Source organism: Aestuariibacter sp. GS-14, assembly GCF_006494365.1.
GTDB classification, from domain to species: domain Bacteria; phylum Pseudomonadota; class Gammaproteobacteria; order Enterobacterales; family Alteromonadaceae; genus Alteromonas; species Alteromonas mangrovi.
In genome coordinates, this window is sequence record NZ_VHIP01000009.1 from 1 (window position 1) to 57,671 (window position 57,671).

At 47.8% G+C, this 57,671-nt stretch carries 41 protein-coding genes (1 of these 41 running past the window's edge); 19 read left to right on the forward strand and 22 right to left on the reverse strand.

Features of this window, described 5'->3' with window-relative positions; genetic code table 11:
• The first annotated feature begins 355 nt into the window (after nucleotides 1-355).
• The gene (locus FJ444_RS14495; RefSeq protein WP_370298058.1) at nucleotides 356-799 is read left to right on the forward strand and encodes an RNA recognition motif domain-containing protein; all 444 of its coding nucleotides are present in this window, start codon (nucleotides 356-358) and stop codon (nucleotides 797-799) included.
• Nucleotides 800-872: 73 nt separating this feature from the next.
• On the opposite strand, the gene FJ444_RS14500 is transcribed toward FJ444_RS14495, so the two are convergent.
• On the reverse strand, nucleotides 873-2,123 hold the full coding sequence (locus tag FJ444_RS14500; RefSeq protein ID WP_140959358.1) for a DUF5610 domain-containing protein: 1,251 nt from the start codon (nucleotides 2,121-2,123) through the stop codon (nucleotides 873-875).
• 176 nt (nucleotides 2,124-2,299) lie between these two features.
• Between FJ444_RS14500 and trmA the strand changes: the two genes are divergently transcribed.
• On the forward strand, nucleotides 2,300-3,391 hold the full coding sequence (trmA, locus tag FJ444_RS14505; RefSeq protein ID WP_181405179.1) for a tRNA (uridine(54)-C5)-methyltransferase TrmA: 1,092 nt from the start codon (nucleotides 2,300-2,302) through the stop codon (nucleotides 3,389-3,391).
• 15 nt (nucleotides 3,392-3,406) lie between these two features.
• On the opposite strand, the gene fabR is transcribed toward trmA, so the two are convergent.
• Nucleotides 3,407-4,015, reverse strand: coding sequence for an HTH-type transcriptional repressor FabR (gene fabR / locus FJ444_RS14510; RefSeq protein ID WP_140959614.1), 609 nt, complete (start codon nucleotides 4,013-4,015; stop codon nucleotides 3,407-3,409).
• 106 nt (nucleotides 4,016-4,121) lie between these two features.
• On the opposite strand from fabR, the gene FJ444_RS14515 reads away from it, so the two are divergent.
• The 4 genes from FJ444_RS14515 (at nucleotide 4,122) to sthA (ending at nucleotide 11,186) form a co-directional block, all read left to right on the forward strand.
• Nucleotides 4,122-5,249: a fatty acid desaturase gene (locus tag FJ444_RS14515; RefSeq protein ID WP_140959362.1), complete on the forward strand. Its 1,128-nt coding sequence runs from the start codon at nucleotides 4,122-4,124 to the stop codon at nucleotides 5,247-5,249.
• 250 nt (nucleotides 5,250-5,499) lie between these two features.
• On the forward strand, nucleotides 5,500-7,746 hold the full coding sequence (locus FJ444_RS14520; protein WP_140959364.1) for an EAL domain-containing protein: 2,247 nt from the start codon (nucleotides 5,500-5,502) through the stop codon (nucleotides 7,744-7,746).
• Nucleotides 7,747-7,805: 59 nt separating this feature from the next.
• Nucleotides 7,806-9,596 carry a sensor histidine kinase gene (locus FJ444_RS14525; protein ID WP_181405180.1) on the forward strand — a complete coding sequence of 597 codons (1,791 nt, stop codon included), beginning with the start codon at nucleotides 7,806-7,808 and terminating at the stop codon, nucleotides 9,594-9,596.
• 165 nt (nucleotides 9,597-9,761) lie between these two features.
• Entirely contained in the window at nucleotides 9,762-11,186 is a 1,425-nt protein-coding gene (sthA, locus tag FJ444_RS14530; RefSeq protein ID WP_140959368.1) for a Si-specific NAD(P)(+) transhydrogenase, read from the forward strand.
• A 121-nt stretch (nucleotides 11,187-11,307) separates the two neighbouring features.
• Here sthA and FJ444_RS14535 read toward each other — a convergent pair whose 3' ends face one another.
• Nucleotides 11,308-11,622, reverse strand: a complete 315-nt coding sequence (locus FJ444_RS14535) for a pyridine nucleotide transhydrogenase (RefSeq protein WP_140959370.1) — start codon at nucleotides 11,620-11,622, stop codon at nucleotides 11,308-11,310.
• 87 nt (nucleotides 11,623-11,709) lie between these two features.
• Between FJ444_RS14535 and FJ444_RS14540 the strand changes: the two genes are divergently transcribed.
• The gene (locus FJ444_RS14540) at nucleotides 11,710-12,309 is read left to right on the forward strand and encodes a uracil-DNA glycosylase family protein (RefSeq protein WP_140959372.1); all 600 of its coding nucleotides are present in this window, start codon (nucleotides 11,710-11,712) and stop codon (nucleotides 12,307-12,309) included.
• 7 nt (nucleotides 12,310-12,316) lie between these two features.
• On the opposite strand, the gene FJ444_RS14545 is transcribed toward FJ444_RS14540, so the two are convergent.
• Nucleotides 12,317-14,557 carry an EAL domain-containing protein gene (locus tag FJ444_RS14545; RefSeq protein WP_140959374.1) on the reverse strand — a complete coding sequence of 747 codons (2,241 nt, stop codon included), beginning with the start codon at nucleotides 14,555-14,557 and terminating at the stop codon, nucleotides 12,317-12,319.
• A gap of 128 nt (nucleotides 14,558-14,685) precedes the next feature.
• On the opposite strand from FJ444_RS14545, the gene FJ444_RS14550 reads away from it, so the two are divergent.
• Nucleotides 14,686-15,588, forward strand: coding sequence for a TIGR03899 family protein (locus tag FJ444_RS14550; protein ID WP_140959376.1), 903 nt, complete (start codon nucleotides 14,686-14,688; stop codon nucleotides 15,586-15,588).
• Nucleotides 15,589-15,617: 29 nt separating this feature from the next.
• Here the strand turns inward: FJ444_RS14550 and FJ444_RS14555 are convergent, their stop codons facing one another.
• The 12 genes from FJ444_RS14555 to FJ444_RS14610 all read right to left on the reverse strand — a co-directional run bounded on the left by FJ444_RS14555 (nucleotide 15,618) and on the right by FJ444_RS14610 (nucleotide 28,159).
• Nucleotides 15,618-16,367 carry a phosphoadenylyl-sulfate reductase gene (locus FJ444_RS14555; protein ID WP_140959378.1) on the reverse strand — a complete coding sequence of 250 codons (750 nt, stop codon included), beginning with the start codon at nucleotides 16,365-16,367 and terminating at the stop codon, nucleotides 15,618-15,620.
• Nucleotides 16,360-18,072 (reverse strand): assimilatory sulfite reductase (NADPH) hemoprotein subunit, encoded by a 1,713-nt coding sequence (gene cysI, locus FJ444_RS14560; RefSeq protein ID WP_140959380.1) that lies wholly within the window; start codon nucleotides 18,070-18,072, stop codon nucleotides 16,360-16,362. The genes FJ444_RS14555 and cysI overlap by 8 nt, the downstream gene beginning before the upstream one ends.
• Nucleotides 18,072-19,898, reverse strand: coding sequence for an assimilatory sulfite reductase (NADPH) flavoprotein subunit (locus FJ444_RS14565; RefSeq protein ID WP_140959381.1), 1,827 nt, complete (start codon nucleotides 19,896-19,898; stop codon nucleotides 18,072-18,074). The genes cysI and FJ444_RS14565 overlap by 1 nt, the downstream gene beginning before the upstream one ends.
• A 90-nt stretch (nucleotides 19,899-19,988) precedes the next feature.
• Entirely contained in the window at nucleotides 19,989-20,747 is a 759-nt protein-coding gene (locus tag FJ444_RS14570; protein ID WP_140959383.1) for a TIGR04219 family outer membrane beta-barrel protein, read from the reverse strand.
• Nucleotides 20,748-20,750: 3 nt separating this feature from the next.
• Nucleotides 20,751-21,755 (reverse strand): DUF2333 family protein, encoded by a 1,005-nt coding sequence (locus FJ444_RS14575; RefSeq protein WP_140959385.1) that lies wholly within the window; start codon nucleotides 21,753-21,755, stop codon nucleotides 20,751-20,753.
• A 146-nt stretch (nucleotides 21,756-21,901) separates the two neighbouring features.
• Nucleotides 21,902-22,231 carry a hypothetical protein gene (locus tag FJ444_RS14580; protein ID WP_140959387.1) on the reverse strand — a complete coding sequence of 110 codons (330 nt, stop codon included), beginning with the start codon at nucleotides 22,229-22,231 and terminating at the stop codon, nucleotides 21,902-21,904.
• On the reverse strand, nucleotides 22,231-22,434 hold the full coding sequence (locus FJ444_RS14585) for a PspC domain-containing protein (protein ID WP_140959389.1): 204 nt from the start codon (nucleotides 22,432-22,434) through the stop codon (nucleotides 22,231-22,233). Before FJ444_RS14585 ends, FJ444_RS14580 begins: the two co-directional genes overlap by 1 nt.
• A gap of 65 nt (nucleotides 22,435-22,499) precedes the next feature.
• Nucleotides 22,500-23,168, reverse strand: a complete 669-nt coding sequence (pspA, locus tag FJ444_RS14590) for a phage shock protein PspA (RefSeq protein ID WP_140959391.1) — start codon at nucleotides 23,166-23,168, stop codon at nucleotides 22,500-22,502.
• Nucleotides 23,169-23,698: 530 nt separating this feature from the next.
• Entirely contained in the window at nucleotides 23,699-23,977 is a 279-nt protein-coding gene (locus tag FJ444_RS14595; protein ID WP_140959393.1) for a hypothetical protein, read from the reverse strand.
• Nucleotides 23,978-24,616: 639 nt separating this feature from the next.
• On the reverse strand, nucleotides 24,617-24,895 hold the full coding sequence (locus FJ444_RS14600) for a hypothetical protein (RefSeq protein ID WP_140959395.1): 279 nt from the start codon (nucleotides 24,893-24,895) through the stop codon (nucleotides 24,617-24,619).
• A gap of 190 nt (nucleotides 24,896-25,085) precedes the next feature.
• Nucleotides 25,086-26,060, reverse strand: coding sequence for a tRNA dihydrouridine(20/20a) synthase DusA (gene dusA / locus FJ444_RS14605; RefSeq protein ID WP_370298060.1), 975 nt, complete (start codon nucleotides 26,058-26,060; stop codon nucleotides 25,086-25,088).
• Nucleotides 26,061-26,380: 320 nt separating this feature from the next.
• Complete coding sequence (locus FJ444_RS14610; RefSeq protein WP_181405181.1) at nucleotides 26,381-28,159, reverse strand: metallophosphoesterase; 1,779 nt, start codon at nucleotides 28,157-28,159, stop codon at nucleotides 26,381-26,383.
• Nucleotides 28,160-28,617: 458 nt separating this feature from the next.
• Here FJ444_RS14610 and FJ444_RS14615 point away from each other — a divergent pair, with 458 nt between their 5' ends.
• The gene (locus FJ444_RS14615) at nucleotides 28,618-29,607 is read left to right on the forward strand and encodes a glycoside hydrolase family 43 protein (RefSeq protein WP_255439213.1); all 990 of its coding nucleotides are present in this window, start codon (nucleotides 28,618-28,620) and stop codon (nucleotides 29,605-29,607) included.
• A 17-nt stretch (nucleotides 29,608-29,624) separates the two neighbouring features.
• Nucleotides 29,625-31,037 (forward strand): sugar porter family MFS transporter, encoded by a 1,413-nt coding sequence (locus FJ444_RS14620; RefSeq protein WP_140959399.1) that lies wholly within the window; start codon nucleotides 29,625-29,627, stop codon nucleotides 31,035-31,037.
• A gap of 80 nt (nucleotides 31,038-31,117) precedes the next feature.
• Here the strand turns inward: FJ444_RS14620 and FJ444_RS14625 are convergent, their stop codons facing one another.
• Nucleotides 31,118-32,233, reverse strand: coding sequence for a Gfo/Idh/MocA family protein (locus tag FJ444_RS14625; protein ID WP_255439197.1), 1,116 nt, complete (start codon nucleotides 32,231-32,233; stop codon nucleotides 31,118-31,120).
• An 85-nt stretch (nucleotides 32,234-32,318) separates the two neighbouring features.
• Here FJ444_RS14625 and galB point away from each other — a divergent pair, with 85 nt between their 5' ends.
• The 3 genes from galB (at nucleotide 32,319) to FJ444_RS14640 (ending at nucleotide 37,697) form a co-directional block, all read left to right on the forward strand.
• The gene (gene galB / locus FJ444_RS14630; RefSeq protein ID WP_140959401.1) at nucleotides 32,319-35,045 is read left to right on the forward strand and encodes a beta-galactosidase GalB; all 2,727 of its coding nucleotides are present in this window, start codon (nucleotides 32,319-32,321) and stop codon (nucleotides 35,043-35,045) included.
• 42 nt (nucleotides 35,046-35,087) lie between these two features.
• The gene (locus tag FJ444_RS14635) at nucleotides 35,088-36,266 is read left to right on the forward strand and encodes a helix-turn-helix domain-containing protein (protein WP_140959403.1); all 1,179 of its coding nucleotides are present in this window, start codon (nucleotides 35,088-35,090) and stop codon (nucleotides 36,264-36,266) included.
• Nucleotides 36,267-36,422: 156 nt separating this feature from the next.
• The gene (locus FJ444_RS14640; protein ID WP_219993905.1) at nucleotides 36,423-37,697 is read left to right on the forward strand and encodes a glycoside hydrolase family 5 protein; all 1,275 of its coding nucleotides are present in this window, start codon (nucleotides 36,423-36,425) and stop codon (nucleotides 37,695-37,697) included.
• Between the two features lie 239 nt (nucleotides 37,698-37,936).
• Here FJ444_RS14640 and FJ444_RS14645 read toward each other — a convergent pair whose 3' ends face one another.
• The 5 genes from FJ444_RS14645 to FJ444_RS14665 all read right to left on the reverse strand — a co-directional run bounded on the left by FJ444_RS14645 (nucleotide 37,937) and on the right by FJ444_RS14665 (nucleotide 45,984).
• Nucleotides 37,937-38,734, reverse strand: coding sequence for a hypothetical protein (locus FJ444_RS14645; RefSeq protein WP_140959405.1), 798 nt, complete (start codon nucleotides 38,732-38,734; stop codon nucleotides 37,937-37,939).
• Nucleotides 38,731-39,663, reverse strand: coding sequence for a LysR substrate-binding domain-containing protein (locus FJ444_RS14650; protein ID WP_140959407.1), 933 nt, complete (start codon nucleotides 39,661-39,663; stop codon nucleotides 38,731-38,733). Before FJ444_RS14650 ends, FJ444_RS14645 begins: the two co-directional genes overlap by 4 nt.
• Before the next feature lie 345 nt (nucleotides 39,664-40,008).
• Nucleotides 40,009-42,879 (reverse strand): glycosyl hydrolase 115 family protein, encoded by a 2,871-nt coding sequence (locus FJ444_RS14655; protein WP_255439198.1) that lies wholly within the window; start codon nucleotides 42,877-42,879, stop codon nucleotides 40,009-40,011.
• Between the two features lie 11 nt (nucleotides 42,880-42,890).
• Nucleotides 42,891-44,558: a glycoside hydrolase family 43 protein gene (locus tag FJ444_RS14660; protein ID WP_140959409.1), complete on the reverse strand. Its 1,668-nt coding sequence runs from the start codon at nucleotides 44,556-44,558 to the stop codon at nucleotides 42,891-42,893.
• A 220-nt stretch (nucleotides 44,559-44,778) separates the two neighbouring features.
• Nucleotides 44,779-45,984 (reverse strand): DNA-binding transcriptional regulator, encoded by a 1,206-nt coding sequence (locus FJ444_RS14665; protein ID WP_140959411.1) that lies wholly within the window; start codon nucleotides 45,982-45,984, stop codon nucleotides 44,779-44,781.
• A 172-nt stretch (nucleotides 45,985-46,156) separates the two neighbouring features.
• Here FJ444_RS14665 and xylB point away from each other — a divergent pair, with 172 nt between their 5' ends.
• The 6 genes from xylB to FJ444_RS14695 all read left to right on the forward strand — a co-directional run.
• Nucleotides 46,157-47,614 (forward strand): xylulokinase, encoded by a 1,458-nt coding sequence (gene xylB / locus FJ444_RS14670; RefSeq protein ID WP_140959413.1) that lies wholly within the window; start codon nucleotides 46,157-46,159, stop codon nucleotides 47,612-47,614.
• 110 nt (nucleotides 47,615-47,724) lie between these two features.
• Nucleotides 47,725-49,047, forward strand: a complete 1,323-nt coding sequence (gene xylA / locus FJ444_RS14675) for a xylose isomerase (protein ID WP_140959414.1) — start codon at nucleotides 47,725-47,727, stop codon at nucleotides 49,045-49,047.
• 108 nt (nucleotides 49,048-49,155) lie between these two features.
• The gene (locus FJ444_RS14680) at nucleotides 49,156-51,084 is read left to right on the forward strand and encodes a sialate O-acetylesterase (RefSeq protein ID WP_140959416.1); all 1,929 of its coding nucleotides are present in this window, start codon (nucleotides 49,156-49,158) and stop codon (nucleotides 51,082-51,084) included.
• 60 nt (nucleotides 51,085-51,144) lie between these two features.
• The gene (locus FJ444_RS14685) at nucleotides 51,145-52,878 is read left to right on the forward strand and encodes a glycoside hydrolase family 9 protein (RefSeq protein WP_140959418.1); all 1,734 of its coding nucleotides are present in this window, start codon (nucleotides 51,145-51,147) and stop codon (nucleotides 52,876-52,878) included.
• A gap of 358 nt (nucleotides 52,879-53,236) precedes the next feature.
• Entirely contained in the window at nucleotides 53,237-56,566 is a 3,330-nt protein-coding gene (locus tag FJ444_RS14690; RefSeq protein WP_140959420.1) for a TonB-dependent receptor, read from the forward strand.
• Between the two features lie 75 nt (nucleotides 56,567-56,641).
• Nucleotides 56,642-57,671 carry the 5' portion of a tryptophan halogenase family protein gene (locus FJ444_RS14695; protein ID WP_140959422.1) on the forward strand. The gene runs 473 nt beyond the window's last position, so the window shows 1,030 of its 1,503 coding nt (coding positions 1-1,030); its start codon is at nucleotides 56,642-56,644; its stop codon lies off the right edge, out of view.

A 57,671-nucleotide genomic window follows, 5' to 3' on the forward strand; every position in this document is an offset into this window, starting at 1 on the left:
TCAACCACTTTTTGAAATTTATTTTCTCAAGCGTTTCGCTGTACACCGCTTCACATAAGGCTTTCGCTTTATGCCGGAAAGTTGCTTTACGGCGTTCCCCGTTGAAGTGGGGCGCATTCTACATTGCTGAGACAATGCGTCAACACTTATTTGTAATTTTAAGGCGTTTTTATTGAAATTCTTTTTAAACGCTTATTTTCACAACAATTCCCGTTTATTTATGCATCAGCAGAATGAATTTGTGAACTAATATTGTTCATTTTGTTATAAATGAGTAAAATTTCCAGCGCAAACCTATTCTCTATAACAATATTATTAAGGTAGCATTATGAAAGTCAGCTTAATGCAATGTGTTTTGATCAGTCTCGTTCTGGCATTTGTCGGTTTCTTTTTCACTCATCAGTTTCCGTTAGATGCGTATACGCCTGCAGTGGTTGCGGGTTCATTGTTAATCAGCGGTATTGTTACGCCATGGATAGCTTCTTTAATGTCAAATGGTAATACCGCTACTTCTTCTACAGACATAGAAATAGAATTGGATGACAACGTCTCTACTCTGTATGTAGGCAACCTGCCATATAAGGCGAATGAAGACGCCGTTAAGGCCTACTTTGAAAATCATATTCGGGTGCAGTCTGTCCGTTTAATGAAAGATAAGAAAACCGGAAAGCGAAAGGGATATGGATTCATTGAAGTTGTTGATGGCGATATAGACGCCATTATCGGTCAGTTCAATGATTCGGTATTTCAGGATAGAACACTAAAAGTTCGCCCTGCGAAGGATAAGATACCCGGCTAATCTACCGAATTAGTTTTTACATATAAAGAAGCCCCCAACTTTGGGGGCTTCTCTTTTAGTTAGCTGACACTTCTTAGTTTTCTGTTACATCGCCTGACAGCTTATTATTGTACAGATGGAATCGATTGATCGCCGATACCACATCCGGTACGTGTACATCGGTCATTTGGTTGATAACACCATTCACAACTTTTGAGTAATCGGTGCCAGCTTGCAGAGTCTTATCCAACAGATCCTGCATCGACTTCAATTGTTCAACATAGGCTTTTAGTGGCTCCAGCTTTTTCTTTAGCTCATCTTTATTATTTTGCTCACTTTCGTTTTGCTGATAGGCCGCTATTTTCTCGCTTACCTGTTTGCGGTCCAGCTGCAACGAAAAGCCTGCCAGTTCTTTTTCGTCGAAGCCCAGTTCCAACGCCTTGTTAAAAGCAGACTCAATGTCGCCATCAAAAAACGAGCGGCTTACATCTGTTATTTGCTTTAATAAATCGCTGATCGCCGTCAACTCACCTTCATCCAGCTCACCTTTAACAGCAAAGCTAATCCCTCGATACTCGGTGTACTGCAATGATTGGCTGTAGCTTACCGTACTGGCTGCTGGCGCTGTTCCATTGCCGGTGCCGCTATTTGTACCAGCGTTATAGGTATAGGACGAATTGTAACTTAGTTGACGAGCCTGCCCGAAATACAGCGACACTTCGTCTCCATCGCGGGTTCTGATCACCAGCCCGGCCTGCTCGGCGTTCATGTTTTGCGAAAACAATTGCTGAGCCATCACACCTGAAGCGGTGTCGCTGCCCCCAAGCACTTCATCTTCCAGTTCGTTAATGCCTTTGCCTATCGCATCACGACTTTTTTCGATACCCTGGGAAATCGTTGAATTCATCAGGCCTGCCAAATCCTTTTGTGCCATCGCTATGCCTTTGGCAACACCAGAACGCGCTTGTCCTATGAGGTCGGTTAACGTTTCGTCGTCTGCACCGCCTTTGGCTGCCCCGCGCACTACACCACCAACGAATTTAAGTACGTTGTTTGCAACTGTCTCAAAATCAAACATGGACTTAGACGAATCCGATGCCGTACCTGAGTACTGGCTGTTGTCAAAACGTCGTTCGTCCACAACCACATTCTGTTCCATTGAGGTTACCATCACCTTATTGGACACCGCTGTTTGAGACACGCTTAACTGAACAGACTGCGTGGATTGCTGAAACTCACGCGCCTGGCGCAAGCCCTCTTGCTGAAGCTGCTTGTTTAAGCTGGTTCTGGGACTCTCAACTTTCCCAGGATCGCTACTTACAGCTGGTATTGTATCAACTGTCATAATAAAACCCTCTCTCACCTCACTGAGGTTATCGGCGGGAACTTGCGTTTATTTAGTATAGCGCATCAAAATTGGCTATTTTTTAATCTCACATGGAGCACAATAAGCAGTAAAGTGGACGTTTTGCCAAAACACTCTACAATGCCGCTCTTTAATTGTAGGGGGTAAATCAGACTATGCAGGTAAACATGCAGACAGACTATCAGACACAACTCGACAACAAAGCCAATGCGTTGTCGGCATTGCTGGCCCCTTATTACGGTAATATCCTGGATGTATACGCCTCTACTCCGCAACACTATAGGATGCGCGCTGAATTTCGCGTGTGGCACGACGGCGATGATCTCTATCACATCATGTTTGACCAGACTTCAAAGGAAAAGTATCGGGTTGATCAGTTTCCACCGGCTTGTGTAACCATCAACAAGTTGATGACACGCTTATTGGAATTAGTTTCGCCTTCTGATGTTCTGCGCAAGAAGCTTTTCCAGATAGATTATCTGAGCGGACTTTCCGGGCAATGTGTTATCAGTTTGCTATATCACCGTCAGTTGGATAGTACCTGGGAAGAAGCCGCAAATACATTACGCGATGAACTGAGCAAGACATTCAATGTGAGTATTATCGGCCGGGCGCGTAAACAGAAAATGATTATTGGCAATGACTTCATCATTGAGTCTCTGCCGGTTAACGGTAAAACCTACCAGTTCAAGCATATCGAAAACAGCTTTACGCAACCCAATGCACAAGTGAACTGCAAAATGCTTGAATGGGCGATTGCGCAATCAAAGCCTTTGTCGGGCGACTTGCTTGAGTTGTATTGTGGTGCGGGTAACTTCTCAATACCGTTAGCGGGTGAGTTTGACTCTGTTGTTGGTACCGAGATTGCCAAACCTTCTGTAGATGCCGCTCAGTATAATATTGCCGTTAACAATATCGATAATGTACAAATTGCGCGTTTGTCGAGTGAAGAGTTTGTTCAGGCAATGGAAGGTAAAAGGGAATTTGAGCGCCTTAAAGGCATTGATTTAGCCAGTAAGCGTTTTTCAACGGTATTAGTAGACCCACCCAGAGCGGGCTTAGATCCGGATACGCTGGCGATGATCAGCCAGTTTGAAAACATCCTTTATATATCGTGCAATCCGCACACACTGGTTGATAACCTGGCGGAATTAACCAAAACCCATGAAGTAAAACGCGCAGCACTGTTTGACCAGTTCCCGTTTACTGAGCACATGGAATCCGGGGTATTTTTACAAAGAAAGTAATCTGAAACTGCCCGTTTAATCGGGCAATTTCTGCCAGAATGCTAAACTTCCTAGTTGAATAAAACGCAATTGCTTTTTAACTCGCTGACTGATGGCTGCTTTTAATATAGCGTCGGCCTCCAGTGCATCTGCACCGGCGCTAAATACCAGTCTGACCATGGACTCGGCCTGCAATACGGCGATGTCGTGCGGTATCTTCAACTGTTCAATAATGTAATCACTTAATTCATCGGTAAAGTGCTGAATTTCACGGGATACGGCTAAACGGTAAGCAGCAGAAGTTCCGGTATGTTCGCGCAATAAAAGTCGGAATACGTTGCTGTTCGCCGTAATGAACTCCATAAAGGTGTCAACCGAAGTGTCGATTACGCCGCCACCAGAGGCTATGCGACGTCGCGCCTGTCGCATTAGTTGCCGCAATGCTAATCCAGCCTCGTCCACCAGTGTCAGCCCTAATTCGTCCATATCCTTAAAATGGCGATAAAACGACGTAGGTGCAATACCCGCCTCGCGGGCAACTTCACGCAGGCTGATCGCAGACAAGGTACGGTTTTCGTTAAGCAGTTGAAATGCCGCATCTATTATACTTTGGCGTGTTTTTTGTTTCTGTTCCTGGCGACTCAACAGCAGTCCTCTCTTCATTCTTAAGGCTAATATTACCCCTATTTTCCTTGCGAAACACGCGATTTAAAGCTAAATTAGCGTACAGTTGTAAGCTGAGTTGTATCTTATGAAAAAGCCACGTTTAATTATCACCAATGTCCTGGTGTTTATTATCACCGGACTCATCGCGTTTGTTGGTGTGCCCATTTGGGCAGTAACGCAGGGATTTGACACCACTGAAATTATTACCACTCTCGTGTTGTTTTATGCAACGGGCATGTCGATCACTGCGGGTTATCACCGCTTATGGTCGCATAAAACCTACGATGCGCACCCTGCTGTAAAAGTCATACTGGCTATAGGTGGCGCAATGGCGCTGCAAAACAGTATTTTACACTGGTCATCAGATCACCGGATTCACCATCGTCATGTAGACGAAGACGACAAAGACCCGTATTCAGCGGGCAAAGGTCTGTGGTTTTCGCATATTGGCTGGATGCTGCGAGAGTATCAGGCTCATCGCTACGACGATTACAGCAATTGTAAGGATTTGCAGAAAGACAAGGTAGTAATGTGGCAACACAATCATTACCTAGCCATTGTGCTTGTTGCTAATTTTGGTTTAACCGGCTTGTTAGGCTGGTTAAATGGCGATGTGTTCAGCATGATTTTACTGGCCGGCGTATTCCGCTTGGTTGCAGTGCACCATGTAACGTTTTTTATAAACTCGCTTGCCCATTACTGGGGGAGTCAGCCTTACACCGACTCAAACAGTGCGCGCGATAACGGCATTTTAGCGTTTTTCACCTTTGGTGAGGGTTACCATAATTTTCACCATATTTTTGAATATGATTACCGCAATGGTATTCGCTGGTATCAGTTTGACCCAACAAAATGGCTGATCAAAGGCTTGTCTTTTTTAGGTTTAACAAGCAATCTGCGCACATGCCCTGAAGAGCGAATCGAAAAAGCCCGGGCAGCCATGCAGTTAAAACGCGCCAGCCAGAAAGTATCCAAATTGCCAAACGCAGAAGAAGTGATGCAAACACTTCAAAAAGAGTACGATCTGTTGCTTCAGAAAATGACGGACTACTACACCACGAAAAAGCGTATTATGAACTTGCGCAAAAAGCACCTGATACGCAGCATGGAACGTCTGGAGCTCGATTTTAAATACAAAGAGCTTAAGCAGTCACTCATTCTGCAAAAGGAAAAGTGGCTGAAACTGTCGCAGCTCGAAGTCCAGTTCGCTTAATCCTTTCATTGATTCGAATGAGCGGCAACATGTTTACGGATGTTGCCGCTTTTTTTTACCCCAAACTTGAATTTTCGTCGAAATAGTTAACACTTTAGTATAAGAAGACACAAAGAACCGTGTTGTTTTTTAAGGTTTGGCTATTCCCCACAGCATATGGATATATGCGCTTGTCCGCGTAACACGCCAACCAGTTTGTAAAACAACTGGATTTCAGTGTTTCCGCTAAACTCTAAGCTGGAATGCTTGTATGAATGAACTGTTTGAATTTTCTGAATCACAATGCGAAGCGTTTATTTCCACCGAAGACAAGTGGAAGGTGCTGAGTGTAGAAGATGACCAATCCTATCAGGACGTACTGGCCATGGCCCTGTCTGATCTTTCATTCATGGGTAAAGGAATCGAGTTAATCAGGGCTAGCTCAGCAGCACAAGCTGCCACCATTCTGTCTAAGCAGAGGGATATTAGCCTGATTCTGTTAGATATCATCATGGAAACTGATGATGCAGGGTTGTTTCTAATCGATACCGTCCGCAACATCCTAGGCGATTCACTTGTACGTATCGTGCTGCTGACGGGTCAACCCGGCATTAATCCGCGCCAGGACGCCATGCAGGATTATGACATTGCAGAATACTGGAATAAAGCGGACCTGAATACAGAGAAATTACTTAGTGTTGTGATCAGTAACTTACGTACCTGGCAAATGTCGCATGAGCTGTATGCCGCCCGCCGTGGGTTACAAATGATAGTGGATGCATCCAGAGCGTTAACGGCAAAACAGGATATCGATGCTTTTGCCCATACGGTACTGGAAGAAATCGCGCATGTGATTAATATTCCCAACTCGGGAGGGATAGTGTGCGTTCTTACAGATGACCAGTGTAAAAACATCACTAAATCCCCCATAGTGGCTGCTAGTCAGCATTTTCGGCCATTAATTAATGCCGAGCTAGAACATATCTTTTCGCTTTATTCCGGCGACAAGCTCTCGTCAATTCAACTCGCGGTAACCAACTGTATTAAAACCCAACAACACGTTTTCGATAAAAATATATCCGTGCTGCTTTTTGATACCAGTCAATTCGATCATCAACGCTACTTAATGGTCATCGATTCTCCACATAATCTGGACGAAAGCCATCTGACCCTGCTGCAGGTATTTGCAGAAAACATCAGCAGCGGATTTGTAAACCAGGCACTCATGGACCGACTCAGCAAGCTTGCCTATTTGGACGAGAATTTTGGCATACACAATCGCAACTGGCTCATTCGGGAAATCAAACAGTTAAGCGAGTCACAGAGAAGTGACTGCTCACTTCTATTATTTAGATTGCAGAATCAGGATGCCATCGAAATGATGGTGGGTAACGACTACGCCAACGATATTCGCAAAGCCTTGGTGATCTCGCTTAAGAAACAGTTCCCCGCAGCAATACTCATGGCAAGTTGGGATGATGACACCATTGGCGCTGTATTCTCCAAACAACAGGTTCCCAAAATTTACGAAATTGAGCAATTCAGAGGGCTACCTTTAGTGCTCGACAAAGTAGACATTCAGCAGCAAATTCAGGTAGGTATTCTGCATTTCAGTGATTTACCGTCGTTGTCTATTCATCAAATCGCCATTGTTGCCAATTTAGCGTTGAATAAAGCGCGGTTCAGAAATCTGCATGTTCTACAGTTTGATACCAAAATGCTGCAAGGTCTCACCAACCGCATGAATATCCTGTCTGAACTAAAAGGCGCAATTTCCGCCAGGAGCGGTTTTCACTTAGCTCTTCAACCTAAAATCGACATGACCAACGGTAAACCTGTGGGTTTTGAAGCGCTGCTAAGATGGCAAAGACAAGACGGCTCGATGTGTCCTCCAAATGATTTTATTCCCATTGCAGAAGCCTCTGGCATGAGCCTTGAATTGTCTGAAATGGTGCTGGGAATGACAATTGAAGCAATCCAGCGTATTCAATCAGCCGGTTATCGGTTGCCTGTGTCTTTCAACCTTGCAAACAATGATGTTTCGCATCCTGCCATTTACCGCACAATTGAAGCCTACATTGATACAAAGCAAGTGAACCCATCCTTGCTGGAAATTGAAGTCACTGAAAGCCAGGCTACCCGTGATTACCGCGTACTCAACCCCATCTTGTCTAAATTTATAAGTTTGGGGATCAAAGTAAGTATTGACGATTTTGGTACCGGTTACTCATCGTTGTCGCAACTCACCAACCTGGTTGCCACTACCGTAAAAGTTGACCGCCAGTTTGTCCAAGACCTCACTAACGGGGATCACGAGAATGCCCTGCATGTTATTCAGATGATTGTGCGTGTAGCACATCGCTTTAATTTCGACGTAATTGCAGAAGGCGTAGAAACCAAAGAACAAGAAACGTTGTTACTTGAGAATGATTTTCGCTTTGCGCAAGGGTATCTGTACGCCAAACCTATGCCAATACCAGTATTACTGGATTGGTTAAGCTCGCATCCCCCCTGCTGAGTTATATGGAACTGGCAAAACTTGAGCAGCAGGGAATTTTACGAAACATATGGAGCTTCGTGTGGGTTCTGTTTGTCATTTGTGTTGCAGGCATTATCGGCTTTCTTACCTATACCGACCGGCTATCGACATTCAAGCAGCCCATTCAAATAACGCAGCGCTCTCAGATTGATGCAGCCTCTGTGCTGATCAATCGAAAAATTAGCGAAATTGAAACGGTTATGCGCCTGTTTAAACATGAACTGGAACTGCTTCAGCCAAGCAAACGTGTTATTTCGCATGCATTTAAAACACTTTTTAAGGTGTATCCGGAATTACTTCAAGTGCGCTGGCTGGACTTACAGGGAAATGAAATTGTCAGACTCGAATTAACACACGACGGTACGCTGGTGGAGGTTGATGAATCGGCACTACAAAATAAAGCATCCCGATATTATTTCACTGCCGGCATTTCATTGGTACCGGACGAAATATTTATCACCCAGATAGACTTAAACGTTGAAAATGGCGTAGTACAACGCCCGTTTTATCCTACTGTGAGGGCCGTCACCAAGGCAACACAGGCCGAACTTGGCACGGGCATCCTGGTAATAAACTTCGACTTAAGACCGCTACTTGACAATCTGAATACACTGAATACGGCAACGAGTTACCTACTTGTGGGAGCAGGTACATCAAAATGGATACTGCACCCTAACCCGGATAAAGAATGGACCATCGATCTAAGTACGCCGCCGGCAAATATTGTGTTGGAAGTACCACATTTATGGCATCAATTGTCTACCCAGGACAGTGTTCCAAGCCAGACAATAGGCAATCATATTATTACGGCACAACGCATCAAATCCTCTCATCATGAAGTCGGAGGTATGCAGGAAATCTATTTGTTGGCAAAAAGCAAAGATGACTTGCTACCAGGTTTGAAATTAAAGGCGATGAAGTACGCATTCGCAATGTCATTCGTTCTGTGTGCCTTTGGGCTAATTGTGCTTATTTTGTACGTTAAACATTTCCAACGATTAAAAGGCCTGAGCAAAGCACTCAAAAATGAAAGAGACTCACTAAAAACAGCGTTAGCACAACAGAATTTGCTTATAAGCGAATTGGCCGAATCACAGAAGCTATCGTCGTTAAGCATCATGGTAGCCGGGCTTGCACATGAGCTTAATACGCCGGTTGGCGCCACGCGAATGGCCCTTTCTAATTTAAAATCCTTGCTGGATACGCTATCTGAACGAGCAAAAAATGGGCTAACCAAAGCGCAGTTTGAGCATTTTATCAGCCAGTCTGAAAAAGTAATTTTACTGGCCGACAGCAATAATCAACGCGCGATTAATCTGGTGAAGAGTTTCAAGCGCCTATCTTTTGAACGCGCTAAAGACGACAATTCAACGTTTAATGTGCTAGACACAATTAACATTCTCAAACAAAGTATGGCGGGCCTATTCAAACAACATCACGTCACGCTGGAAGTACATATTCCGGAAAATATGAATATACAGGGAGACGCGGGCGCTTTTTCTCAGATAATCCAAATATTGATTACGAACGCGATGGATCATGCCTTTGGCGCTAGTACTGCTAACAAGATTGCCATAGTAGCCACTCAAAAGAACACACACGTAGAAGTACGGGTAACCGACAATGGTGCAGGCATCCCTCCTTCCCTTCAATCAACGATTTTTGATCCTTTCATCACCAGCAAACGCCATAAGCAACATACGGGTTTGGGGTTGCATATGGCAAAAGCATGGATGTATCAGGCGTTTAAAGGCGACATCAAGTTAACTGATTCAACCGAAGGCGGTACGCAGTTCACTTTAGTGTTTCCGCAACCGCAGAACGAATAATCAGGTTTGAACCAACGAATAGTCTGGGATTTAGATTTTACATACCTTTCCTGACATAAGACCTTTCGTTACCAATAAAACCCTAAACATATCAGCTATTTTTGGCTAATATGGAAAAACATCCATAAATGAAATTCAACACTTCAGCGAGCGCAGCGCACGATCATGACAACCAAGAAGACCGCAAAACCTAAATTTCAGTTTGACGCAATTGTTATTGGCACCGGCCCGGGTGGTGAAGGCACGGCAATGCAGCTCGCAAAAGCCGGTAAACGTGTTGCGGTTATTGAAAAGTACAGCGCCGTAGGTGGAGGTTGCACGCATTGGGGTACCATTCCATCAAAAGCCCTGCGTCACTCGGTAAGCCGCTTGATTGAATACAATTCTACGCCGTTATTCGCAGACAACCACGTATCGCGCAATCTGACATTCTCAGACATTATGCAGCACGCGAGTGGCGTGATCCGCAAGCAAACCCGTTTGCGTTCATCGTTTTATGACCGCAACCGCGTTACACTTATTCACGGCGAAGCCAGCTTTATCGATCAACATACGGTCGAAATTTTGCGCGCCGACAATTCAAAGGAAATCATTACTGGTGAAAAAATCGCCATCGCTACCGGCTCGCGTCCATACTGCCCTAAAGATATCGACTTCACTCACCCGCGAATTTATAACTCCGACACCATTTTAAATCTGGATCACGAACCTAAAACCGTTATCATTTATGGTGCTGGTGTAATCGGTACGGAATACGCCTCGATATTCAGAGGTCTGGGCGTAAAAGTAGATTTGGTTAACATGCGCGATCGTTTGCTGTCATTTTTAGACGCAGAAATCTCTGACGCATTGAGTTATCACCTGTGGAACAACGGCGTAGTAATTCGTCATACCGAATCCTACAGCTCAGTTGAAGGCAGAGACGACTGCGTGATCCTGAATTTGGACTCTGGCAAACGTATGCGCGCAGACTGTTTGCTGTTTGCTAACGGCCGCACTGGTAATACCGACATGCTTAACCTTAAAAACGTGGGGTTAAAAGCAGATTCCCGCGGCTTGCTTAAAGTTAATGGCAACTACCAGACCGAAGTAGAAAACATCTATGCCGTTGGTGATGTAATTGGTTATCCCAGTCTGGCTTCAGCTGCCTATAATCAGGGACGCTTTGCTGCGGAAGCCATGCTAAGTGGCAACGCAAATGCGAAGTTAGTTGATGATATCCCTACCGGCATTTACACCATCCCTGAAATCAGTTCTGTGGGTAAAACAGAACAAGAATTAACGCAAATGAAAGTACCATATGAAGTAGGTCGCGCTCAGTTTAAACACCTTGCGCGAGCACAAATTGCTTCAACCCAGGTTGGCAGTCTAAAAATCTTGTTCCACCGGGAAACGAAGGAAGTGCTGGGTATTCATTGCTTTGGTGAACGCGCTTCTGAAATTGTGCACATCGGGCAGGCAATTATGCAGCAGGAAGGTGGTGGTAACACCATAGAGTATTTTGTAAACACAACCTTTAACTACCCCACTATGGCCGAAGCGTATCGGGTTGCTGCTCTCAACGGGTTAAACAGGGTATTTTCTGACTGACAAACAGACTGATAGGCAAGGTGATTATCGTTATAACCGTACTGATAATCACCTGCTATACAGCTGAAAACAAAAAAACCGGAACAAAGCTCCGGTTTTCTGTTTACAATGCCTTAAGCAATTAGCGATTCGGCTGTGCTAGTGTATTTTTTACTAGCAATGCATCCCGGTGAGCGACGATATCAATTGTCATTTTTTTAGCGTCAAACGTCATTGTGGCAATGGCGTACTCTGCCGAGTTTGCGTTGGCTACCTCAACGATAGATTGTTGAGCGGCTTTAAATTGCACGTTGTTACTTATGGTATCAACCATGCAGCTGCTGTTAATTTCGAACGTTTTGGCATCCATGCAAGCAAAAGCTTTATCGTTACCTGCCTCAGCGTTAGCCGTGAAAGCACTTGCGGCCAACACAGAAGCTACTAATAATTTACGCATGGGACTTCTCCAGTAATTAACGATAAATTCATACTACTGCAATACTGGCGATTGATCAATTAAAGAACATACTTTTGTTACAGCTTTATGACAACCAATGCGAATAATAAAATATACTTAGGTACATTCCATCATACCCTGGCAAGTATTCAACAATGCACCCTATGCCAGTCCAACTTGCCACTACCGCCTCGGCCTGTTATTCAACTCCATCCCAACGCTCGTATACTCATTATTGGGCAAGCCCCAGGCCTGATTGCGCATAACAGTAATAAGCCCTGGAATGACCCAAGCGGCGACCGTTTAAGAGACTGGCTAAATGTGTCGCGCGAGCAGTTCTACAATGCTGAATACTTTGCCATTATGCCAATGGGGTTTTGCTATCCGGGTAAGAAACACGCTGGCGACGCACCGCCGAGACCAGAATGTGCACCGGCCTGGCACGCAAAGATTCGGGCGTTGCTTCGTCCTGAGCTTACCATTTTAGTGGGTAGATATGCACAGCATTATTATCAGCCGCAATTTGCCTCTATTACCGACGCGATTAATAATAGCTCAGCGGCGGACAACACCTTTGTGTTTCCTCATCCGTCCGGACGAAACAATCGTTGGCTAAAACAAAATCAGGTAGCGCTGAATAGTCAAATCAGCGCTGTTCGGAATAAGCTCGCTCGTATTTTAAATTAAATAAATGCTAAGCGTGACTGGCGTCGTGATCGGCGAGGAAGTCGATTAACTGATTAAACGGCATTGGCCTACCAAACAAATATCCCTGTGCTTCGTCACAGCCTAATTTGATCATGTGATTCGCTTGTTCGCGCTTTTCAATGCCTTCGGCGATCGTAACCAAGCCCAATTTATTGCCGAGTGTTACAATGGTTTCTGCAATTAATGCAGATTCACCAACACCAATGTCTTTTACAAACGAACGATCCACCTTTAAACGGTGTAACGGCAACTTTTGTAAATAACTCATTGACGAGAAGCCAGTGCCAAAATCGTCAATGGCTATGGTGACACCAAACTCTTTCAAATCGGTTAATGCATCGATAACGATTTGCGGCTCGTCCATTACCACGCTCTCGGTGATCTCCAACTCCAGTAAGCTAGGTGGCAGCGCGTACTCTGTGAGCAACCGCTTCACTTTATCCACAAAATCGGGATCCCGGAACTGAGGAATAGATACGTTAACGGCAACGCGTAAGTGCGGATAACCTAATTTCTTGAGCTCCTGCAAGCGTCGGCACGACTCTTCCAATACCCAGTGGCCAATGTCAACAATCAACCCTGAATACTCTGCCAAAGGTACAAACTCAGCAGGCGAAATGTAACCACCGCTGCCATCCGGCCAGCGCAACAGTCCTTCCATACCGACTATTTTTTCGCTTGCCAGTTCAATTTGAGGCTGACACCAGAGTTCCAGTTTACGGTTAGCAAAATCGGTACGCAATCGACGAATCAAATGCAAACGCCAGGTCGTTTGCTCTTCAATTTCAGGTGCGAAATACTCAAAATTAGTAGTGGGTATTTTTTTTGCACGATTCAGGGCGATATTAGTTCGCTTTAACAGGTCAACGCCCGGTACTTTTTTATTGTCATCCAGTTCACACAACCCGATTGTTACATTAAGGGGAATAGTGTGGTCATCTGCGGTAAAGGATTGTTGAAATGCTGCCGTGATCTTCTCTGGTGTTACCACATCAGCAGGCCCTAATAAGCCGAATATGTCAGCTGCAATGCGCCCTTTGTGGACATCACTGCCAAAGCTCTCATTTAAACGGTTTGCTACCGCTTTTAGTAACTCGTTGCCTGTTTCCTGACCAAGTCCGTCGTTGATATCAGAGAATTGATTAACATCCACTAACGCAGCGCACAACCCTTTTCCTGCACCACCATGCGAATGGGTATCCAGAATTTTAATAAATTCATTTCGATTCGGCAGCCGTGTCAGCCAGTCTCTGAAAGCAGCATTTCTTAACTCGTGGAACAGGTACACATTTTCATAGCCCACTGAAATACTGCTTAAAAAAACTTCCAGTAGCTGTTTATCGAGATCACTGATGCTGTGAGACAAGTTTAAATAGACAGCGGCTTCAAAACCCGAGCTATTGAGGTACAGAATAGATACGCCATCGTCGAAAATATGCGCTTTGGATTGCAGGCAACGAGATACATTGTGCACAATTAAATCGTTGTGGAGCTCTTCTATTCGTTCGTTGATGAACTGGGCGTAGTCGCCAGCAGCACCCAAAACGTAGACGCCGTCGTCGTCACGATCCAGCACTGAACCGGCTCTGGCACACACTATCCCTTCAGCCTCCAGACCAATCAGCGAACTGATCTGTGTCACTATTCCTTCGCAGAAGCCTTTAACGGAGTGCTCTTCTAATAAGTTTGCAGATGAATGGATGATTTTCTGCAAACCAAGGCGGCTTTGATTAATAGTAAGAATTTGCTGATAAGAACGAATAGACGAAATGACCGTCGTGAGCAACTTGGCCCGAGTCAGTTCGGTTTTCATTTTATAATCGTTAATGTCGTAGGTCTTTATGATCTGCTCTTCGGGTGCAAATCCTGGCTGACCGGTGCGCAGAATAATACGTGGTTCGTGTAACTTCAGCGTTTCACGCAGGTACTCAACTACGGTTAACCCCGCGTCGTCGGTTTCCATTACTACGTCAAGCAGAAGAATAGCGATATCTCGCCCATGTTCATCCAGCATCGATTTGGCTTGCTTGCCAGAACTAGCGTGAAGAAAATTCAGAGAGCGTTCATGAACAACCAGGCCAGACAGGGCAAGTTTGGTAACAGTGTGAATTTCTTCATCGTCATCAACAATAAGAATATTCCACTGCCGCTTATTTTTATCATCGAGCTCCTGGTGACTGTCTTCATCCAGGAAAACCAGCTCGTCGTTATCGTATTCCGCTGACATCAGTACTTTGGCATCTCATACACATTAACCCCATCCTACCGCCTAAAAGCGAATTTGCAAAGCAATCTCGCTTTACACTAAAGTAATACAGATATACATATCTGCGCCACTTTTTAGTGCTCAAATAGATGAAAATACCTTCAAATGCACCACCCCATTTAGCTCAGGGAATATCGCCGAATAAACCCAGCGTTAACGCGCCTCAATCGACTGAACGCAAAAAGGCGCAATCAGCTGGCACCTCAACTTCTGCGCTCCAGCAGCGCATTACTCATTGGTTTGCACAAATTGGAGTTACACCTCATGTTTTGGACATTCGGGGATTTGAACCTCATGAAATTGCCAACTTCAGACGCTTAAAAGAGCAAAACCGGCTAAACAACCTAAAAAGCATAATGTCGATTGCCTTAGGGGTTTCGTATTCCGAGAGCAGCACCGAGCAGCTTGACCCCGACTGGTTTCATGCATTTGCCGATATGGCTGAGCATATATTTTCACCCGCCATGCAAGAGTTGTGGGGAAAAATTCTGGCTGTGGAGGTACAGCGCCCTGGGAGCTTTTCGTTAAGAACACTGGAAACACTCACTAAACTCACGCAGCGTGATGCCGAACTGTTCAGCCGTGCCTGCCAGCTTGCCTGTAAGCGCAACCAGGATTCAACGCCAATTATACTGTCTGGCTTTCACAATAAACCCGGTTTATTGAGTTTACTTACACCCGGAACAAGCGGCACTTTTGTGCTCGCCCAGCACGGCTTGTCTTTTACCGATATTTTGGCATTGAGTAATATGAAACTGGTGTATGCAAGCGAAATGGAAACCGGACTGCTGGCAAAAGGCAGCACACAAACACTAAAATTTTCCAAATCGAGTGTACAACTTACGCCAAACAAACCCAGTCTTTGGCTTACCTACTATCGATTTACGTCTGTAGGGGCCGAACTGTCCAGATTAATTCCGCGCAATGAGTCAGAGAGTTTCGTGAATGAAATTCAGCAGGTATTTGGCCGTTATTTTTCAGTAACCCGATAACAACAGCCAATCAGAAAAGAAGGTGACGATTAAATACCGTCACCAAATTCGTGAAGACCGCATTCGCGCTTCAACCCAAAGAAACGGGTATCCTGTTCGCTCATGCCTTCTTGTAGCGACTGAGTGGTATGCCAGTCTCCAATCGACACATAGCCTTGTTCCCACAATGGGTGATACGACAGGCCATTGTCTTTTAAATAGTAATGTAAGTCTTTATTAGACCAATCAATAATGGGATACAACTTAAACTGCTTGCCCGCTTTTTGAAGCACGGGTAGGCGCTGACGTGTATCGGCCTGACTGCGGCGTAACCCGGCATACCAGGTACCTACATTGAGTTCTTTCAATGCGCGCTGCATGGGCTCAACTTTATTCATTTTGTTGTACTGCTCAATACCTTCGATGCCTTTTTCCCACAAGCGACCAAAGCGGGCTTCTTGCCAGGCAGGCGAGATACCGGCACTGTACACTTTTAAATTCAGATTGAGCTTTTCTGTCAGTTCATCAACAAACTGGTAGGTTTCCGGAAACAAATAGCCCGTATCGGTAAGTACAACCGGAATATCAGGCCTTTCCTTGGTAAGCAAATGCAACATAACCGCAGATTGTGCGCCGAAACTCGACGACACAATCTGCTCACCCGGTAAGTTGGCCATTGCCCAACGGATCCGGCCTGATGCATCCATTTTTTCCAGTGCCTGATTAATTTCAACCAGGTCAGCCGTGGAAATATCCAGGCTGAGTGGCTGACTAATCTGGCTGAGTTCGTGTTCAGTCATAAAAATCCTGAGCAGAATTTACCACGGGTTTAATGATGTCAGCGCGTACAACATAATCACCAAACGCTTCGCCAGTCTGACGGTTTGCGGCCCACTGGCCTAACAGATCGTCGAGGATGTCGAGAATTTCCTGTTCAGTAATGTTTTCCTTGTACATACGCGGAATGCGCGTACCTTCGCGGTTACCACCAAGATGCAGGTTGTATCGACCCGGTCCTTTACCTACCAGACCCACTTCCGCCAACATAGCGCGGCCACAGCCGTTCGGGCAGCCGGTTACACGGAAGATCACGCTGTCGTTACTTAATCCATGCTTGGCCATCAGGGTATCAAGTTGATCCACTGCACCCGGCAGGAATCGCTCGGCTTCTGCCATCGCCAACGGACACGTTGGCAATGCCACACACGCCATGGAATCCATACGCTGAGGGGTAATATCCGGTTGAATAAGACCGTGCTCGCGCGCCAGTGCTTCAATTGCGTCTTTCTGATCAGCGGGTACACCTGCAATGATCAGGTTCTGGTTGGCTGTCATTCGCATGTCGCCCTGGTGAATTTTGGCGATTTCACGACAGCCCGTTTTCAGTGTTTTACCCGGATAATCCAGAATACGACCGTTCTCAATGAACAGCGTTAAGTGGAATTTTCCGTCGATACCTTCAACCCAACCAATGCGGTCGCCACGGCTGGTAAACTCATACGCACGGCTCGGCGCAAATTCAACACCCGCACGCTTTTCAACTTCTTTGCGGAAGTTATCTACACCCACACGCTCAAGGGTATATTTGGTTTTCGCGTTTTTACGATTGACGCGGTTACCCCAGTCACGCTGTGTGGTTACTACCGCTTCAGCTACGGCCAGAGTGTGCTCTAAAGGAATAAAACCAAAGTCATCTGCTTTACGTGGATACGTTGTTTTATCCCCGTGCGTCATTGCCAGACCACCACCAACCAGTACGTTGAAACCTACCAGTTCGCCGTTTTCAGCAATTGCCACAAAGTTCAAATCGTTTGCGTGTACGTCCACGTCGTTTTGCGGGGGGATCACAACCGTTGTTTTAAACTTACGAGGTAAGTAAGTGTCGCCCAGAATTGGCTCTTGATCAGTGGTTTCCAAACGCTCACCGTCCAACCAAATCTCAGCATATGCACGGGTCTTAGGCAGTAAGTGCTCACTTATCTTACGCGCCCAATCATAGGCCTGCTGATGAACCTGAGATTCAATTGGATTAGAGGTACACAGTACGTTTCGGTTTACGTCACCGGCCGTAGCAATGGAGTCAATCCCCGCTTTGTTCAGCGTTTGGTGCATCAATTTAATATGCGGCTTCAATACACCATGGAACTGGAATGTCTGACGCGTAGTTAAACGAATGCTGCCATACATTGTGTGCTCTTCAGCGAACTTGTCGATAACCAGCCATTGTTCAGGCTTGATAATCCCGCCCGGCAAACGGGCGCGCAGCATGACATTGTGCAATGGCTCCAGTTTTTGTTTTGCGCGTTCTGCGCGAATATCACGATCGTCCTGTTGGTACATACCGTGGAAACGTATTAACTGGAAGTTGTCGCCATTAAAACCACCTGTTAAAGGATCTTTCAGGTCAGCTTCAATAGTTCCGCGTAAATGACGGCTTTGGGCTTTCAAACGCTCGTTGTCGGCCAGTTTGCCTTCTACAATAAAAGGAGACTTAGAATCGCTCATTAATAGACATCCTTCTGATATCGTTTTGCTTTACGCAGAGCCAATAAGTACGCTTTGGCATCTGACTCATCTTTGTTACCGTGGGTTTTAATGATGTCCAGCAGAGCGTTTTCAACATCTTTCGCCATGCGGTTTGCATCGCCACACACATAAACGTGCGCGCCCTCTTCAAGCCAGGCAAACACGTCTTTACCTTCTTCCAGCAAACGTTGCTGAACATAAATTTTCTCGGCCTGATCGCGTGAGAAAGCCAGACTGATGCGGCTCAACAATCCGCTCTTCACATATGCCTGCCACTCCACCTGATACAGGAAGTCCTGGGTGAAGTTCGGATTGCCGAAGAACAACCAGTTTTTACCTTCTGCACCTTGAGCATCGCGCTCCTGCATAAATGAACGGAAAGGCGCAATACCGGTACCCGGACCAATCATGATCACTGGTGTATCCGGGTTAGCTGGCAAGCGGAAGTTATCGTTTGGTTCAACGAATACTTCTACTTCACCGCCTTCTTCCAGACGCTCACACAAATAACCAGACGCGCCACCCTGATGACGTTTACCAAACGCGTCGTAATCAACGTGTGCAATGGTCAGGTGTACTTCGTCTTCTACTTCAGACTGACTCGACGCAATCGAATACAGGCGCGGTGTAATTGGGCGACATGCATTCACAAAAGCTTGCGCAGCAACCGCTGCCGGATAATCGCGAACGATATCGGCAATTTGTCTGTCGGCCAGGTATTCACGCAACGCCGCTTTATCTTCCAACAATGCTGCCAGGGCTTCAGAGCCTGTGGCTTCCTGATAGGCTTTAATAAATCCGGGATAGCTTAGCGTTAGTTCAAGTTTACTCATTAACGCATCTGCCAGCGTCAGCGACTGACCGTCTACTTCTACGCTGTCATCGGCATTGGCTTCAATTAAGCCGATCAGTTCTTCAACTAACGCACTGTCGTTCTTAAACCATACACCCAGTGCATCACCGGCCTGATACTGAATACCTGAATCTTCCAGGCTAATTTCAATATGACGGATATCTTTTACCGAATCACGACCAGTAATCTTCTGCGACGTGAGCAATGTTGCAGTATAAGGGGCTTTCTTCGTGTAAGTTTGCGCTGCAACCGCTTGCACTGCACTGCCCTGCTGCACAGCAACGGCCGTATTGCTACCCGCAAAATCACCCTTCAGCGATTCAATCAGTTTCTCACACCAGGCTTGCGCTTCATTTTCGTAATCAACATCGCAATCCACGCGTGGCACAACGGCTTTGCCACCCAGGCTAGCCAGGCGCTCATCGAAATCTTTACCGGTCTGACAGAAGAACTCATAACTGGAGTCGCCTAAAGACAGCACTGCGTATTTGAGGCCAGGATTCTTAGGCGCTTTTTTGCTGCCGACGAATTCATGTAATTCAATGGCATCATCAGGCGGCTCACCCTCACCATGAGTACTGGCCACAATCGCCAAATGGGTTTCTGCTTTGATTTGGCGCGGTTTGTAATCGGCCATACTTAACAGCTTGCTGGTAATGCCAGCCGCTTCCACTTTGGCCTGCAATGTTTGCGCAACACCTTTGGCATTGCCCGTTTGCGAACCGTACAGAATGGTTAATACTGGCGCATCACCAGCAGCCTGAGCACCTGCGATGGCAGTTGCAGCCTGAGGCAATGCCTGACCAGACGCGGCCAAACCGGCCAGATAACCACTTACCCAGCTCAACTGCTGTGCGTTTAACCCGGCAATAGCCTGCGTAATGGCGTTCCATTGCGGCTCACTGATAATCGGCCCGGGTGCGCCGTTAATTTGATTAGAATTTGCTGACATAACTCATTAGCCTTATTTGCATGCTACAAGGCTAATGAGTTTTTCTGATAACTGGAAAGAATAAAATTAGCTTTTTTATTACTGAATGGACTAGAAGTGAATTTCCAGGCCGGCAAATACACCATCGTAACCTAAATCGGCGTACACATTGTCGAGGTCTTCAATGTCAACGGTAATATCGCGATAGCCAACCTGCAATGTCATATCAATTGCCAGGTTTTCAACAAATGAGTAAGTTACCGCAACCTGAAAGTCGCTCACCTTGTGATCGTCAAACGCTAAATAACTACCCTCAGCATAAGCAGACAAGCCGGTGAACGGCAAACCAACCTGCACGCGACTGTAAGCCATTGGGATGATCCCTTTAAACGATACTTCACCATTTTCGCCACTATCCGCGTCTTCTACAAATAAGGTACCGTCGATGTATTTACCATTCAGACCGATGTCGAAGCTCACCAAATCGTTGTCAAAAATTTCATAATACAAAATGATATCAGTGGTATCGATGTTGGTTTCTGTCAGCAGGTTAGTATTCGCATCATAGGTGTTGCCATCAAATTCAAACGACGCCTGAAGATCAGTAGCACCTTTGCTGTCTAAGCTGGTGTAGTTCAGTTTGATATTAGGTACCAGCGGAACAAAATGTTCCAGCGCAATGTAAAACGAGGTATTCGTTTCGTCGTCAAAATTAAAAGTTGCGTTCCCTGTCGAGCTTTCAGAAAACCCACCGGAAGTAGAAGTATTCCAGCCCTGAGCACCGGCATAAATGCCCAGCAATGTATCTGCTTTGGCAAACGGCGCTAACAACAGGCTTCCCATCGCAGCGGCTAATACACGTTTTTTCATCGTTTATCCTTGATTGAGTAATTCAGACAGCTCAATTATGGCCGCATTTGCACGAGAAATATAGTTTGCCATTACTAACGAGTGATTGGCTAACATACCAAATCCGCTGCCATTTAAAATCATCGGGCTCCAAATAGTTTGCTGAGTCGCTTCTAACTCTCTGATTATCTGACGCAAACTAACCAAGGCGTTCTTCTTCTCCAGCACGTCAGCAAAATCTACTTCAACGGCTTTTAACAAATGCAAAAGTGCCCAAGTTGCGCCGCGCGCTTCATAAAATTCGTTGTCAAGTTGCCACCAGCTGGTTTTGGTTAGCATGGCACTGGGGCGAGGTGTGGAGTTAGATGCTGCAGAGTCACCGGCCAAATCAGTATTGACACGCTCGCTGCCAACACTGGCACTTAAACGTTGTGACATACTTCCTAAGCGCTTTTCTACCTGCTTTAACCACTCACGCAGATTATCAGCACGGGTATAGAACTGCCCATCTCCCTGATCCGGATCGGCAAGGTCATCACGGTAATCGGCAAGAAACTCAATCGCTTCCTTATATTGTGATTCAGCAGAAGGAAACAGCCAACTGCGATTGTCGATATTGAATTTTGGTTGCGCCTTAATTAACTGTGGATTTTCCAGTGATTGGGATTGCGACCGACTGAAATCCTTACGCATAGACAACGCCATATCACGCACCATTTCAAGTGCGCCGAATTCCCAGCTTGCGATGTTGTCGAGGAAAACCGAAGGGGGAGTTACATCATTAGATAAATAGCCGCCCGGTTTGTCCATCAGCGTGCCAGCTACCGTAATCATAGTGGCAGTAACGGTATACCCTGGTACATCTGCTGGCACACCGCTGGTGTTGGTAGCATCGAATTGCGCTTTAGCATTGGCTCTCACATTAAAGGTCGACGGCTCAAAACTCCAGTACATACCTATCAGCCAGAAAACAACAATGAGGATGATTGCGCTAAAGCCAACGGACTTTGCATTGAGATACTGTTTCATAAAAATCCTTATTTGCTGCCGGAAAATCAAAGAGGCAGTATCTGCCTCTTTTAAAAAACTGGGCGCCTATGCTATTGCTTCACGCCTTTAATGTAAAATGCTTCGCGATAATAACCAGGTTATGGCATTTCGCGTTATTTCAGCTTTTAATGTGCTACCGGGTTTTTATTTCGCCCCAGCAACATGACTACACCAATTATAAGCAATACTGGCCAAAATACACCTACGCCAGCAAACACCAGTGCACCCAATGTTGCCACAACGGCTATACCAATAGCGGCAGCAATACTCATTGCAACAATAAAGCCCACCACAATCAACAAAACACATACACCAGCCATAATAATCCACTCCAATGAACCACTTATTAAGTCGTCGCCCATCACTAAGTGCAAATCGAAACATTCAGCAGCTATACCGCCTAACAGTTTACTCAACAACACTGCGATGAGTACCGCGATGATCAGGTTTTTCATTACGACCTCCGTGGCAACAATACAACGGCTGCGATGTAAGCCGGTAACGTAATCATTGGCACGAAAATCAGTCCCAGTGCAGCGCCTGCGCGAACCCAAACCGGGTCTACGCTGAAATAACGCGCTACGCCTGCACACACACCTGAAATCACGGCGCGGTTAAGGTCCCGGGTAACTCTGTCGTTGTCATAAATCGTTTTCATGGCTTACATCCTCAGTAATTTGTCAGGGTGTTGGCCCGGCAAGCCGCCGGACCGGATATCGGGCGTTAAGCTACTTTCTTGGCTTTCAGCTCAGCTAGTGCTTTTTCGATATCTTCATCTCTTTTCAGTGCATCAATTTCAGCTTGCAGAGAACGCTTCGGCTCAGATGCAGTTAAATCATAGGCATCCACTTTCGCTTCCAGCTCGTCTACGCGCTGTTCATAGTGTTCAAAACGGGCCATAACACCTTCCATTTTGTCGCTGTGTGTTGCCTGTTTTGCCTGCATACGCACAACGGCAGATTCACGGCGCATCAACAACGATTTCTGTTTAGCTTTGGCTTCGTTGAGTTTTTCATTCAAACGAGCCGTGTCGTCCTGTACTGACACCAGGATCTCGTCGAGGTGAGTCAGTTGTGCTTCCAGTGCGGCTTTTTTCGCTTCAATGCTCTGTTTCTCAACCAAGGCTGCGCGAGCTAAATCATCCTTGCCTTTGCTTACTGCTAATTCAGCATTTTCCTGCCAGTGCTGAGCTTGTTTATCCAGCGCTTCCAACTGGCGATTCAGCGTCTTTTGCTCTGCCAGGTGCTTCGCAGCTAAACTACGGATTTCCACCAGCGTTTCTTGCATTTCCTGAATAATCAGGCGAATCATTTTTTCTGGATCTTCCGCTTTATCCAGCAGTGCATTAATGTTTGATTGGATGATGTCATTAATTCTTGTGAACATTCCCATGGTGTTGCCTCCAGTTTGCTTTCATTCAAAATTTACTAACGCTTGCTATAGAGATTACAATTCACGTGCCAACTTTTAAACAATTGATTTCAATAGCATTTTATTTATTGTTTTGATATTGGCATAGTTACTCAATCAGATTAACTACATTGTTTAGTCAAATTGACCACTGGGTTAGTCATATACGCCACCATGGTTTCGGAACATGCCAAATAAGGTCAAAAAGATATTGTGTGGAAATTGGCAACACAGTTCGTTACGAAGCAGCAGGGAGAGAAAGCAGGGTGAGTGATTTAGCTATTGTTTTACAGGCTGATAACGCAAAAAAAAACAGGTAACGTTTGACGGTTACCTGTACCTTCGGGAGTTTCCCGGACAGCCTGCATGATACGTAAAATGCGGCCTGATCTTTTGTTTTACTGTGCTAACCAGCGATAGTGCAAAAGCGAACACACTAAAACTGATGACCGGTAAAAACAGCACATAGCTGATGAGTAATGACTGTGCGAACATCAGTAATTCCCCTGCATTTACTCGCCAGCAGAGTCGGTATCTTCCGTTACTTCTACTTTTGCCAGATCCGTTACTGACACAGAGCCAACTGGCGCATCAGACAATGACAGATTGTAAGTAACGTTAGCGATATTTTGTTCCACACTGTTTGCGATTTCTGCCTGCGCGGTGCTTACTGCACTGGAAATCAGGCTCCCCATTAAACGCTGAAGTGCTGATTCATCTGCATTTGCCTGGGCACTCATCGACAAACCTAACGCGATAACTGAAGTAACAACGATTGATTTAAGTTTCATAATAATTTCCTTTTCCGTTTAAAAGTGAGTAGTTCATTTGCTTACACTTTACTTATAGCGAAAGCTGTGCCAGCTTTTTAAATTAAAATAAATCATTGTTTTAAAACACTTATTCTATAAGTCACGGGTATGAAACTCATTTCTCCTTCTATATGATTTTCAACTATTGGTTAAATACACCACATCATTGGTCAATTTAACCACAAAAGTTTAGTCAGGATCACGGCATAGTAATGCGATGACAATTAGGGCCACGTAATGAGCATACTGTTAAGCGGCTTCATCAGCAGGTAAACAAGTGTCGTGATCTGGAAAAAACGATTTAGGAAGAGATAAAACGATAAAAGGGAGTTGGCAGTTTGGAGTATGGAGTATGGAATTGCGAATTGGCCAGAAAGCCACATTTCAGCAATACCTTGTAAAATTACACCCGCAGCACAAACAAAAACAGGTAACGTTATTACGGTTACCTGTTCCTTCGAAACTGCTTTGATTTGCCTGCAAAATATGGCTTTATTTTTTGCTTAACAGTTTTCACCAGAGACAGTAAAAACGCAAAAAAACTAAATATCAACACTGGCAAAAACAGTACATAGCTAATCAGTAATGGTTGCGAATACATCATGCGCGCTCGCTCCACTACTCAGCAATCGAGTTGTCTTCCTTGCTTTGTGATAATGATGCAATTTCTGTTACTGATACTTTACCTACTGGCAAATCAGTTAACGACAAATGGTAAGTGGTATTAGCAATGTTTTGCTGCACTTCCGTTGCAATCTCAGCCTGTGTTACCGACACAGCGTTTGCAATTAAGCTACCCATTAAACGCTGTACTGCAGACTCTTCCGCATTCGCCTGGGCGCTTACAGCAAGACCTAACGCAACTGCTGTAGTCATAACAATTGATTTTACTTTCATGGTGGTTTCCTCTTCGTTTAGTTGAACAATGTCTATGTTGCCAACATATTTGCGAAACCTGTGCCAGATCGTCTTTTATTTTTAACCGATTGTTTTAACAACTGAATTTAAATTTGAAACTAAACACTCCAAACTGAACAAAAAACACGCAAATCACTTTTTAGTAAAAATGACCAACTGCATGGTTAAATTAACCAATTAAAGACTGTTGATGCTCATTAGCTCGCTGAGCAGTTTCCTGCATTGCAGCCAATGCATTAGTTAGCAATTGGGGATCCGGTTGTTTTCCCGTGCCATTTTGACTCAGATAGCGACGCCACACACGTCCGCCTGGCTGCCCCTGGAATAACCCCAACATATGGCGCACTGCATGCCAGGGTTTAAAGTACGGCATATCCTGACGATCAATGTAAGTTTGCATGGCAGCCACAATGGCGTCACGGCTCAATACTGTAGCGTTATCGCCATAATAGCGCTTATCTACATCCGCCAGAATATAGGGATTGGCGTACACTTCACGCCCTATCATTACTCCATCTACATGTTGCAGATGTTCGTCGGTTTGTTCCAGAGTAGTGATGCCACCATTAATCTCTATTGTGAGATCGGGATATGCCTGCTTGAGCTGATACACCCGTGGATAATTTAACGGCGGAATATCGCGATTTTCCTTTGGGCTTAAGCCTTTCAGCCATGCCTTTCGGGCATGCACAATAAAGGTATCACAGCCTGCATTAGCGACTACGTCAATAAACCTGCTGAAATCCTCGTATTCGTCCATGTCATCAATACCGATTCGACACTTCACCGTTACCGGAATATCAACAGCTTTTTGCATGGCACTCACGCATTCAGCTACCACGTCAGGCTGTGCCATTAAGCAGGCACCAAAACTACCATTTTTTACCCGATCTGAAGGACACCCAACATTAATATTCACTTCGTCATAACCGTAGGCCTGGGCTTTTTCTGCACAGCGCGCCATGTCATTCGGATTACTGCCGCCCAATTGTACGGCAACAGGGTGTTCTTCCTGGTTATAACCAAGGTAGTCGCCTTTACCAAAGATAATCGCGCCGGTTGTTACCATTTCGGTGTAGAGCAGAGTGTGACGCGAGATCAAACGCAGGAAGTAACGGCAATGGCGATCGGTCCAGTCGAGCATGGGGGCGACGGAAATACACCGGTTAATGGCTTGCCTGCCAATCTGTTCCCTACTGCTTTTTAAATCTGACACTACGCTTATCTCTCATTTCACGGATTAACAAAAGCCCACTTGCCACGCTAATTTCAAACAACCGAAAAGTGGGGCGCGAATACTAGCACATATGCCACTTTGGGACACGCTCAAAAAGCACTCGTTTTAGATATCCCCACGCAGCTCGGCCAGCGGCTCGTCACAAACTTTACCGGCGCATTTACTGGGACAAACAGAAATCATCACAGCTAATCACTATCTGCAATCATCCCGTACACTTTAGCCTGCTACACACCCGTTACATGAATCTCTGTAGCATCCCGCTTTTTGACCACCTTGGCCATTAACATTAACAACTGTTTTATCTGCCAATGCGTGTCCAATTGAGATTTGCTTGTATTGCTAAGGATTAGCCCGAGTCTTTCATACATGTCTTCGCGACCCTGCAAGTCTGCAAACTGTCCGGCGTTTCGAAGGCGATAATAATCGTAGGCAAACGTGATAGCAGGAAGCTGTAGAATTTCCTCACTGGCAATATCGGTAATGTCCTCCCCCGTTGCCAGTTTTAAGGTTTCACCTATCGAATACTTGTTTATGAATTCAGCCAGTTCAGCAGGCCATTCCTTTCCCACGTAACGAGAACGTACAACACCGCGCAAATGGGCATCGGTAAAGGCCAGGTAGCTGTCGGAGTTGAGAATATCAGGATCCCAGTTAATGTCAGCCGATGCCTCGCGCTGCGCCCATTCAGTTCTGTATAAAGGAAACAGGCTATCGAAGTCTGGAACCGATGATTGAATTACCGTTTTCACGGTTGCAGAATGGTCGTCGTTCAGTGTAACCAGGCTATAACCTGGTAGCCACGCTGCCAATGAAGGCACTTGTACGTTAACCAAGCCACTTGATTTTGCAGACTCATATACATCGTAAAGGTGCATATGCCCGGCCATATGGAGCCGCAACCCGGTTTCCGATAATACGTCGGTCGTTGCGGCTGTCGGCATACGACGTAACTGCATTCCCGAATCACCGAATATCGAAGCCAGTTCCTCCGCCGTACCGTCATAAAAATCGGCCATCGGAAAATGACTGAATGCCACCAGCCGTTTATGTTGTTGTCTGGCTCGCTTTACCACGTCGGTAATCCAGCTAACCAGCCCAGGTTTATACCGGACGAGTGAGTTGTAGCCCGCATTGCCTGAGCCTTTAAAGTTTCGCTGTGTTATCTGGCCAATCGGCTCATACACATTGGCATCGATGGCAAGTAACCAAACATCCTTCTGTGGCTCCACCAGGTAACTGGTATCTGGCATAAACAAGCAGATGTCGGGCGATTCTGCTTCGCACCACTGCCAACCGCGTTGGCTTAAATCGGCAGTACCAAAAGGCGTTTCATAATACAGATCACTGGCATCGGGCATAAATCCATGAGTGCTCATTGCCCGAGTAATCTCACTATAGCCCCATTCGCGCAACGCATCAGAACATTGCCATGCTGAACCATCATGACAACGCGGATGATCTGTACTCATTACCGCCACTTCTTCACCACGATTGTCGAGAAAATCAGGCTTCCCACCAGCCCGGGTAAATGGTCTGACAGGGTCGTGATTGCCATTGATTGCGAAGAAGCGCATCCCATACGTCTTATGGTAGTCATCGAGCAGATTAGCAAGTGCAGTTATGTTAACAGGCTGTCCGTCATCAGAAAAATCGCCCGGTAACGCAACCAATTTAATCCCTTTAGCGGCAAGATCATCTAACGTTGCGCGAAGTACAAAATAATTCTCATTAAACAATCGTGTAGAGTGTAACTGAGCTTGCATACTGCGGATGAGTACGGGAGTGCCACTCGCTATTACAGGCAAGTCCACCGAATCCAGTGCCTGAGCGCTTGCAACAAAGTCATGTAAATGAATATCAGCTAAAAACGCGATTTGCGAATTCGACTGTTCAGGGACAAACGAGCCGTTTTCCTGCTCAAACTTTCCTGCATAAGAACCGCAGCCGCCAAGCACAATACAAATAAAAACAAGTAGGCCAGTCTTCTTAAACACGCTGATCATTTTCTTATCCTTTTTGTCCCAACGCCTCATTGGCGGTCTGTCTATTGCAACTAAGTAATTAAAGACGCACGTACCTTAACTGCGGGGACAGATAGCGGCAGATGTCATAAAAAGTTCATCCGTGACAACACTCTGTATCCCTCCCTTAAAGCCCCTGCTTATCGTGCGAGTATCGTACGCAGAATTACCTTTTGGATTGTAAAATTTATGTTATTCGATTCCTGTTTATCTTTTTCTTGTTTTACAGGCTGATAACATTGCCCAACGTCTTGTATCCCTGCATCATGCAAAGCTGTCATCAATAAACATTCAGGGAGCGTGTTGTGACGTTTCAACATTCTTATAAAATGACGTTATCTGCCGTAGTATCGGCAATGCTGTTAAGTGCCTGCGGGCCAGCAAAACAAAATGATACTGCGGCCAGTAATACTCAGGAACCGGAATCAGCCTCCGCAACAATGAGCAAAGACAAAAGCGGATTGGCAGAACCACTGGTTAGCCATATTTATACGGCCGATCCGTCGGCTCATGTGTTTGAAGGCCGTTTGTATATCTATCCTTCGCATGACATCGAAGCCGGCATTCCGGAAAACGACAATGGCGATCACTTTGATATGCGCGACTATCACGTGCTATCAATGGACGAAGTAGGTGGTGAGGTTACCGATCACGGCGTCGCCATTTCGGTAAAAGATATCCCATGGGCTGGCCGCCAGCTTTGGGCGCCCGACGCCGCCTATAAAGACGGTACTTACTATTTGTATTTCCCGTTAAAAGACAAAAATGATGTGTTCCATATTGGCGCTGCTACCAGCGACAAACCAAGTGGTCCGTTTACGCCGCAGCCTGAGCCCATAGAAGGCAGTTTCAGCATGGATCCTACCGTGTTTGCAGACGATGACGGCAGTTACTACATGTACTTCGGAGGTATCTGGGGCGGTCAGTTACAGCGTTATGAAGGTGGCTCTTATAACCCGCAAGACGTGTATCCGGCTGACGATGCGCCAGCGGTAAAACCGCGAATTGCTAAAATGGCAGACGACATGCTGTCGTATGCAGAAGCTCCAAGGGAAGTAGAGATCCTCGATAAAGACGGCTCTCCAATTTTGCAAGGCGACAATGACCGACGTTTCTTTGAAGCCGCCTGGATGCACAAATACCAAGGTAAATATTACTTTTCATACAGCACCGGCGACACACATAAAATCGTTTACGCAACGGGCGACAACCCTTATGGCCCATTTACGTACCAGGGCGTGATTTTAAAGCCGGTTTTAGGCTGGACCAATCACCACTCCATCGCCGAGTTTAAAGGCAAATGGTATCTGTTCTATCACGACAGCTCTTTGTCGGGCGGACAAACACACCTGCGCAGCGTGAAAATGACCGAACTGACGTATAACCCGGATGGCACTATTGTGACCATCGATCCGTACCTGGAGCCATAATCATGTTGGAAAGCACGATGTCTTCTACTCCTTCCGCCACCAGCAATGACAACATTGCCTTTGTGGTATTCATTAGTGTTGTGGCTACCATTGGTGGTTTCTTGTTTGGCTTTGATAGTGGCGTAATAAACGGTACTGTGGATGGCTTGCAAAAAGCCTTTAACTCAGCCAGCGCAGGCACCGGATTTAATGTATCCAGTATGCTGCTTGGCTGTGCGGTAGGTGCCTTCTTTGCTGGTCGCTTCGCAGACAAGTACGGCCGTCGTACTCTGTTAATCGTTGCCGCTGTATTGTTTATAGTGAGTGCCTGGGGTTCAGGTATTGCTACATCTTCTTTTGAGTTTGTGATTTACCGTGTATTAGGTGGCCTGGCAGTAGGTGCTGCATCGGTAATGGCGCCCGCCTACATTTCAGAGGTATCCCCTGCTCGCTACCGCGGCATGCTAACCAGTATTCAGCAGATCGCGATCATTAGCGGCCTGTTCGCAGCTTTTTTAAGTAACTACTTGCTTGCTGGTGAAGCTGCCGGTTCAACTAATACTCTGTGGATGAACTACGAAGCCTGGCGCTGGATGTTCTGGATTGAGCTGATCCCGGCATTTCTATTTTTCATTATGCTGTGGTTTATTCCGGAAAGTCCGCGCTTCCTGGTATCAAGCGGCGCAACTGACAAAGCAACCAGTGTACTGACTAAGCTGCAAGGCAGTGAAGCTGCTACACGTAAACTGGCAGAAATAAAACAATCGCTTGCCAGTGACCACCAGCCTCGCTTGTCAGATTTGAAGGAAAAAGCAACCGGTAAGATTCGCCCAATTGTGTGGGTAGGCATCGGCCTGGCAACATTCCAGCAATTGGTTGGCATAAACGTAGTGTTTTATTACGGCGCGGTATTGTGGCAAGCAGTTGGCTTTTCAGAGTCAGACGCTCTGCTAATTAACGTACTAAGTGGCGCAATAAGTATTGCTGCCTGCGTGATCACATTATTGGTAATAGACAAAATTGGCCGAAAACCACTGCTGAAATGGGGTTCCATTGGCATGGCAGTTACGTTGTCGGTAATGGTGGTTGCGTTTTTGAATGCCAGCCAGTCAGCTGATGGCAAGTTAATATTGGGCGACTGGGGTACAACCGCGCTGGTTGCAGCCAACCTGTATGTATTCTTCTTTAACCTGTCGTGGGGCCCGGTGATGTGGGTAATGCTGGGTGAGATGTTCCCGAACCAAATTCGCGGCTCTGGGTTAGCCGTAAGCGGACTGGTGCAATGGGGTTCTAACTTTGTGATCACCTATACCTTCCCAATGCTGTTAGCAGGTATTGGACTGGCCGGTGCTTATGGATTCTACGCTCTGTTTGCCTTGTTGTCGGTGTTCTTTGTAGTAAAACTGGTTCATGAAACCAAAGGCAAAGAACTGGAGCACATGGAAGGTTAATCTGCACATCGCGTGCTATAAGCCCGGCCTTGATTTGACCCCAAGCGCCGGGCTTTTTTTATCTTGATGTATACCGCAACTTACAAGGCTTCAATCTCGTTGCTGTAATGCAATCCAAGGGCATAGCGAATACGGTCGAGTGTATCCATCACGCCAATGCTATCAGCATGGGACATACGTTCATCACTCAGTGTACTGCCCCCTATTAATTGCATAGTGGCGGCAATTTGATATTCAAAGCCGTTAGCCTGATGGCTAAATTGCTGAGTTTCTACGGGTTTGCCAATGGGATCAGCAATAGGAGCACCGTCGACAAACAGGCTACAAGCATTACCTTCCCAAAAGCGTCCGCGCACATGGATATATCCCTTATTGCCATGTATGGTCATTACATTGCTACAATGCGCATCAATCGTACTCACAAACTGACTTACCACACCGGAGTCATACTGCAGGGTAACAAAGGTATTGTGATCAACTTTTTCACCAACCGGGGTCGCCAGTGCGCTCACACCTACCGGGTGTTCGCCAAGTAAATACTGACTAATGCTTACGCTGTAAACACCGAGATCCAGTAAGCTGCCCCCTGCTAAAGCGGGATTAAGCAAGCGGTGTGACGGCTCGCCGTTAAATACAAAGCCAATTTGCGAGGTAATATACTGCAATTTTCCGATACGCCCCTGCTCAATCCAGGCTTTTACTTTGGCAAAACACGGCATAAAGCGACTCCACAACGCCTCCTGAAATACGCAGTTATTTTGCTCAGCCAATTTAACCAATTCCCTGGTTTGCGCCGCATTCACTGTTAACGGCTTTTCCAGCAACAAGTGTTTGCCAGCAGCGAGCACGGCACGAGCCACAGGGTAGTGATGGCTGTGAGGCGTAGCGATATACACCAGGTCAACTTTCGGATCGTCTATGAGTGCCTGATAACTGCTGTGCAGTACTTTTGCGCCATTTTTAAGCACAAAATCCTGCCCACGTTGTGCATTTCTGCTTGCCACAGCGTACAGCTCCCCTTGCGGTAACACGTTCAAGGCATCGGCAAAGGTTTGGGCAATATTACCCGGGCCAATCACGCCCCAGCGGTAAGTCATAATGTGTATTCCGTTTTGTATTGGGCCAGTAAAACCTAAGGTTACCCTGCCCGTTAGTGCCATGGGTAACATGCAGGCTTCAGAAATTTCGTAATGCATTTACTTAATCTGCAATTGCCTTTTATCTAAACAGCATGCCTGTATATTGGCAACTTGTATTACAAATGTTAATAAGGAACAAGGCATGCCTGTTTACACGTTTATTGCGCGGCTGGTCATTTGCGCAGCAATCCTAACCATTTCAGGTGTCTCTGCCAGCCCTCGCGAACGTGTAGACTTAAACAGCAACTGGCGCTTTTTCCGCTATGCCGACAACCAGCAGCCCGATGCGCTGCAGTATGACACGCGTCCGGCCATTGAGGGATTTAACGACAGCCAGGCTGCTGATACCCGCCCCACTGATGCAGTGTCTGTAGCGAGTCAGCAGCATGTGCTTAAACCCTGGCTCCTTCCTTCAGGCAACGCGTTTATTGCGGATCCCGAAAAACGCCATACGCGTCCGGCTGGTAACCCTGGCGAGGACTTCCCTTTTGTGCAGCCGGACTATAACGATGCAAACTGGCAGGCTGTAACCCTGCCTCACGACTGGGCAATTGCCGGCCCATTTTACACCGGCGACAACCCCAAAGTGGGTGGGGGTATGGGACGCTTGCCCAGCCATGGTGTAGCCTGGTATCGCAAGCAGTTTTCGCTATCCAATGACGATGCAGGCAAGCAAATTTACCTGCATATCGACGGCGCCATGTCGTATTCAATGGTGTGGTTAAACGGCCATCTGGTGGGCGGCTGGCCTTACGGTTATAGCTCTTATCAACTGGATCTCACGCCCTATCTGTCGAAAACGGGTGTGAACCAATTAGCTATTCGTTTAGACAATCCGCCTCAATCGTCGCGCTGGTACCCGGGAGCCGGGCTGTATCGCAATGTGTGGCTGGAAAAAACTGCGCCCATTCACGTGAGCCAGTGGGGCACCCAGGTAATTACGCCGCAGGTGTCGGCAAGCAATGCAGATATTTCAATCTCAACGTCAGTCACCAACAACACCGCTTCGGCGCAAACGGTGAATATTCAGCATGCCATTTTCGAACTCTCAATCACTGATGAATTAAGCCCAGCACCAGTGGTAACACTCGCACCTCAGGCCGTAACGGTATCTGCTGGTAAACATCATACTTCCTCTGCCTTTGCCACACTGGCGAATCCCAAATTGTGGGGCCCTGTGCCACAGCAAACACCCCACCGCTATGCACTCGTGACCACGATTACTGAAAGCAAAGAAAACGGACGTGTACTCGACGAGTACACTACACCTTTTGGTATTCGCGACTTGCAGTTTGATCCTAATGAAGGTGTTTTTATTAACGGTGAACACATTGCGCTGCAAGGTGTGAATCAGCACCATGATTTAGGTGCACTAGGCGCAGCGTTTAATGTGCGAGCGGCTGAACGCCAATTACAGATATTGCAGGAAATGGGGGTTAACGCCATCCGTATGGCGCATAACCCACCCGCACCAGAACTCCTTTCCCTAACCGATAAAATGGGCATCCTGGTATTAAATGAGTCCTTTGACAGTTGGTACAAGAAAAAGACCCCGCTTGATTTTCACCTGATTTTTGCCGACTGGCACGAGCAGGATTTACGCGCGGTGGTGCGCAGGGATAAAAACCATCCGTCGGTGATCATGTGGTACATCGGCAATGAGGTAGGCGAGCAATACACCGATCAGGCGGGTGCCGATGTAGCATTGGCATTAAAAGCGATAGTGAAAAGTGAAGATCCCACCCGCCCGGTGACGGCATCGATGAACTGGGCAAAAGCCGATTTTCCGTTCAGCGCCGCTATGGATTTAATCAGCCTGAATTATCAGGGTGAAGGTATTCGTCAGGCACCTGAATTTGAAGGCACAAACCGCATTCGCACGCCGCCATCTTACCCGGCATTTCACGAGGCCCATCCGGATAAAGTGATATTGTCGAGCGAAACGGCATCGGCATTCAGTTCGCGGGGGATATACCTGTTTCCGGTTAGCCCGGACATCAGTGCGCCCGTGCGTGATGGCCGCGGTGGGGATTCCCGTATTCATCAGGTAAGCAGCTATGAATTACATGCCGTGGATTTTGGCTCATCCGCCGACAAAGTATTTCGCTATATCGACACTCACCCTTATGTGGCGGGACAGTTTGTATGGAATGGATTTGATTACATTGGCGAACCCACGCCCTATTATGCCGCACGCAGTTCCTACTCCGGCATGATTGATTTGGCAGGCTTTAAAAAGGATCGCTTCTATTTATACCAAAGCCAGTGGCGGGCTGATTTACCCATGGCGCATTTGTTACCCCACTGGAACTGGCAAGGACGCGAGGGCGAAATTACACCTATTCACGTGTTCACCTCTGGCGATGAAGCCGAGCTATTTATTAATGGGCAGTCGAAAGGACGCAAGATAAAAGCGCCGCTGGAGTACCGTTTGCGCTTCGACGATATTCGTTACACACCCGGCACTGTTGAAGTAGTGGCTTATAAAAACGGCAAACCCTGGGCGCATGATAAGGTGGAAACCACCGGGCCAGCTGCTGGTATCAGGTTGTCTGCCGATCGCAGTGTGATCAATGCTGATGGCACCGATTTGTCGTTTATTACAGCAGATATAGTTGATGCAGAGGGGCGAATTGTACCCACAGCCACCCATAACGTCGCGTTTTCCATTGCCGGCCCCGGACGCATCATAGCCACCGATAATGGCGACTCAACCGACTTCACGCCATTTGTGTCGCAGCAGCGCAACGCTTTTAGCGGCAAAGTACTGGTAATTATCCAAAGCGAACAAGCTGATTTGGGTAACATTACAGTGACAGCAACCAGTCCACAACTGAACCCTGCAACCATTCAGGTTCGGTCCAGATAACGTATTTGGTATAGAGCCGCCTGTAAATGAGAACGTGCGAAGATGATTAGCTTTTACAAGCAAGCCTTGTACAGCCTGCTTATGCTGCTTGGGGCAAGTGTAGCACTGGTGCTACTTGCCCTTGATCACACGTTTTTGAGCAATCCACTGATGCCAAGGCACAGCAGCACAATGGCGTGGTTTAGTGAAACTGACACCGACCAATACGACGGCGGGAATTCGGTTGCCATTATTCATGACGACAGTTATTTGCTGGACGCTGAATTGCGCTTATCAGATGTACTTACCCGGCCTTATACTGCGGTATCGCTGGTGTTCAGCGATCAAGAGCAACAACGTATTCACCGGGATCTGCGCGCCTATCAATATCTTTCGTTCAATGTAAAGTGTTCAACTGACAGCGTGCTTGCTCTGCTGGTTTATACCGTAGACCCCACAATAACCAAGCTGAATAACTACCTGACCTACCGCGCCCCGCATCGCTATTTTAATTGCAGCAAACAATGGCAACGTATGTCTGTTAATCTCACCGACATGGCTCTGCCTGCCTGGTGGTTACAAATGTTTGAGCTTAATCTCGCCGACGACGGCTATTCCCTTTCACAAGTGGCAAAAATTCAATTAGGCACCACAGCACAAAGCCCGATAAACGAGACGATTAGGGTGCAAATTAACGCCCTTACCCTGAACGGTGAAGACTGGGATTACCTGTATGTTACAGCAGCTCTGCTTGTCCTGTTGTGGCTGTTATATGCGGGCTGGCTTTTTCATGGCCATGGCAAGGCGCTGGTACAGAGTTTACAGCACAAAATATTAAGCGAACGTCCGCTGGTTGCCTATCAGCAACTCTCGCTTGCGCCACATCGCAACACGCCCAGCGATACCATCATTCGCTACCTTGCAGAGCACTTTGCACATCCCGAGTTAAACATGGACATGGCAGTGAGTGCACTGGGTATTAATCGCACCAAAATGAATGAACTGTTAAAAGCCGAATTGGGTTTAACCTTCACCAGTTACCTGAACAAACTGCGACTGGCTGAGGCCAGTCGGTTGCTTACCGAATCAGACAACTGCAACATAGCTGATATTGCCTATACGGTGGGCTATAAGAATATCTCTTATTTCAACAAGCTGTTTAAAGAAGAATACGGCTGCACACCCAAATACTTTAAGCAGCACGTTTACCCGCAAAGCCGCACTAACACTCTTCACAAATAAACTAACACTATTTGCAAAGTGCCAGGAATTTCGCGGGCTGCAGGTATTTTTCCGCACTTGCATTGCATACCCTGAGTGCCTCAATTAAACGAGCGAATTCACATTAACAACACATAACAAGGTGAACCGCTACTAACATAATCAGAGGCCTGAATCATGACCTGTTGCCGTTGTTTGATATTACTGTGCTCCCTGTTTCTTTTTGCCTGCGGAGGCGGCGGAGCAAGCACGCAAACACCTCCTACTCCCAATACACCCACACCAACCGATCCAGGTAACGGCAACGGCAACGGCAACACGACAGAAACACTCTACCCGGATTACAATACCAGCCCACAGCCTGCCGACCTGTCGGGTATGGATAAAGATGCCTTGCAAATCGCCAGCGACATCCGGCTGGGCTGGAATATTGGCAACACCATGGAAGCCACCGGCGGCGAAACCGCCTGGGGCAATCCCGAAGTGTCAGCCGCATTGATTAAGCTGTTGAAAGACAGCGGGTTTAATGCGGTTCGCATTCCCCTTGCCTGGGACCAATACGCCAATCAGGATACCGCCAAAATCGATGACGCCTGGTTAGCGCGAGTGCATCAGGTTGTACAAATGTGCGTAGAACAAGATTTATATGTACTGGTTAACATTCACTGGGACGGCGGGTGGCTGGAAAACAATGTAACCACTGAACAACAAGACAACGTAAACGCCAAACAACGCGCATTTTGGCAACAAATCGCTACCAAATTACGCGACTTCGATCAAAAAGTACTGTTTGGCAGTGCCAACGAGCCCGCCGTAGAAGACGCTAACCAAATGGAAGTGCTGCTGTCGTATCATCAAACGTTTGTGGATGCAGTGCGCGAAACCGGCGGTAAAAACGCTTACCGCACGTTAGTGGTACAAGGGCCAACTACCGATATCGAAAAAACCCATGCCCTGTGGACCCACATGCCGGTAGATACCCTCACTAACCGTATGATGGCCGAAGTGCATTTTTACACACCATACCAGTTTACACTGATGCGCGAAGACGAAAGCTGGGGCAATCAGTTTTACTTCTGGGGTGACGCGTATCATTCCACCACGCAACCTGAACGCAATGCCACCTTTGGCGATGAAAGCTTACTGGAAGAACAATTTGCTTTAATGAAGGTACAGTTTGTGGATATGGGGATCCCGGTAGTGCTGGGTGAATTCTCTGCCATGCGCCGCACCAACCTCACCGGCGACGATCTGCAACAGCATTTAGACAGTCGCGCCTACTATCACCAGTACGTGGTAGAAGCCGCTCTGCGCAATGGATTACTCCCCTTCTATTGGGATAACGGCAGTTTGGACGAGCTGAACTCAGGTATATTCGATCGCCAGCAAAATACCGTGTTCGACCAGCAAACACTGGATGCGTTATTGGCGGGCGAGCGCGCAGCGCCATAGTCGTAGTCGTAGTTATAGTCATAGCGTTTGGGAAGGGTAGCCCGTTCGCGGGTTACCGGACATAGCCTGCCACGTCCTGTTGGCAGGCTATTTTTATGAACCCTACATAACTGCTTTTCACTTTTAGTCCTACGCCCTTTACAAATTTAAGAGACTCTTTCAGACTCTTTCCTGGTACTTATAACAATTCGCATAGAAATTTGTAAGACACTCGGCAACAACAACATACCCCACAAAATTTACTTAGTACGTGCAGTCAATAAATCGACGGTAATCGGCAATTTGGTATCAGCCGGGATAGTTAAGTCGTCAGGCCGAAAAATGAATCTTATTTTTATGGGTTGCCAACGCTCCTTGAGCAAAGCGAAGATATCAAACCCTTTCAATGCGGCGACTTCGGCAATTAGTCTTCCGAAAAGGCTAAAAATATCGATTTGCTCCGGATATGTACCTCTATCGATTTTTCGGATGGATTTTACATGGAGCAACAATATTTTATCGATAGTGTTAGCAATGTGCACTTTATCTGAATTGACAAAGCCAACTTCAACCTCCTCAATCAGCGGTATTAAATCTTTGTGCACGACTTTACGTTTTACTAACGCCGGTAGATAAAAGGGGGCGAGTGGCTCACCTAACAGTAAAGCAGCCGCGACCACACTCGCGCCAAGTGGCGCATTTCCATAGCCTTTCCAGGCTTTATGAGAATCCAATAAGTCACGTGCGGACGCATTGATGGATTCATGTTCTCCGAGCAACAGTAAATTACGAAAAATCACCGATGAGGTATAGCATTTAGTGTGCTCCGGATAAATCCGCACTACATGCCGAGTCGCATCGTTTAAGCGGGTGAGCAACGAGTTGTCGGGTGCCTTTCCTAGCGCAATTGAGTAGATAAATACCCTGTAAGTATCGTAGTCCAATCCTCCAAAGGCACAAGAAATTTCACGATCAGTCAAATCCTGATTTAATCTATCAAAGTCAATTAAACCCTTCGAAAGATTGTATCTAATAGTTAATTCATCAATTGCATTCATTCCTTGATCTCTCGCTCAAACGGCATTTGCGCTTTTATCCAGTCGCAAAATACCTTGATTCGTTTGTGTTTGGGTGAGTTTTTTAAGTACACCAAATGGGCTTTCCAGCTTATCGGATGCGGAAAATCCACCGGGATCACCAATTGTCCTGATTTCAGGTACTCGCCAACCATAATGTCGGATGCCAGCATAATGCCATGCCCCGCTAGCACGGCACTTAACGCCAGATCGCTGGAAGTTACTTCGGTTTTATTCAGTTCGACGAGATGAATATCCACCCGGGCATGTTCAAACCAGGTTTCCCAGTTCACCTTATTTTCATGGGCAAGACTAAATAGTCTGGCCGATAACAGGTCTTTTGGGTGGGTTGCAGTATGCCGATCGGATATGCGGTCTGCAACCGACGGAGCGCACACCGGAAACACCGGATTATCGCCGATTTGCTCTACCACCAACGACGGTTTGTATAAATGGGTACTGGATGTGCTGAATCGAATGGCAACATCAATTTTGCCATCGTTGAGGTCTTCAACGCGATTGGAGCCCAGTACGTTTATGTTGATATGCGACTGTTCGGTATAAAAGTCGATCAAACGCGGTACCAGCCACAAAGCACAAAAAGCCTGGGTAGAACTTACGGTTAACGCCCCCGCTTCCGGTGCTTCCTGCACCTGATTTAACCCTTCCACAATATCGGCGAAGCCGCGCTGACACGACGCCAGTAACACCTTGCCTTGCGCCGTAAGCGCCATACTGCGTGCCTGACGAGTAAATAGTTTTACGTTGAGGTAGTCTTCCAACTGCCGCATTTTTTGGCTAACCGCTGCCTGTGAAATCGCCAGTTCATCCGCCGCTTTACTGTAACTTTGGTGCCGGGCGGCCACTTCGAAACACAATAAATGACTCAACCACCGAAGACGCTTATCCATGCCAACTCAATAATATAAGTATTACTTATATGTAATGTTAGAATTGATCGTTGGTTAAGTAAAGCGCAAGCAGTAACACTGTTCATCCACAGCACACATAAGGACGCAAAGAATGAACAGCAAAATAATCAAACCACCCCATGAATTCATTAAAAACAAGGCTTCACCTGATAATGCAGGCCCTTTTTCGTCGCCTTCAACTTCAGTAACAAAGCGCGAGCTTATCAATCGTTGGCTTAGCAATATAGGTAATAAGCTGAGCTTATCTGAGTGGAGTAAAATGAAGTAATGCAGAAGTTAGAAAATCAGACAGGGGGAGCTGAAATCCCCCTGCTATTCCCCTAATTACAGTTTGTAACGCCGCTCGATTGGCCCTAAATAGCTGGGCTGCAAATCGCCGGTATCTATCAGTATTTTCTGCAATACCGCACCAGGCGTTAAACCATATACCGTTAGCGTGTGACGACCTGCTTTGTTAACCGGAAAGGTAATCGTTAACGTTTTCACGTTGTCTAATACGCCTTGCTCCCAGGCTTTCTTCTTCGCCTCCTCGGGCATATTCACGGTTCCCAGTAAGGCATCATCCAGTGCTACTGCCAGTTGAATACCTGTGGTTGTATCAAAAGGCAAAGACGGCGACAGTTGCAGCGACAGTTCAAACTCGCCCGCAGAGGTAAAATACAGCGGGAACTGCAGCGCTGGAGCGTTACCGGTATTCAGCAGAGCATGGGGGGGAATTGCCGCACGCATGGCTTCACCCGTTCTGCCGTGCAGTGCCACCTGCCGCCATTCACCCGCGCTGCCTTGTAGCACCAAGGCACTGGTTGCATTCGCCGAAATGTATCCGTCACCTTCAATAAAGTCGCCGGGTTGTGGCGTTTCGGTGATGGCTGGCTTCACGGCGGAAACCTCAATGCTTGCACCGCCCCACCCGGTGCCCGTTACTAATACTGTTCCACTGTGTTCACCTGGCGGTAGTGTTTGCCAGTCAATGCTAACCGAAATCTGTTGTTCGGCGGTTAAGTTACCGCTCGTCTCCGACACCCTGATCCAATCGTGTGACGGCTTGGCTTTCCAGTCAAATGGCATTCCCTGACGGTTATACACAGTGATTAGCCGCGAAGCCTCACCATATGGCGTGAACTTGGGTAACGACAGAGATTTTCCCATCCCTTCATTGGCAGGCCAGAATAACCGACTCCCCTCAACGGCTACCCCCATATCAGCCACAGCAGGTACTGCCAGCGCTTTGGTGTGAACCACTGGCGGCAGGTTAGCTGGTGGATTTCGCCAATGTACAAAGCCAATATGCGGCTGCGACATCATGTGATTCCACTTGCCTTCTCTTAAGCCGTGATAAGCATCACGTAGTTGCTCATCCCGGGCAAACCAGCCGTTCACGCTGGCAGCCATCTCGTTGGTGGTACTTCTATCCTGATCGGCATACAGGCGGTTAAGAGCCTGGGCATGATTTAATTCAAATAGCGCTTGGGATGCCCACAGCGGATACCCAACCAACTGAAAAAAGCTGTCGCGGTAATTGCCGTCGAGCTGGTCATAAATCTGCCCGGCAAGGGTGGCGGCATCGGCCAGTTCAGCACTCACCCGACTGGCCTCGCTGTAGTTGAGTACACTGTATGTATCAGGTGCTATTGCGGCCGGTTTGCGTCTGCCATTGTGCAAGGTGTAGGTGTTCAGCAAATGGGTAATGTCATCGGTAAACTGACCATTAAACTGCTTGTGTACCCATTCACGGGTGAAGGTGGCCGGGGATGATTCGTTAAACGCAGCGGGATTCCAGGCCTGTGCCAGGAAAAAGCTAATGGGCAATTCCATGGGCTTCAGATCGCCTACATTGGTGATCCAGATACGGTCGGCACCATATTCCCAGGCCAGGTTCATTTGCTCCCATACCTTGCCCAGCGGCACGGTATTTATCCAGCGATACGAGCGCGGCCCGCCCACATAATCAAAGTGATAGTACACACCCGCGCCCCCTTTGCGGGTTAACTCTCCAGAGGTAGGCAAACGACGTACATTGCCAAAGTTATCATCAGCCCAGAGCAACGTTACATCATCAGGTACACGCATGCCGCGTTCGTAAAAGCCCTGCACTTCTTTGTACAGCGCCCACACCTGCGGAATATCATCGATGGGCTTGTTGATGTGCTTTGCCAGTATCTCACGCTGATCAGCCACTATGCGTTCCAACAGGCCAATGTTTTCACCTTCGCTCATGGGAGTGTCGGCCTGGCCGCGCATGCCCATGGTAAAAATGGCGTCTTTGTCTTTGTATCGCTTTGCCCCCTCAACCCAGAATTGGTAAAGCTTGTCGGGATTGGTAGAGTACTCCCAGGGGCCGCTGCCATAGCGATTCCATTCTTTGTCGGCGCGCATCATGGGTTCGTGGTGAGAGGTGCTCATTACAATGCCCATTTCGTGGGCCAGGTACATATTTTGAGGGTCGTCGTCGGCAAACGCATTGTTCCACATGGCTGGCCACAAAAAGTTCGCCTTCAGGCGCAATAGCAGTTCAAATACGTGCTGGTAGAATGCTGCGTTGTATCCACCAAACTTTTCTTGCGTCCAGTTGGTAAGTGCAGGTGCCTCGTCGTTCAAAAAGATACCCCGGTATTTTACTTTTGGTGCGTCATTTACCTGCGTGCCTTCATTGATATAAAGCCCCTCTCGCTTAACAATGGGTACATCTGCCCACCAGTACCAGGGCGACACGCCAATCTTGTCAGACAAATCGTAAATACCGTAAATGACCCCACGACGGTCAAACCCACTGATCACCCAGGCTTGTTCAATCTTACCGAAAGGTTGTTGAATGTTGGCCAGTTGATACCCTTCCCATTGATTGGAATCGGCCTCAACAGCCAGCACGCCACTGGCAATAAGCCGATCGATGGGCGCAGATGCGCCGCGTTCACCAACTAAGATCACGTGCCCGGACAATGCATTTTCTTCGTGTATTATCGCAGGCTGTAAACCCGTTACCTTTTGAATATCTGACTGCAGGCTTTTTGCTGCAAGTAAAATCCCTGGCGCTGCGTTTCTATCAACCCAGATTGTTGCAACCCGACCACTGGCTTGCTCCGCTACCACAAACGGGTGTTCACCAGCCGACTCAGAAGAAAAAGACACGTAGGCCATGGCAGGGGCAATCGCGCTTACCAGGCTGACTATTAATACAAAACACTGCTTTAACATGTCTTACTCCGTTAGTCTTGTCGGCTGTGCAGGCCAAGTGTCGTGCCTACAAAACCACCCGCCTTGTTGGTGCTAAGCCAGGTGGCGTCCATGGCAGGCGTTAACACTGTGCCTGTGTTTTCATAAAGGGATGTCCAGCCATCGGGTCCGTAAAAATCAAAATAAATATGCGCTTTGTCGCCGCTTACCCGCAGGGTGAGTGCGCCCGTTAATTTGCTATCAAGCTGGTGCCTTGCAACCGTACTGGTATTCCCTTGTACTGTGCGCTCCACAAACAACGTAGTGCCATTTGAGGAGTGCGTTATCGCAAAGTAGTAATGAAACGCCTCGCTTTGGAATGCAGCTATACCACCACTTACGCCCGCCTTGTCAGGCACATTAATAGAGGCCTCAACGGTATATTCAGCCGCAGACTGATGCACGCCAAGGTAACTTACGTCTCCTTTGCTGGTGAGCCCGGCTTGCTGGGGAAGCAGTTGCAGGCGGCCATCTTCAATGGATGCCCAATTGCGGTTAAAGCTGCGCAAGCCCTGCCAGCGCAAATCCAATTGCGACTGAGAGAAGTCATCACGCCAACGGTAAAAGTGGGTTTGTTTACTCTGAATATTTGGATAAGGTTTGGGCAGTACCACCGGAATGGGCTTACCTGACGCTAAAATAGTGGGCCAGTCGTGTTGCCATTCCAACGGAAGTAAAAAGGTTTCACGGCCAGTGTTATACCAGTCATTCAGATAGGGCCTTGTACCCAAAAATACGCTCCACCAGCGACCATCCGGACCTTCAATAAAATCGGCATGACCCGCGGCATCCACGGCATCGGGGCGCGGCAAAGGCAGGTTGCGCTGGGTAAGAATAGGGTTGTGCTCGTAAGGGATAAAAGGCTCATTGAGCGAGCGGGTGCGAAATACAACCTGAGAATGTTGTGGCCCGGTGCCCCCTTCAGCGCAGGTTAAGTAGTACCAGCCATTTTTTTTGTAAATGTGTGGCCCTTCAATCCAAACCGGTTTTTCGCTGATATTCACACCGCCATTTACCAGCAGTTTACGTGAATCCGCGCGTACCTTCATCGACGCCAGATCAAACTCCCACAACCAGATTGCCCGGTGTCCGTTGTACAAGGGTTCCCCCGGCGGGGCATCATTATGCGCAATATACGCTTTGCCGTTATCATCAAAGAAGATATCCGGGTCGATTCCACCTACTTCTGGTAACCACACGGGCTCAGACCAGGGGCCTGCCGGGTCGGTGGCCGTCAGAATAAAGTTACCACCGCTATCAACCGCAGTATTAATCAGATAGAAAACGCCATCGTGGTAGCGCAAGGTGGGCGCGAATAGTCCTCTGGAAATGCCCAATCCCTCAAACGACGCCTGCGAATCACGGTTTAATGCATAGCCAATCAGTTCCCAGTCGGTAAGGTTTTTACTGTGAAACACCGGCAAGCCAGGCGTGTAGGCAAACGATGAGTTAACCACATAATAGTCGTCGCCCTTTTTCGCAATGGTTGGATCAGGGTAATAGCCGGGCAACACAGGATTGCGAAACTGGTGATCTGCTACTTCATAAAGCGATGGGGGTGTGTCGTATCGAAACCAATCTACGTCAACCGATTCTGCGGCAAGCGACCAGCTCACCGCCGAGCATGCCAGTGTTAGTACCGAGATAAGTTTTATCTTCACGTTTTATTCTTTTTAACAGACTAGGTGCAGGCATTTAACGTGAAAGCGTGACAGGCTTCAACGAAGAGGCGTTATGAAATACGGCATTTGGAATTGCGTTTTTTGTGAATGAAATGTTATTGCGTAAAAACACAATGAAAATGAAAACAAACTAAAAGCGCCCGACTCTGCATTCGACCCGGGCGCCTTTATACATAGTGGCAACATCACAAAAAAAAGACTACGACACCTGAAGGATAAAGCTATCTTCATCCTCGTTATTTTTCATAGCATCGCGGTACTCTTTGGGCGTTTGATTAAAATGCTTCTTGAATACGGCATACATGTATTGTAACGATGGATAGCCGCAAATTTTCGCAATCTGAGACGTTGCCTCATTACTGTTTTCCAGCATTTTACAAGCACGCTGCAGCTTTTCGTGGTGAATTTCAGTATGGATGCTGTGCCCGCGCTCTTCGCGGAAGCGGTTTTCCAGGTTCGACCGCGATACGCCAACGTAATCCAGCACTTGTTCAACCTTGATGCCACGACACGCATTCTGGCGAATGTAGTGCATGGCCTGCATAACATGTGGGTCGCTGATTGCTTTAAAGTCGGTTGACTGGCGCTCTGCCACACACTCCGGCGCAATCAGAATGGGCTTTTTAGGCGGATTATGGCCTTTGAGCATTTTATGTAACAAGCGCGCGGCCTGTTCACCCAGTTCATAGCATCCCTGACGCACCGAACTTAAGCTTACCCGACTTAAATAGCGGGCCAGCTCATCGTCATCAATACCAATCACCGCCATTCTATCGGGAATGATCATGCCGATATGATCACACACCTGTAGCAAATGGCGGGCACGGGAGTCGGTTACCGCAATAATGCCTATCGGCGTTGGCAAGCTCTTAAGCCAATCGGCTAATCGCTTAGTGGTGTACTGCCAGGTTTCCGGGCGCACCGGATGGCCGCGGTACACATAACACTCATAACCCTGAGCGCGGGTGATCTCAAGTACAGCCTTTTCACGCTCCTGAGCCCAACGCGCATGCTCATTTACCGGCGCGCCGTAAAACGCAAAGCGCTGAATGCCCTTTTGACGCAAGTGCTCAAACGCCGCCTGTACCAACGCATGGTTATCGGTAGCAACATAAGGCACATCAGGGTAATCATCGGGATTGGAATACGAGCCACCAATCCCTACCACAGGCACTTTAGCTTTTTGTAAGGCGGCCTGAATTTCCGGATTGTCGTAATCGGCAATGATGCCGTCACCACTCCATTCGTCTAAGTGCTCTAATCGGGCCATAAAATCTTCTTCAAGATACAGATCCCAATCTACCTTAGAGGTTTGCAGATATTCTCCCACACCGGCAATTACCCGGCGGTCGTATACTTTATTGGCGTTAAATAGCAACGTAATGCTGTGTTTTTGTTCAAACATGTGATGTGCCCCGTCGAACTAAATTCAGTAAATATTTTTTATGTTTTTTACTTACAGGCAGCATACTAATACATCGAATCTAAATTAACAAAATAATAACAAGTTTTCGTAATTGCGGTTTAATGTTTTCGCAATCAGCATACGGGGTATAGCGTTTTACCAGAATATTGATATGTATATAGGAATAGATTTAGGCACCTCAGGTGTAAAAACCATTGTAACTGACGAGAGCGGCAACGTTATCGAATCTTCCAGCGCGCCCTTGTCGGTGTCGATGCCCAAACCGTTGTGGTCTGAGCAGAACCCCGAAGACTGGTGGCAAGCTACCTGCAAAACCCTGGACTACCTGGCGAGTAAAATGCCACTGGAAGGGGTTAAAGCCATTGGCCTTGCCGGCCAGATGCATGGTGCCACGTTGCTGAACAGCCAGGGGAAAGTGCTACGCCCTGCTATATTGTGGAACGATGGCAGAAGCGCTCAGCAATGCAATGACATCGAAAAAACCGTGCCGAATGCGCGTAAGATCACCGGCAATATCGTGATGCCAGGCTTTACGGCACCCAAGTTATTGTGGGTGAAAGACAACGAACCCGATGTCTACAAACAAATTGCTAAAGTACTGCTGCCTAAGGATTATTTGCGCTACAAGCTTAGCGGAGAATATGCATCGGATATGTCGGACAGCGCCGGAACCAGTTGGCTGGATGTAGGCAAGCGCAGTTGGAGCAAATCCATGTTACTGGCTTGCGGGCTCAATGAGTCCCATATGCCCAAACTGTACGAAGGCAATGAAGTAACCGGATACCTTAATAACTCACTGGCCGAGAAATGGGGCATGAAGTCCGTTGCCATTGTTGCCGGTGCGGGCGATAACGCTGCCGGCGCCATTGGTTGCGGCATCGTTGAACCCGGCCAGGCCATGCTGTCGCTGGGTACCTCGGGGGTGTATTTCGCGGTTACCAACGAGTTTCGCAGCAAGCCTGATTCTGCCGTGCACAGCTTTTGTCATGCCATGCCAGACCGCTGGCATCTGATGTCGGTAACGCTCAGTGCAGCAAGTTGCCTGGACTGGTATGCGCGCAATGCCGGTTATCAGGACGTTGCCAGTCTGATCAACAACGTTGTGAACAACACCCAGGTGGATGATCCGGACATTCCTTATTTTCTGCCGTATCTCACCGGTGAGCGCACGCCACATAACAACCCCAATGCCAAAGCTGGCTTTTTCGGCATTACGGCGTCCACCACTCGCGCGCAAATGGCACAGGCGGTTATACAAGGTGTTTCGATGGCATTGGCAGATGGCATTGATGTGGTGCACGACAGCGGCGTATCGGTGAATGGTATAAGCTTAATTGGGGGCGGTGCCAAAAGCGTTTACTGGCGTCAGTTGCTGGCCAATGTGTCTGGCATTGAGATGGACTACCGCGAAGGTGGCGATGTGGGCCCGGCTTTAGGTGCTGCGCGACTGGCACAAGTGGCGGTGAATCCCCAAACGGCGGTTTCCGACATCTGTCCGGTGCCCCAAAAAGTCGGTTCATACCAGCCTGATCCGGCACTGGCAGATTATTTCAGACATCGTCGTCAGAAGTTCCGTGAACTCTATTTCAGTCTGGAATCACATTTTTAACAAAAAACACAAGACACGTTCAAATTAACATAATTGTCGAATTGATTGCGCTCTAACATTATTTGCAATCATTATTCAACGGGCCATTCGGCCACATTTTGGAGCTATTTATGGCGGACTACTTTCAGGACATCAGCCCGATTCAGTACGAAGGTGCTGAGTCAACTAACCCACTTGCTTTTAAACACTATAATCCCAAGGAAGTGGTGTTAGGTAAAACCATGGAAGAGCACCTGCGCTTTGCTTCATGCTACTGGCACAATTTCTGTTGGGATGGCGCAGATGTGTTTGGTGGTGGCACCTTCGGTCGGCCATGGTTAAAACCAGGCGACGCCATGGAGCGTGCAAAGCAAAAAGCCGATGTGGCGTTTGAGTTTTTCAGCAAACTGGGCGCACCCTTTTACTGTTTCCACGATATCGATGTCGCTCCGGAAGGCGACACCATTAACGACTATATCCGCAACTTCAGCGAAATGACCGATATACTGGGTGCCAAACAAGAAGCCACCGGCATGAAGTTATTGTGGGGTACGGCCAACGTATTCAGCCACCCACGTTATATGTCGGGTGCCGCAACGAACCCGGATCCAGCTGTATTTGCCCGCGCGGCAACCCAGGTATTCCACGCAATGAATGCCACCAAGAAACTGGGCGGCGCTAACTACGTATTATGGGGCGGCCGCGAAGGTTACGAAACCCTGCTGAACACCGACTTAAAGCGCGAAAGAGCGCAGTTTGGCCGCTTTATGAGCATGGTAGTGGAGCACAAATACAAAATCGGTTTCGACGGGCTACTGCTAATTGAGCCTAAGCCTCAGGAGCCTACCAAGCATCAGTACGATTACGACACGGCTACCGTGTATGGTTTCCTGAAAGAGTTTGGTCTGGAAAAAGAATTCGCCGTTAACATTGAAGCTAACCACGCAACGCTGTCGGGCCATTCTTTCCATCACGAGATTGCTACGGCGTTTGCTCTGGGTGTGTTTGGTTCTATCGACGCCAACCGCGGCGACGCGCAATTAGGCTGGGATACCGACCAGTTCCCTAACAGCGTGGAAGAAATGACCCTGATTTGCTACGAAATTCTGAAAAACGGTGGCTACACCACCGGTGGGTTCAACTTTGACACCAAACTGCGTCGTCAGAGTACTGATCCGGCAGATATGTTCTATGGCCACATCGGCGGTATGGACACCTGTGCACTGGGCTTAAAGAAAGCCGCAGCCATCATTGAAAATGACTTTATCGCCAACACCAAAGCCAAGCGCTACGCAGGTTGGGATGATGCCATGGGCAAACAAATCCTGGGCGGTGAATATTCACTGGCGTCGCTGGCTGATTTGGCAACCCGCAGTAATCTGGATCCAAAACCGGTTTCAGGTAAGCAAGAGTTGCTGGAAAATCAGGTTAATCAGGTGCTGTTCAGCCGATAACCTCAGTTTAAAAGCCTGCTGATGCAAATCAGCAGGCTTTTTGCTATTTGATGTATTCACAAGCTAACCGAAGCAATCCGGCTAATCGGGCCAATCAAGGAGTAAGCCATGCGAATTGGGTATTTGTTTCTGGCGTTGTTATGTAGTCTGCCAACACAGGCGCTCACTCTTAACCGACTCATTTCTGATGGCGCTGTATTGCAACGGCATCACACTATTCCTCTCTCAGGTACAACCGACGCCGCCACCGTTAAGGTGTGGCTAAACCATTCGCTTATTGGTGAAACTACCGCTCACGATCAGCAATGGTCGATATCGCTCCCTGCCCACGAAGCAGGCGGCCCATACACATTGAAAATCGAAGCTGAACACGAAGCAGCAAACGAAACAGAAGCCCCCCTGATAATTCAGGATGTGTACTTTGGCGATGTCTATCTGGCATCGGGTCAATCCAATATGGAACTGCCCATGGCGCGTGTTCAGGAAGCGTATCCAGACGACGTAAACTATGCAAACTATCCGCTGATCCGCGAATTTACTGTGCCCGATGAGTATCGCTTTGACGGCGAAAGCCAACAATACAGCGGTGGCCAGTGGCTCTCAGCAACACCAGCACACATCGCAAGACTCTCAGCAGTGGCTTACTACTTCGCCCGCGAACTGCATTTGTCTGAGGGCGTACCGGTAGGTATCGTGAATGCATCATTGGGTGGCTCGCCAATTGAAGCCTGGATGGCCAGAGAGATCTTAGCCGACTACCCGGATGACATCGCGGCGGGTGACTACTTTGCCAATCCCAGCAACATCGAAGCCACTCAGCAGCAGGAACAGGCAGCCCAGCAGGCCTGGTATGCCGCATTAAATGAACAGGATAAAGGACTAACCAGTACCCCCTGGTATACGCCTGCATTGAACGACAAAGACTGGCAACCCCTGAGCCTACCGGGCGATCTTCCGGGCAGTGAGGCAGGCTTTGCCGGGGTGTGGTGGTTGCGCAAACACGTATTTCTGGCCGAATTACCTACCGAACCACTCACCTTACGACTGGGCAGAATCGTCGATGCCGATGAAGCCTATGTTAACGGCCACAAAGTAGGAAACACCACCTATCAGTACCCGCCACGCAGTTACACTGTACCGGTATCGGCCCTGCAAAAAGGTGATAACGTTATTGCGCTGCGCGTAATTTCAAACGGTGGCAGTACCGGCTTTGTGCCAGACAAACGCTATTATTTGGGCAACGACAAGGCCCGCATCAGTTTACAGGGCGACTGGAAATACAAGGTAGCAGCCAAAACCAATAATACGCCGTCAACAACCTTTATTCGCTGGAAGCCTATGGGATTGTTTAATGCCATGATTGCACCTGCTACACAGTTCCCGATCAGCGGTGTGCTTTGGTATCAGGGCGAATCCAATGCATCCCGCCCGGCGGATTACCGCGACAAACTCACAGCGATGATCAGTCACTGGCGAGCACGCTGGCAGCAACCTCAGTTACCGTTCTTTATTGTGCAGTTGACTAACTTTATGCAGCGTTATGCCGTTCCCACCGACAGTAGTTGGGCACAGTTACGCGATCAGCAGTACAAGAGCACTGAGCTTGGCAATACCGCGCTAATTGTTACCCTGGATATTGGCGAGTGGAACGACATACATCCGGTAAACAAGAAAGAAGTGGGACGCCGGATAGCGCTCGCGGCTAAAAAGCTGGTTTATCAGCATCAGGTTACTTACACGGGCCCGGAAGTGGATGGGATCAGTACCGATGGCAGCGCAGTGATCATTTCATTCAGTAGTGCCGAGGGTGGATTACACGCCAACACATCGTTGCGAAACAGCTTTGCCATCGCCGGTGAAGACGGCAAGTTTTACTGGGCAAACGCGCGATTAAGCGGCGACAAAGTGATTCTTCAGCACCCGGATGTACCGCAGTCGGTAAAGGTACGCTATGCCTGGGCAGACAACCCTGCAGCTGGGCTATACAACCGCGCAGGCTTGCCTGCGCCGCCATTTGAACACAGTATTAATCGTTAAGTAATATTCATATAGAAGAACAAAAACAATAACAGGTAGCGTTAAAACACAGGTGGGATCATGAAATATACAAGGGCACATTCTCGTTATCCATTCACACTCAGCGCAGCGGCTTCAGCAGTGGTATTGCTGTTATCTGGCTGTTCGGGGGGCGGAACCGGCAACACCAGCACAAACACACCACCGCCGGTGGTGAGCACGCCGGATAATGTAGCGATTTACGCCAACCAGGTTGGATTTATTCCCGAGCAGGAAAAAGAGATAGTCATTACAGCCAACCAGGTTTACCGCTTCGACGTAACCAAAACAGACAACAATCAGGTGGTATTGAGTGGCGAATCCAGCCAGCCAATGATGTGGCCACTGGCCGGCGAAAGTGCTTCAATTATTGATATAAGCACGATCACCGAAGAAGGTAATTACCGGCTAACCCTCGATGGCAGTAACGATAGCATAAGCTTTGCAATTCGCAACGACGCTTATGGCGATGTTCACGATGCCGCGATAAAAGCATACTACTTTAACCGGGCGAGTTTCGCACTCGACCCAGCTTACGCGGGACAGTGGCAGCGCCCCGCAGGACACCCGGACGATCAAGCGGCGGTGCTGGATAACCCGTCAGATGTTCGCGCCAGCGCCAAAGGCTGGTACGACGCCGGCGATTACAACAAGTACATTGTGAACTCAGGTATTTCCACTTACACCCTGTTACGGGCTTATCTGGACTTTGGTGATTTTTATGCCAACCGCCAGTGGAATATTCCGGAGTCAACCAACACGCAACCCGATATGCTTGACGAAATAGTGTGGAATTTGGATTGGATGGCAACCATGCAAGATAGCGATGGCAGCGTATTCCACAAACTAACCACGCTGAATTTCGCCCCTGAAGTAATGCCCCATGAAGCCAACGAACAGCGCTATTTTGTGGGCAAAGGCACAGCGGCCGCGCTTAACTTTGCGGCGGTAATGGCTACTGCAGCTCGCGTATTCCCAGCATCGGCGAACACATACCAGAATGCAGCAGAGCGCGCCTGGCAGTGGGCTGTTGCCAATCCGGATATGCCTTATACAAACCCGGAAAATGTGCGTACCGGTGAATATGGTGACACTAGCTTCGGTGATGAGTTTGCCTGGGCAGCCAGCGAATTATTGATCACCACGGGTAAAGCTGAATACCTCGACGCAGTGAGTTCTCATCTTGGCGCGCCGTCTACTCCAAGTTGGGGCGGCACCATGGGATTAGCCTACCTGAGTTTACTAAAAGAAGGCGAATCACGCTTAGCCGCCAGTGACTATCAAACCATCAAACAGGACTTCCTGAATTACGCCGATCAACTGGTAACAGCCGATGCTGAATCAGCTTTCCATGTTGCTATGCGTGAGAACGATTTTGTGTGGGGCAGCAATGGCGTTGCCATGAATCACGGTATGCTGCTGGCAACGGCCTATTCACTTACCGAAAACGAGAGCTACCGCACAGCTATGAGTCACCTGGTAGACTATGTGCTGGGTAAAAACCCCACCGGCTACAGTTTTGTAACAGGCTTTGGTACAAAGCCCCCGCGTTTTATTCATCACCGTCAGTCTCAGGCAGATGACGTGGCTGATCCGGTACCGGGTTTCGTTGCAGGCGGACCACACAGTGGTCAGCAGGATGGTTGTACTTATCCATCTGCTCTTCCGGCAACGTCATATGTAGATGACTGGTGTAGTTACGCATCAAATGAAGTCGCTATTAACTGGAACGCACCTTTGGTGTATACGCTGGCAGCGATGAATAATTTGTATTAAATCTATTTTCATTATTTTCATCTCGCGGTGAATCGAATCAGATTCACCGCCACCACCCACTTCCAAAATCAATCAAAAATCCTCAAAAAGTAACAATAATCCACTCAAATATCGCTAAAAATGTGACATCTCAAATATGAACCGATTCATTAAGTAATTACCAATTAACTTTATTGTTAATTATTTGTTGCGATTTATTGTTTTGTTGTTGTGATATTTTAACACTCCATTGATACATTCTATTGACTGAATCACTATGCCCGGACCCTTTCTCAGATCTGTCCTTTTGCTGTTGGGAGCAGCGATAGATCGAAGAGTGGATATAACTATTCCATTTAATCTCAACGGAGACGTGATAATGGCTGAAGCACGGGCACACACCAAGCGATTTGCACACCCATTTAATAAGTCCATTTTGGCATTAACCGTTTTGTCTGCTTTGCACACATCCTGGGCACAGGAAGCACCTGCCGCTCAAGAACAATCATCAGAAGATGAAGAAGTAGTAGAAACAATTGAAGTAAAAGGTATTCGAGGCAACCTGCTGAATGCCCAGAACCTGAAACGATTTTCAGATACGGTAGTCGACGCCATCACGGCCGACGACATTGGCACCCTGCCTGATCGCAGCGTTCTGGAAGCTATCCAACGTTTGCCAGGGGTATCAATTGAACGGTTTGCCGGTCCGGACGACCCTGACCATTTCAGCGTAGAGGGCAGCGGCGCGATCATTCGCGGTATGACCCAAACGCGAAGCGAATTTAACGGACGCGATTCTTTCACGGCTAACAGTGGCCGTGGTTTGTCGTTTCAGGATGTTTCACCCGAACTGATGGGCGGCGTCGACATCTACAAAAACCAGACTGCAGACATGATTGAGGGTGGTATCGGCGGCACAGTAAGCTTGCGCACCCGTAAACCTTTTGATTCAGATGGCCGGGTTATCGCCTTTGGTGGCGACTACTCCTATGGCGATTTAGCGAAAGAAGGCAGCCCTACGTTCTCCGGCTTATACAGTGACCGCATCGATCTGGACGGCAATGGTGAATTCGGGTTCCTGCTGAACTATGCAAATTCACAATTGTACGGAGAGTCCCATGGTATTCAGTCGGACGCCTTCGTTCAGTACTATGCGCGCGACCTGGCTGGCGCAGAAGCCTTTGTAGGTAGCGACAACAACGGTACGGTTTGGATCCCGAATGCCTCTAACCTGTTGAAAAAATTTGACGATCGCAAACGCGAAGGCTTCGCCAGTACCCTGCAATGGGAAAGTGAAGACGAAACACTGTTAGCCACTATGCAGTATGTTCGCTCTGATGCGTCTCTGTCGTGGCACGAACAGGCAGTGAAGTACCAGGGTGGTTACTACAACATCGACAGCCGTCGTACACGCGCACTGGATGGTACTGAGTTTGAATTCGACGACAACGGCGTATTTGGCTCGGGTACTATGGTACAGGGCGTTGACGGGTGGCGTGCTGCCAACGGCAACAACGACCGCATTATTCGCTCATGGGAAAGCGGTGGTCGCCCGCAGTTTGGTTACCCGTACCAGTTCGATTCACGCGTGAAACAAACTGATACTCTGGTTGAAGACTTTTCACTGAACCTCGAGTGGATGGCAACTGACGCACTTGAACTGAATGCCGATATTCAGTACATCAAGGCAGAAACGTCTGACGACGACGTTGTATTACATACCGCTGCTTTTGCGGGTCAGTATTACGATATTACTGGCAACACGCCTACCATGACACTGCTGGAGCCCTATTTTGGTTACCGCGATGCGAATCCGGATGTGTACGCAAATGGTGTATACCCGGGCTTTACCGATGATCCAGCAGGCGACACTAACTACTTCCAGGACCCAAGCTCCTATTACCTTAGAAGCGCGATGGATCACTGGGAGCGCTCTAACGGCGACTCATTTGCTACCCGCTTAGACGGCACCTATCACCTTGATAGCGAGAGCATTTTTACGTCAGTTCAGGCTGGTGTACGGTACGCCAAACGCGAGCAAACCGTGCGTTCTACCAGCTGGAACTGGGGTTCGCTGGCACCGGAGTATACCGGAGCCGATGCAGCAGGCTGGTTAGATACCATTCCGGTAGATGCTAGCAACTTCGAATATGTAGATTGGTCTGATTTCCATGGTGGTGGCGTAGCCAATATTCCTGGCAACAAAACCATTCACGCAACGGAAGCTTATGTTCGTTCAATCATTAATGGCGCCATGCCATACATGACCGATAGCGGTTCCTGGGTACCTTATCGCAACCGCGACGGGGTAGACGCTAAATATGGCTTATTTACCCCGGGTGAAGTGAACTTCACGCAAGAAGAGAACAAAGCTATTTACGTGCGGGTAAACTTTGAAGGCAATGGCGACACGCGCTATAGCGGTAACGTTGGTTTGCGCTACGTAAAACTCGACAGAACGGCTGACGGTGCAGTTACCTTCCCGGATCTGGTACCTGACTTCTTACCACCAGAGTCATTGCAAGGTGCGCCGCTGACCGGCGAGATCGTGTCTAACTGGTTAAACGACCAGGTTGCGGCCGGTAACTACGCTGATTTGGAAGAAGCGCTGGCGGCAGATGAAAACCGCTGGATTGGCGATCAGCTAAACTACCTGTCTGCCAGTGAGCGTGGCTTTGGTAATGATGCGGAAGAGCGTTTGTCTGCCAAAACCGATTTTGAAATGTTACTGCCCAGCTTTAACTTCAAAATGGAAGTGGCTGATGATCTGATTGCGCGTTTTGCTTACTCAAAAGCAGTAGCGTTGCCAGACATGGGTGATGTACGCAACCGTGCTTCACTGGGTAATGAACCCGTGCAAGCTATCCGTCCTATCAGCAATCCGGATCCGGAAAATCCGCCAGAGCCTGGTACTAACCTGGTACAAACTGCCTATGTACCAGCCTGGACAGGATCAGGTGGCAACCCCTATCTGAAACCAATGGAATCGTCGCAGTACGATATCGCGCTGGAATGGTATTTCGCGGATGTGGGTCAGTTGAGTATGACGTACTTCCACAAAGACCTGAAAAACTACTTTATTCAGGGCGCGTCGGTACAGGAGTACACCAACCCGACTTCCGGATTGTCACAGGCGGTATTGGTTAGCTCCACCACTAACGGTGGCAAGGGTAAAATGGACGGTGTGGAAATTGCGTATCAGCAGTTCTACGACATGCTGCCTGCCCCGTTTGACGGCTTAGGTATTCAGGCGACTTACACCTATATCGATGCGTCGGGTGTACCGAACAACGAAATAGATGTAGAAGATGAAAGCTGGCTGGGTGACGACTTTACCGATACCGGAATTCGCGTCAGTCTGGACAATGTACCTCTGCAAGGGCAGTCTAAACACACGGCCAACTTTGTTGCCATGTACGAGAAAGACGGCTGGAGTGCACGTATAGCGTATAACTGGCGTTCGCGCTACCTGTTAACCACCCGTGACGTTATCTCTAAAGCGCCATTGTTCTACAACGACATTGGTCAGCTTGATGGATCGGTGTTCTATAACTGGAACGAGAATGTCACCGTGGGTATTCAGGGTACAAACCTAACCAATTCACAGTCTGAAACCATCATGGTACTGAACAACGAAGGGCTCGAAACCGGCCGTTCGTGGTTTAAGTCAGACCGCCGGATTGCTTTTGTAATGCGTGCAAACTTCTAGTAGGCACCACCGTTGTAAACTGCATCAGGCCGGCGCATCTGCGCCAGCCTGATTTTTTCGTTTTTGGGGTTCTATATGCAGTCACCACTCAAAAAAATACTGATTCTGGGCGGTGGTTCATCCGGTTGGATGACCGCTGCGGCGCTGGGCAAAATTCTCAAAAATCACCCCTGTGAAATACAGGTTATTGAGTCAGAAGACATCGGCACTGTGGGCGTGGGCGAAGCTACCATTCCGCAAATTCTGTTGTTTAACGACCTGATTGGCCTGGACGAAGATACCTTTATCAAGCGCACTCAGGGTACCTTTAAGCTGGGTATTCAGTTTAAAGACTGGCGCAACGTGGGACACAGCTACTATCACGCGTTTGGCGAGGTAGGTAAAAACATGGAAGGTGTGCACTTTTATCAGTACTGGCTCAAAATGCGCCAGCAAGGCAAGGCGGCGCCACTCGACGAATACACGCTATCGTCACTGGCCTGTAACGAGAAGCGTTTTATGCGCCCTATCGAGGCGGGAAATTCACCGCTGTCTAACATTGCCTATGCCTTTCATTTTGACGCGGGCCTCTACGCAAAATACCTGCGCGAATGTGCCGAAGGCCACGGTGTAATCCGCACCGAAGGCAAAGTGACTCAGGTGAACCAGCATCCGAATGGCGATATTCGTTCTCTGGTGCTGGAAAACGGCGAAGAACACCAGGCCGACTTTTTTATTGATTGCTCCGGCTTCCGCGCGCTACTCATCGAACAAACCCTCAAAACCGGTTATGAAGACTGGCGCCACTGGCTGCCTTGCGACCGGGCTATTGCCGCCCCGTCCACCCTCACCGAAGAACCCTGGCCATTTACCCGCGCAGCCGCCCAGCAAGCGGGCTGGCAATGGCGCATTCCACTGCAACACCGGGTAGGCAACGGCCATGTGTACTCCAGTGAATTTATGAGCGATCACGACGCGGAACGCACGTTGCGCGAAAACATCGACGGCGAATTACTTGCTGATCCGCGGTTAATTAAATTTGTCACCGGCAAGCGTAAAAAGTTCTGGCACAAGAACTGTTTGGCGGTAGGTTTATCAGGCGGTTTTATGGAGCCACTGGAATCCA

What these genes read in the sequence shown, in the direction of transcription:
- FJ444_RS14500 (WP_140959358.1), bottom strand. Translation starts at nt 2,123, where the DNA reads ATGACAGTTGATACAATACCAGCTGTAAGTAGCGATCCTGGGAAAGTT.
- trmA (WP_181405179.1), top strand. Translation starts at nt 2,300, where the DNA reads ATGCAGGTAAACATGCAGACAGACTATCAGACACAACTCGACAACAAA.
- FJ444_RS14515 (WP_140959362.1), top strand. Translation starts at nt 4,122, where the DNA reads ATGAAAAAGCCACGTTTAATTATCACCAATGTCCTGGTGTTTATTATC.
- FJ444_RS14520 (WP_140959364.1), top strand. Translation starts at nt 5,500, where the DNA reads ATGAATGAACTGTTTGAATTTTCTGAATCACAATGCGAAGCGTTTATT.
- sthA (WP_140959368.1), top strand. Translation starts at nt 9,762, where the DNA reads ATGACAACCAAGAAGACCGCAAAACCTAAATTTCAGTTTGACGCAATT.
- FJ444_RS14535 (WP_140959370.1), bottom strand. Translation starts at nt 11,622, where the DNA reads ATGCGTAAATTATTAGTAGCTTCTGTGTTGGCCGCAAGTGCTTTCACG.
- FJ444_RS14540 (WP_140959372.1), top strand. Translation starts at nt 11,710, where the DNA reads ATGACAACCAATGCGAATAATAAAATATACTTAGGTACATTCCATCAT.
- FJ444_RS14545 (WP_140959374.1), bottom strand. Translation starts at nt 14,557, where the DNA reads ATGTCAGCGGAATACGATAACGACGAGCTGGTTTTCCTGGATGAAGAC.
- FJ444_RS14550 (WP_140959376.1), top strand. Translation starts at nt 14,686, where the DNA reads ATGAAAATACCTTCAAATGCACCACCCCATTTAGCTCAGGGAATATCG.
- FJ444_RS14555 (WP_140959378.1), bottom strand. Translation starts at nt 16,367, where the DNA reads ATGACTGAACACGAACTCAGCCAGATTAGTCAGCCACTCAGCCTGGAT.
- cysI (WP_140959380.1), bottom strand. Translation starts at nt 18,072, where the DNA reads ATGAGCGATTCTAAGTCTCCTTTTATTGTAGAAGGCAAACTGGCCGAC.
- FJ444_RS14565 (WP_140959381.1), bottom strand. Translation starts at nt 19,898, where the DNA reads ATGTCAGCAAATTCTAATCAAATTAACGGCGCACCCGGGCCGATTATC.
- FJ444_RS14570 (WP_140959383.1), bottom strand. Translation starts at nt 20,747, where the DNA reads ATGAAAAAACGTGTATTAGCCGCTGCGATGGGAAGCCTGTTGTTAGCG.
- FJ444_RS14575 (WP_140959385.1), bottom strand. Translation starts at nt 21,755, where the DNA reads ATGAAACAGTATCTCAATGCAAAGTCCGTTGGCTTTAGCGCAATCATC.
- FJ444_RS14580 (WP_140959387.1), bottom strand. Translation starts at nt 22,231, where the DNA reads ATGAAAAACCTGATCATCGCGGTACTCATCGCAGTGTTGTTGAGTAAA.
- FJ444_RS14585 (WP_140959389.1), bottom strand. Translation starts at nt 22,434, where the DNA reads ATGAAAACGATTTATGACAACGACAGAGTTACCCGGGACCTTAACCGC.
- pspA (WP_140959391.1), bottom strand. Translation starts at nt 23,168, where the DNA reads ATGGGAATGTTCACAAGAATTAATGACATCATCCAATCAAACATTAAT.
- FJ444_RS14595 (WP_140959393.1), bottom strand. Translation starts at nt 23,977, where the DNA reads ATGAAACTTAAATCAATCGTTGTTACTTCAGTTATCGCGTTAGGTTTG.
- FJ444_RS14600 (WP_140959395.1), bottom strand. Translation starts at nt 24,895, where the DNA reads ATGAAAGTAAAATCAATTGTTATGACTACAGCAGTTGCGTTAGGTCTT.
- dusA (WP_370298060.1), bottom strand. Translation starts at nt 26,060, where the DNA reads ATGCTCGACTGGACCGATCGCCATTGCCGTTACTTCCTGCGTTTGATC.
- FJ444_RS14610 (WP_181405181.1), bottom strand. Translation starts at nt 28,159, where the DNA reads ATGATCAGCGTGTTTAAGAAGACTGGCCTACTTGTTTTTATTTGTATT.
- FJ444_RS14615 (WP_255439213.1), top strand. Translation starts at nt 28,618, where the DNA reads ATGAGCAAAGACAAAAGCGGATTGGCAGAACCACTGGTTAGCCATATT.
- FJ444_RS14620 (WP_140959399.1), top strand. Translation starts at nt 29,625, where the DNA reads ATGTCTTCTACTCCTTCCGCCACCAGCAATGACAACATTGCCTTTGTG.
- FJ444_RS14625 (WP_255439197.1), bottom strand. Translation starts at nt 32,233, where the DNA reads ATGCATTACGAAATTTCTGAAGCCTGCATGTTACCCATGGCACTAACG.
- galB (WP_140959401.1), top strand. Translation starts at nt 32,319, where the DNA reads ATGCCTGTTTACACGTTTATTGCGCGGCTGGTCATTTGCGCAGCAATC.
- FJ444_RS14635 (WP_140959403.1), top strand. Translation starts at nt 35,088, where the DNA reads ATGATTAGCTTTTACAAGCAAGCCTTGTACAGCCTGCTTATGCTGCTT.
- FJ444_RS14640 (WP_219993905.1), top strand. Translation starts at nt 36,423, where the DNA reads ATGACCTGTTGCCGTTGTTTGATATTACTGTGCTCCCTGTTTCTTTTT.
- FJ444_RS14645 (WP_140959405.1), bottom strand. Translation starts at nt 38,734, where the DNA reads ATGAATGCAATTGATGAATTAACTATTAGATACAATCTTTCGAAGGGT.
- FJ444_RS14650 (WP_140959407.1), bottom strand. Translation starts at nt 39,663, where the DNA reads ATGGATAAGCGTCTTCGGTGGTTGAGTCATTTATTGTGTTTCGAAGTG.
- FJ444_RS14655 (WP_255439198.1), bottom strand. Translation starts at nt 42,879, where the DNA reads ATGTTAAAGCAGTGTTTTGTATTAATAGTCAGCCTGGTAAGCGCGATT.
- FJ444_RS14665 (WP_140959411.1), bottom strand. Translation starts at nt 45,984, where the DNA reads ATGTTTGAACAAAAACACAGCATTACGTTGCTATTTAACGCCAATAAA.
- xylB (WP_140959413.1), top strand. Translation starts at nt 46,157, where the DNA reads ATGTATATAGGAATAGATTTAGGCACCTCAGGTGTAAAAACCATTGTA.
- xylA (WP_140959414.1), top strand. Translation starts at nt 47,725, where the DNA reads ATGGCGGACTACTTTCAGGACATCAGCCCGATTCAGTACGAAGGTGCT.
- FJ444_RS14680 (WP_140959416.1), top strand. Translation starts at nt 49,156, where the DNA reads ATGCGAATTGGGTATTTGTTTCTGGCGTTGTTATGTAGTCTGCCAACA.
- FJ444_RS14685 (WP_140959418.1), top strand. Translation starts at nt 51,145, where the DNA reads ATGAAATATACAAGGGCACATTCTCGTTATCCATTCACACTCAGCGCA.
- FJ444_RS14690 (WP_140959420.1), top strand. Translation starts at nt 53,237, where the DNA reads ATGGCTGAAGCACGGGCACACACCAAGCGATTTGCACACCCATTTAAT.